Source organism: Shewanella sp. UCD-FRSSP16_17, assembly GCF_001675935.1.
Classification (GTDB): domain Bacteria; phylum Pseudomonadota; class Gammaproteobacteria; order Enterobacterales; family Shewanellaceae; genus Shewanella; species Shewanella japonica.
Genome location: NZ_LZFV01000024.1, coordinates 403,700 through 461,370 on the forward strand (window position 1 = coordinate 403,700; position 57,671 = coordinate 461,370).

At 41.2% G+C, this 57,671-nt stretch carries 54 protein-coding genes (2 of these 54 running past the window's edge); 24 read left to right on the forward strand and 30 right to left on the reverse strand.

Features of this window, described 5'->3' with window-relative positions:
• The 5 genes from A9267_RS13265 to dbpA form a co-directional block, all read left to right on the forward strand.
• Positions 1-10 carry the 3' end of an ABC transporter ATP-binding protein gene (locus tag A9267_RS13265; protein WP_055024876.1) on the forward strand. 926 nt of this gene lie to the left of the window's left edge, so 10 of the gene's 936 nt are visible here — the last part of the coding sequence; the start codon falls outside the window, past its left edge; its stop codon occupies positions 8-10.
• A complete protein-coding gene (locus tag A9267_RS13270) occupies positions 10-780 on the forward strand; it encodes an ABC transporter permease (RefSeq protein WP_055024875.1) in 771 nt (256 codons plus the stop codon). The genes A9267_RS13265 and A9267_RS13270 overlap by 1 nt, the downstream gene beginning before the upstream one ends.
• A 165-nt stretch (positions 781-945) precedes the next feature.
• The gene (locus A9267_RS13275; protein WP_065109494.1) at positions 946-1,545 is read left to right on the forward strand and encodes a class I SAM-dependent methyltransferase; all 600 of its coding nucleotides are present in this window, start codon (positions 946-948) and stop codon (positions 1,543-1,545) included.
• Positions 1,546-1,746: 201 nt separating this feature from the next.
• Positions 1,747-2,622 carry a pirin family protein gene (locus A9267_RS13280; protein WP_065109495.1) on the forward strand — a complete coding sequence of 292 codons (876 nt, stop codon included), beginning with the start codon at positions 1,747-1,749 and terminating at the stop codon, positions 2,620-2,622.
• 149 nt (positions 2,623-2,771) lie between these two features.
• A complete protein-coding gene (dbpA, locus tag A9267_RS13285) occupies positions 2,772-4,175 on the forward strand; it encodes an ATP-dependent RNA helicase DbpA (RefSeq protein ID WP_065109496.1) in 1,404 nt (467 codons plus the stop codon).
• Between the two features lie 82 nt (positions 4,176-4,257).
• Here the strand turns inward: dbpA and A9267_RS13290 are convergent, their stop codons facing one another.
• The 4 genes from A9267_RS13290 to A9267_RS13305 all read right to left on the reverse strand — a co-directional run bounded on the left by A9267_RS13290 (position 4,258) and on the right by A9267_RS13305 (position 8,405).
• A complete protein-coding gene (locus A9267_RS13290) occupies positions 4,258-4,704 on the reverse strand; it encodes a hypothetical protein (RefSeq protein ID WP_065109497.1) in 447 nt (148 codons plus the stop codon).
• A gap of 176 nt (positions 4,705-4,880) precedes the next feature.
• The gene (locus A9267_RS13295) at positions 4,881-5,582 is read right to left on the reverse strand and encodes a DUF6445 family protein (protein WP_065109498.1); all 702 of its coding nucleotides are present in this window, start codon (positions 5,580-5,582) and stop codon (positions 4,881-4,883) included.
• A gap of 393 nt (positions 5,583-5,975) precedes the next feature.
• Entirely contained in the window at positions 5,976-6,755 is a 780-nt protein-coding gene (locus tag A9267_RS13300) for a hypothetical protein (RefSeq protein WP_065109499.1), read from the reverse strand.
• A gap of 207 nt (positions 6,756-6,962) precedes the next feature.
• Positions 6,963-8,405, reverse strand: a complete 1,443-nt coding sequence (locus A9267_RS13305) for a DEAD/DEAH box helicase (protein ID WP_065109500.1) — start codon at positions 8,403-8,405, stop codon at positions 6,963-6,965.
• A gap of 295 nt (positions 8,406-8,700) precedes the next feature.
• Here A9267_RS13305 and A9267_RS13310 point away from each other — a divergent pair, with 295 nt between their 5' ends.
• On the forward strand, positions 8,701-9,768 hold the full coding sequence (locus A9267_RS13310) for a DUF3626 domain-containing protein (protein WP_065109501.1): 1,068 nt from the start codon (positions 8,701-8,703) through the stop codon (positions 9,766-9,768).
• 56 nt (positions 9,769-9,824) lie between these two features.
• On the opposite strand, the gene A9267_RS13315 is transcribed toward A9267_RS13310, so the two are convergent.
• A complete protein-coding gene (locus tag A9267_RS13315; RefSeq protein WP_065109502.1) occupies positions 9,825-10,706 on the reverse strand; it encodes a GGDEF domain-containing protein in 882 nt (293 codons plus the stop codon).
• Positions 10,707-11,042: 336 nt separating this feature from the next.
• Here A9267_RS13315 and cydD point away from each other — a divergent pair, with 336 nt between their 5' ends.
• Positions 11,043-12,878, forward strand: coding sequence for a heme ABC transporter permease/ATP-binding protein CydD (gene cydD, locus A9267_RS13320; protein ID WP_065109503.1), 1,836 nt, complete (start codon positions 11,043-11,045; stop codon positions 12,876-12,878).
• Positions 12,878-14,656 (forward strand): heme ABC transporter ATP-binding protein/permease CydC, encoded by a 1,779-nt coding sequence (cydC, locus tag A9267_RS13325; RefSeq protein WP_065109504.1) that lies wholly within the window; start codon positions 12,878-12,880, stop codon positions 14,654-14,656. The genes cydD and cydC overlap by 1 nt, the downstream gene beginning before the upstream one ends.
• A 214-nt stretch (positions 14,657-14,870) precedes the next feature.
• On the opposite strand, the gene A9267_RS13330 is transcribed toward cydC, so the two are convergent.
• Together A9267_RS13330 and A9267_RS13335 are read right to left on the reverse strand one after the other, a co-directional pair.
• The gene (locus tag A9267_RS13330) at positions 14,871-15,143 is read right to left on the reverse strand and encodes a hypothetical protein (RefSeq protein WP_065109505.1); all 273 of its coding nucleotides are present in this window, start codon (positions 15,141-15,143) and stop codon (positions 14,871-14,873) included.
• A 698-nt stretch (positions 15,144-15,841) separates the two neighbouring features.
• Positions 15,842-16,552, reverse strand: a complete 711-nt coding sequence (locus A9267_RS13335) for an NAD-dependent epimerase/dehydratase family protein (protein WP_065109506.1) — start codon at positions 16,550-16,552, stop codon at positions 15,842-15,844.
• 201 nt (positions 16,553-16,753) lie between these two features.
• Here A9267_RS13335 and A9267_RS13340 point away from each other — a divergent pair, with 201 nt between their 5' ends.
• From A9267_RS13340 to A9267_RS13355, 5 genes are all read left to right on the forward strand, one after another.
• The gene (locus A9267_RS13340) at positions 16,754-17,128 is read left to right on the forward strand and encodes a PH domain-containing protein (protein ID WP_055025099.1); all 375 of its coding nucleotides are present in this window, start codon (positions 16,754-16,756) and stop codon (positions 17,126-17,128) included.
• Positions 17,129-17,253: 125 nt separating this feature from the next.
• Complete coding sequence (locus A9267_RS21545) at positions 17,254-17,418, forward strand: YbaM family protein (RefSeq protein WP_080916659.1); 165 nt, start codon at positions 17,254-17,256, stop codon at positions 17,416-17,418.
• An 88-nt stretch (positions 17,419-17,506) separates the two neighbouring features.
• Positions 17,507-18,181: a nitroreductase family protein gene (locus A9267_RS13345; protein WP_065109507.1), complete on the forward strand. Its 675-nt coding sequence runs from the start codon at positions 17,507-17,509 to the stop codon at positions 18,179-18,181.
• A 77-nt stretch (positions 18,182-18,258) separates the two neighbouring features.
• On the forward strand, positions 18,259-18,564 hold the full coding sequence (locus A9267_RS13350) for a DUF1330 domain-containing protein (protein ID WP_065109508.1): 306 nt from the start codon (positions 18,259-18,261) through the stop codon (positions 18,562-18,564).
• A 553-nt stretch (positions 18,565-19,117) separates the two neighbouring features.
• Positions 19,118-20,023, forward strand: a complete 906-nt coding sequence (locus A9267_RS13355) for a J domain-containing protein (RefSeq protein WP_065109509.1) — start codon at positions 19,118-19,120, stop codon at positions 20,021-20,023.
• A gap of 35 nt (positions 20,024-20,058) precedes the next feature.
• On the opposite strand, the gene A9267_RS13360 is transcribed toward A9267_RS13355, so the two are convergent.
• The 5 genes from A9267_RS13360 to A9267_RS13375 all read right to left on the reverse strand — a co-directional run bounded on the left by A9267_RS13360 (position 20,059) and on the right by A9267_RS13375 (position 24,104).
• Entirely contained in the window at positions 20,059-20,274 is a 216-nt protein-coding gene (locus A9267_RS13360) for a TIGR02450 family Trp-rich protein (RefSeq protein WP_065109510.1), read from the reverse strand.
• 389 nt (positions 20,275-20,663) lie between these two features.
• Positions 20,664-20,804 carry a hypothetical protein gene (locus A9267_RS21795; RefSeq protein WP_156003341.1) on the reverse strand — a complete coding sequence of 47 codons (141 nt, stop codon included), beginning with the start codon at positions 20,802-20,804 and terminating at the stop codon, positions 20,664-20,666.
• Between the two features lie 408 nt (positions 20,805-21,212).
• Positions 21,213-21,821 carry an HAD family hydrolase gene (locus A9267_RS13365; RefSeq protein ID WP_065109511.1) on the reverse strand — a complete coding sequence of 203 codons (609 nt, stop codon included), beginning with the start codon at positions 21,819-21,821 and terminating at the stop codon, positions 21,213-21,215.
• 98 nt (positions 21,822-21,919) lie between these two features.
• Positions 21,920-22,570 carry a CIA30 family protein gene (locus tag A9267_RS13370; RefSeq protein ID WP_080916654.1) on the reverse strand — a complete coding sequence of 217 codons (651 nt, stop codon included), beginning with the start codon at positions 22,568-22,570 and terminating at the stop codon, positions 21,920-21,922.
• Between the two features lie 151 nt (positions 22,571-22,721).
• Entirely contained in the window at positions 22,722-24,104 is a 1,383-nt protein-coding gene (locus A9267_RS13375) for a DUF4397 domain-containing protein (protein WP_065109512.1), read from the reverse strand.
• Between the two features lie 236 nt (positions 24,105-24,340).
• Here A9267_RS13375 and A9267_RS13380 point away from each other — a divergent pair, with 236 nt between their 5' ends.
• From A9267_RS13380 to ftsZ, 3 genes are all read left to right on the forward strand, one after another.
• Entirely contained in the window at positions 24,341-25,513 is a 1,173-nt protein-coding gene (locus A9267_RS13380) for an endonuclease/exonuclease/phosphatase family protein (protein WP_065109513.1), read from the forward strand.
• A gap of 143 nt (positions 25,514-25,656) precedes the next feature.
• Positions 25,657-26,664, forward strand: coding sequence for a helix-turn-helix transcriptional regulator (locus tag A9267_RS13385; RefSeq protein WP_065109514.1), 1,008 nt, complete (start codon positions 25,657-25,659; stop codon positions 26,662-26,664).
• 52 nt (positions 26,665-26,716) lie between these two features.
• Positions 26,717-27,910: a cell division protein FtsZ gene (gene ftsZ / locus A9267_RS13390; protein WP_065109515.1), complete on the forward strand. Its 1,194-nt coding sequence runs from the start codon at positions 26,717-26,719 to the stop codon at positions 27,908-27,910.
• A gap of 143 nt (positions 27,911-28,053) precedes the next feature.
• Here ftsZ and pepN read toward each other — a convergent pair whose 3' ends face one another.
• The 6 genes from pepN to A9267_RS13420 form a co-directional block, all read right to left on the reverse strand.
• On the reverse strand, positions 28,054-30,690 hold the full coding sequence (gene pepN / locus A9267_RS13395; RefSeq protein ID WP_065109516.1) for an aminopeptidase N: 2,637 nt from the start codon (positions 30,688-30,690) through the stop codon (positions 28,054-28,056).
• An 86-nt stretch (positions 30,691-30,776) separates the two neighbouring features.
• A complete protein-coding gene (lpoB, locus tag A9267_RS13400) occupies positions 30,777-31,370 on the reverse strand; it encodes a penicillin-binding protein activator LpoB (RefSeq protein WP_174567611.1) in 594 nt (197 codons plus the stop codon).
• 39 nt (positions 31,371-31,409) lie between these two features.
• Positions 31,410-32,777: a COG3014 family protein gene (locus tag A9267_RS13405; protein WP_055025111.1), complete on the reverse strand. Its 1,368-nt coding sequence runs from the start codon at positions 32,775-32,777 to the stop codon at positions 31,410-31,412.
• Positions 32,774-33,355, reverse strand: a complete 582-nt coding sequence (gene def, locus A9267_RS13410) for a peptide deformylase (protein WP_065109517.1) — start codon at positions 33,353-33,355, stop codon at positions 32,774-32,776. The genes A9267_RS13405 and def overlap by 4 nt, the downstream gene beginning before the upstream one ends.
• Positions 33,356-33,488: 133 nt before the next feature.
• Entirely contained in the window at positions 33,489-33,701 is a 213-nt protein-coding gene (locus A9267_RS13415; RefSeq protein ID WP_055025112.1) for a SlyX family protein, read from the reverse strand.
• Between the two features lie 33 nt (positions 33,702-33,734).
• Positions 33,735-34,700, reverse strand: coding sequence for a WD40 repeat domain-containing protein (locus A9267_RS13420; protein ID WP_065109518.1), 966 nt, complete (start codon positions 34,698-34,700; stop codon positions 33,735-33,737).
• Between the two features lie 149 nt (positions 34,701-34,849).
• On the opposite strand from A9267_RS13420, the gene fkpA reads away from it, so the two are divergent.
• Entirely contained in the window at positions 34,850-35,608 is a 759-nt protein-coding gene (gene fkpA / locus A9267_RS13425; protein WP_055025114.1) for an FKBP-type peptidyl-prolyl cis-trans isomerase, read from the forward strand.
• Positions 35,609-35,687: 79 nt separating this feature from the next.
• On the opposite strand, the gene A9267_RS13430 is transcribed toward fkpA, so the two are convergent.
• On the reverse strand, positions 35,688-36,629 hold the full coding sequence (locus tag A9267_RS13430; protein WP_231919119.1) for a zinc transporter ZntB: 942 nt from the start codon (positions 36,627-36,629) through the stop codon (positions 35,688-35,690).
• A gap of 219 nt (positions 36,630-36,848) precedes the next feature.
• Here A9267_RS13430 and A9267_RS13435 point away from each other — a divergent pair, with 219 nt between their 5' ends.
• A complete protein-coding gene (locus A9267_RS13435; protein WP_055025116.1) occupies positions 36,849-37,217 on the forward strand; it encodes a YacL family protein in 369 nt (122 codons plus the stop codon).
• A gap of 97 nt (positions 37,218-37,314) precedes the next feature.
• Here the strand turns inward: A9267_RS13435 and A9267_RS13440 are convergent, their stop codons facing one another.
• The gene (locus A9267_RS13440) at positions 37,315-37,944 is read right to left on the reverse strand and encodes a response regulator (RefSeq protein ID WP_055025117.1); all 630 of its coding nucleotides are present in this window, start codon (positions 37,942-37,944) and stop codon (positions 37,315-37,317) included.
• On the reverse strand, positions 37,937-39,688 hold the full coding sequence (gene narQ / locus A9267_RS13445) for a nitrate/nitrite two-component system sensor histidine kinase NarQ (RefSeq protein WP_065109519.1): 1,752 nt from the start codon (positions 39,686-39,688) through the stop codon (positions 37,937-37,939). The genes A9267_RS13440 and narQ overlap by 8 nt, the downstream gene beginning before the upstream one ends.
• 243 nt (positions 39,689-39,931) lie before the next feature.
• On the opposite strand from narQ, the gene nrfA reads away from it, so the two are divergent.
• Together nrfA and A9267_RS13455 are read left to right on the forward strand one after the other, a co-directional pair.
• Positions 39,932-41,332 carry an ammonia-forming nitrite reductase cytochrome c552 subunit gene (gene nrfA / locus A9267_RS13450; protein WP_055025119.1) on the forward strand — a complete coding sequence of 467 codons (1,401 nt, stop codon included), beginning with the start codon at positions 39,932-39,934 and terminating at the stop codon, positions 41,330-41,332.
• Between the two features lie 137 nt (positions 41,333-41,469).
• On the forward strand, positions 41,470-41,955 hold the full coding sequence (locus A9267_RS13455; RefSeq protein WP_082972369.1) for a GFA family protein: 486 nt from the start codon (positions 41,470-41,472) through the stop codon (positions 41,953-41,955).
• Between the two features lie 94 nt (positions 41,956-42,049).
• On the opposite strand, the gene A9267_RS13460 is transcribed toward A9267_RS13455, so the two are convergent.
• The 4 genes from A9267_RS13460 to A9267_RS13475 all read right to left on the reverse strand — a co-directional run bounded on the left by A9267_RS13460 (position 42,050) and on the right by A9267_RS13475 (position 47,574).
• Entirely contained in the window at positions 42,050-43,741 is a 1,692-nt protein-coding gene (locus A9267_RS13460) for an insulinase family protein (protein ID WP_065109520.1), read from the reverse strand.
• Positions 43,741-45,204, reverse strand: coding sequence for a M16 family metallopeptidase (locus A9267_RS13465; protein ID WP_231919120.1), 1,464 nt, complete (start codon positions 45,202-45,204; stop codon positions 43,741-43,743). The genes A9267_RS13460 and A9267_RS13465 overlap by 1 nt, the downstream gene beginning before the upstream one ends.
• 209 nt (positions 45,205-45,413) lie before the next feature.
• The gene (locus A9267_RS13470; RefSeq protein ID WP_055025121.1) at positions 45,414-46,379 is read right to left on the reverse strand and encodes a L,D-transpeptidase family protein; all 966 of its coding nucleotides are present in this window, start codon (positions 46,377-46,379) and stop codon (positions 45,414-45,416) included.
• Between the two features lie 268 nt (positions 46,380-46,647).
• Positions 46,648-47,574: an LpxL/LpxP family Kdo(2)-lipid IV(A) lauroyl/palmitoleoyl acyltransferase gene (locus A9267_RS13475; protein WP_065109521.1), complete on the reverse strand. Its 927-nt coding sequence runs from the start codon at positions 47,572-47,574 to the stop codon at positions 46,648-46,650.
• A gap of 102 nt (positions 47,575-47,676) precedes the next feature.
• On the opposite strand from A9267_RS13475, the gene hldE reads away from it, so the two are divergent.
• From hldE to A9267_RS13490, 3 genes are all read left to right on the forward strand, one after another.
• On the forward strand, positions 47,677-49,107 hold the full coding sequence (gene hldE / locus A9267_RS13480; protein WP_065109522.1) for a bifunctional D-glycero-beta-D-manno-heptose-7-phosphate kinase/D-glycero-beta-D-manno-heptose 1-phosphate adenylyltransferase HldE: 1,431 nt from the start codon (positions 47,677-47,679) through the stop codon (positions 49,105-49,107).
• Positions 49,107-50,081: a hypothetical protein gene (locus A9267_RS13485; RefSeq protein WP_082972370.1), complete on the forward strand. Its 975-nt coding sequence runs from the start codon at positions 49,107-49,109 to the stop codon at positions 50,079-50,081. Before hldE ends, A9267_RS13485 begins: the two co-directional genes overlap by 1 nt.
• A 324-nt stretch (positions 50,082-50,405) precedes the next feature.
• Positions 50,406-50,915, forward strand: a complete 510-nt coding sequence (locus A9267_RS13490) for a TetR family transcriptional regulator (protein WP_065109523.1) — start codon at positions 50,406-50,408, stop codon at positions 50,913-50,915.
• Between the two features lie 315 nt (positions 50,916-51,230).
• On the opposite strand, the gene A9267_RS13495 is transcribed toward A9267_RS13490, so the two are convergent.
• The 5 genes from A9267_RS13495 to A9267_RS13515 form a co-directional block, all read right to left on the reverse strand.
• On the reverse strand, positions 51,231-52,595 hold the full coding sequence (locus A9267_RS13495) for a MipA/OmpV family protein (protein WP_065109524.1): 1,365 nt from the start codon (positions 52,593-52,595) through the stop codon (positions 51,231-51,233).
• Positions 52,596-52,777: 182 nt separating this feature from the next.
• Positions 52,778-53,791 carry a sensor domain-containing diguanylate cyclase gene (locus A9267_RS13500; RefSeq protein ID WP_065109525.1) on the reverse strand — a complete coding sequence of 338 codons (1,014 nt, stop codon included), beginning with the start codon at positions 53,789-53,791 and terminating at the stop codon, positions 52,778-52,780.
• A gap of 388 nt (positions 53,792-54,179) precedes the next feature.
• Positions 54,180-55,559, reverse strand: a complete 1,380-nt coding sequence (locus A9267_RS13505; RefSeq protein ID WP_055025127.1) for an NAD(P)(+) transhydrogenase (Re/Si-specific) subunit beta — start codon at positions 55,557-55,559, stop codon at positions 54,180-54,182.
• A 5-nt stretch (positions 55,560-55,564) separates the two neighbouring features.
• On the reverse strand, positions 55,565-55,840 hold the full coding sequence (locus A9267_RS13510; RefSeq protein ID WP_055025191.1) for an NAD(P) transhydrogenase subunit alpha: 276 nt from the start codon (positions 55,838-55,840) through the stop codon (positions 55,565-55,567).
• A 5-nt stretch (positions 55,841-55,845) separates the two neighbouring features.
• Entirely contained in the window at positions 55,846-57,033 is a 1,188-nt protein-coding gene (locus tag A9267_RS13515; RefSeq protein WP_055025128.1) for a Re/Si-specific NAD(P)(+) transhydrogenase subunit alpha, read from the reverse strand.
• Between the two features lie 346 nt (positions 57,034-57,379).
• Here A9267_RS13515 and A9267_RS13520 point away from each other — a divergent pair, with 346 nt between their 5' ends.
• Positions 57,380-57,671: the 5' end (the start) of an assimilatory sulfite reductase (NADPH) flavoprotein subunit gene (locus tag A9267_RS13520; RefSeq protein WP_065109526.1), read on the forward strand. The gene runs 1,493 nt beyond the window's last position; only the first 292 of its 1,785 coding nucleotides appear in the window; its start codon is at positions 57,380-57,382; its stop codon lies beyond the right edge, outside the window.

Sequence of the window (57,671 nt, forward strand, 5' to 3'; positions counted from 1 at the left end):
GGCAAAATAATGAAGCACCTATATTGGATTGCCTTTAAAAGTATATTAACGAAAGAAATTAATCGTTTTACTCGTATTTGGGTACAAACATTAGTGCCGCCAGCGATTACCATGACATTATATTTTCTGATTTTTGGTAACTTAATTGGTAACCGCATTGGTGAAATGGGCGGCGTATCTTATATGGAATTCATCGCGCCAGGCCTCATTATGATGTCGGTGATAACCAACTCATACTCTAATGTCGCGTCTTCATTTTTTAGTGCCAAAATGCATGGCAGTATCGAAGAGCTAATGGTTGCTCCTGTGCCTCATTACGTGATGATTGCTGGCTACGTGGGAGGCGGAGTTGCTCGTGGTTTAAGTGTTGGTTTGATTGTGACATTAGTGGCTATGTTTTTTGTTAACCTGAGCCTGCATCATGTTGGTCTTGTGATAATGACGGTATTTTTAACTTCTGTGCTATTTGCATTAGGCGGGTTAATTAATGCAGTATTTGCAAAAAGTTTTGATGATATCAGCATTATTCCCACGTTTATCTTAACGCCGCTGACCTATTTGGGCGGGGTGTTTTACTCACTCTCTTTATTACCCGATTTTTGGCAAGGCGTGTCGGCATTAAATCCGGTTGTGTATATGATTAACGTATTCCGTTACGGCTTTTTAGGCTTTGCAGATATTAGTGTGCCATTGTCAATTGGCATCATGGTAGGCTTTTGTGCATCGCTTTGGTTTGTGGCTTACTACTTAATATCTCGTGGTATTGGCTTGCGTAGTTAAGCTAAGTTAACCATCAAATATTATGCTAAAAGGGCTCATTATGAGTCCTTTTTTTATGACGAATGTATTACAGTGGTTTGATAGTTAACTATTGCCATGGCGATGATTTTGATGTGATGCCAAGGTTTTGATGTCACGGTAAAGACAAAAGGATATAACACACGGATGAAACCAATAGATATTGGTAAGGCTTATGATCAAATAACGCATCGCTGGACAAGCGATACATTTAATCTTGAAAATGGCATAGCGCAGCATAAAAAAGCGCTGAGCTTTGTTAAGCACAAGGGTAAAGCACTTGATATTGGTTGTGGCTGCACAGGGCGTTTTATCAAACTATTAAAAGCAGAGGGGTTTGCTCCTGAAGGCTTAGATGTGTCGGCTGAAATGATTAATATTGCGAAAGCCCGTCAGCCTGATGTTCGTTTTATTCATGCTGATATTTGCCAGTATTCATTGGATGAACAATACATGTTTATCACTGCTTGGGACAGCATTTGGCATATTCCGTTGACTGAGCAAACACAAGTATTGACCAACATTGTCAATGGATTATGTTCTGGCGGTGTGTTGATATTCTCGTTTGGTGGGACAACAGAAGCTGGCTCGCATACCAATTCGGTGATGGGACCTGAGGTGTATTATTCATCATTAGGTACCAATGGTTTTTTATCGTTATTTCAGTCTTTAGGTTGTGTAGTCAGGCACCTTGAATTCGATCAATATCCTGAAATTCATACCTATCTTATCATTGAAAAGCCTTAAATCACTCAGTAAGGCTTATTACGCTATATTCATCTTAACTGCGACGATTCATGCCATTTTTTAGTGTCTAGAGTGACTTTTTATTTCTACATAGAGAGATATCGTTCGATTTAATCGATTGATAGGTGTGTTTTATTGCAATTTTTATTCTAAATTTTAGTTGCTAAAGTGGCTTTAACGTTTTTAATAGAGACACTTAAGATGAAAGTAAAAAGCAAATTTACCGCAAGACCAGCTATGGATGGTGATGGGGTTAATATCAAGCGAGTGGCTGACTTTATGAATACTCGCTTTGATCCTTATTTAATGATCGATGAGATTAAGTCAAACGACAAGCAGGATTTTATTGGTGGATTTCCACCTCACCCTCATCGTGGTATTGAAACGTTTACCTACTTAATAAAAGGCGGCTTTGAGCATCGTGATCAGCTAGGGAATGTTAAAGCCATTCGCAGTGGTGATGTGCAGTGGATGAGTACTGGCAGCGGCGTCATTCATTCGGAAATGCCACTGGCTGATGTTAATGACGGCTTACATGGGGTTCAAATTTGGCTGAATATGCCAGCCAAAGACAAGATGCGCCCAGCGATATATCAAGACACGGCAGGTAACCCTAATCCTACGGTGAGCAACAGACATGGCGCTTCACTCAAAGCGCTGGCTGGAAACTGGCAATTTACAGACTCGGAGGAAACAATAGAGGCCAGTATTCAAGGTTTAGCGGGTCAAGGTGCTATTGCTGATGTGACGTTATCGAGAAATGGCCAAGCCAATATTGATTTGTCCGCACACCACAGTGTCAGTGCTTATATCTATCAAGGTGAACTTACCTATATTGATACCAAGGGCGAACAAGCAGTGGCTAAACAAGGTCAGTTAGTGGTCATTGAGCCGGAGAGAAATACTCATTTACAGACGGGAAATCTGGATAGTGGCTTATTACTGTTGGCTGGTCGTCCAATCAATGAAGAAATTGTGCACATGGGACCATTTGTGATGAACACTCAAGCAGAAATCAATCAAGCCATTGATGATTATCAGCAAGGGCGATTTGGTGAAATAGCGTCATCTTTTTGAGTGGTTCATGACGTAATATTCAAATAAATGTCAGCGATTAGCGGATAAAATTGCTACAATAGCTATTCTAACATTTGGCCAAGGTATTTTTCCTTGGCCGAGTTGTTTCTATTATCCCAATTTTGCTTTGATATCAGAGGATATTCACCTTGAGTCAGTCTACTGAACAGGCCGCTAATACGGCTTTCGCATCACTTAATCTGAAACCAGATTTGCTTGATAACCTAAAAACCATGGGCTATGAGTCTATGACTCAAATTCAAGCAGAAAGCTTACCCGCGATTATTGCTGGTGATGACGTAATTGGCCAAGGAAAGACCGGCTCAGGTAAAACTGCTGCGTTTGGTTTGGGCTTACTCAATAAGTTGAATGTGAAACGTTTTCGTRTTCAAACTATGGTGTTATGCCCAACTCGTGAGTTGGCAGATCAAGTTGCCAAGGATATTCGTACGCTAGCTCGTGGCATACATAACGTGAAAGTACTGACGTTATGCGGTGGCGTGCCTATGGGGCCTCAAATTGGCTCGCTTGAACATGGCGCACATATTATTGTTGGTACGCCAGGGCGTATTGTTGATCATTTAGATCGCAATCGTTTAGATCTTAGCAATGTGAATATGTTGGTATTAGACGAAGCCGATCGCATGTTAGAAATGGGCTTTCAAGATCATATTGATCAAATTATTGCTGAAACGCCGCATGAAAGACAAACACTGCTTTTCAGTGCAACCTTCCCTGAGCAAATTCAGCAAATTGTTGAGCAAATCATGTATAAACCACTGATGGTTAAAGTCGAGGCTACTCATGATAATCATACGATTGAACAGCATTTCTATCACACAGAAGACAACCAAGCTCGTTTAGAAGCGTTACGTTTATTGTTATTAGAGAAACAGCCTGAAAGTGCAGTGGTTTTTTGTAATACTAAACGTGAAACGCAAAAAGTGGCCGACACATTAGCTGAGCAAGGTTTCAGTGTTTTAGCCTTGCATGGCGATTTAGAACAGCGCGATCGCGATCAAATGCTACTGCGTTTTGCTAACCGTAGTGCGCGTATTTTAGTGGCGACTGATGTGGCATCGCGTGGGTTAGATATCGAAGATTTAGAAGCGGTGTTTAATTATCACATTGCTTACGACACTGAAGTGCATATTCACCGTATCGGTCGTACAGGCCGTGCTGGTAGTAAAGGCGCTGCATACACTTTCTTTAGTCATTCTGATGGTCACAGAATGGTTGAAATTGAAGAGCTTATCGGTAAAGAAATTGATGGTGAAACACTGCCTTCAATGAATGTGCTTAATAAGCAACCGCTTGAAGCGGAAATGATCACCATTCAAATCGATGCAGGTAAAAAGCATAAAATTCGCCCTGGTGATATTGTGGGTGGCTTGACGGGTGAGAATGGTATTAATGGTGCTGATATTGGCAAGATTAAAGTGACAGATATCCGCTCATTTGTTGCTGTGAAGCGTGATGCATCTAAAAAAGCATTGAATAAAATAACCAAAGGACGATTAAAAGGTAAGACTTACCGTGCTTGGTTTTTATAATTAATGGTCACGATTAATTGTGACTAACAACAAGCGAGAATGAGTCATATCATCCTCGCTTTTTTACATTACTCGATTTGTTTTAAGCGACAAATAACAGCATTCCAAGCTTTATACTGGTTATCATTGCCACATAACTACATAAAATAATGCTGCGCTTATGTCGGCGTGGCAATAATTCCTCAATACTCAGCGTTGATTGATTAGTATTAGCGGCTAATTTTGTTTGATAAATCCTTGAGCGCCAGACGACAAACCAGCTTACTCTCGCAAGATAATCAATTCCATTCAGTCGAAACATCATGGTCGAAAACGGATTTAAAAAGATATTTTTAGAACCCAATACCCGTTTAATATTGACGGGTTCTAGCACTTGGTTTTCAGCTGAGGGAGGCGAATGATTGATCGGTTTTTGGTTCTGAATAAGATCTGTTGTTAGGGTAAAACGACCCGTCCAACGGTCGTAATTTGCATTAATGACACTGCCATTAAGTTGGTGTGATTGAGTATCGTAACGGGTAATCTTCATCTCTTGGTGACATCCTTTCAACCAACTAATTTCTAATCATTTATATAATCTTATTAGGATGTTAGTCATCGAACTAGCTATTATTAAGTAAGTTTAATTTCATCATCGATATGAGATTAAACTAGTGAATGACGAACACATAAGGTCATTACAGCTTGATCAAAGATAGTCACTGCTTAGGCGACACTAAAAAATGAGTTGATTGAGGTGCGATTATTTGGCGCCTTTTTATCAAATTCAACTTTGTTGGTGATATTGGCACTGTGTAAAATATTGCCCGAATAAATCACTAACCTATTGGGTTTGGCTTCAATGCTGAATACCTTCTCAAATAGCTCATCTGAGTCATTAATATATCCATTACGTGTCACAGCTGCTTGCTTCACTTCATCGACCATTTTTAAAATTATGTCTTTGTCGTCTTGAGATAAATGCAGTGTGTCAGCACCTTTGTAGCGGTAAAAGTTAGTACCACCTAATTGCTGATCGTTTAGGTAGTGAACTGCGGCCATGTCATGTGCTGATAATGAATCAAAGTGCGGCATTGTTTGAGTCGCATTTAGCTGCAAGGGACTAAGAGTGACTTTTGAAAGCCAGCATTTGGCTATTTTATGTTGCTTAAATTGTTCGCCATTAGGTTGCTGTGAGAGCTTGTCTATGAGCAATGATAAGCTTTGATAATAGGGTTTGGGCATTTCATCACGCACCCCTGGAAACAAAGTGCCGTCAGCACCTACTGGATTAAAATAGGCTTTTTCTTTGCTGTAACGGACTAGGGCATCAAAATCAGCGATAAAGTTATCGATAACCCATACAAGATGGTTTGAATGTGGAATCGGGTTTACTTGTATCTGTAATTCTGTATTGATCTGATGCATGGTCAGTGTGTTCCTTCACATTATTGACGTCCCGCTAACGCATGAATATTGACGTATTAAGATGGTGGTATGGTTAATTTTACTTGAATTGGGTATTTAACTTAGTCGTAAAACGACATCAAAATCACTCACAGCTTTGCTGTCATCTGTTGAGCATTGCTCAATTCACTTGTTTGTACGTCAATGACGTTTTATTGGATCATGATTGAAGCAACGTTGAGTGAGTTAGTCATCAGCGCCATGAGAGTGGTTTTGACCATAAGGTTTCAAATCAAGTTGAGTGGAGGTTATTGGTTTTAATTGGTTTTTTATATTGGGCTTTAGTCTGATTTCAACGAGCTAAGCCCTTATTGTTCAAGAGACTAGGCTCGTTTAATTCAACGTGGGTATATTTTATTGTGATTGCTCGCCTTCGCTGCCTGCTTCTTTAGCTTCTGAGAGCATATAAATCAGAGTTTCACCGTCATTAGCACTGGCAAGATAAGACCAAGAACTCACATTGTTGCCGAGTTCACTTCCTTGCAGTTGTTGACTTGCGAGCATCCAACCATTGGGTTTCAGTTCAATACCTCTTATTTCGCAAGTGGTGGTTTTACAATTCACAGCACTGATGTTCACCATATCGGCATATTCACTTAAAGCAAAAGAATCTAACAAGGCTTGCTCTCTTTCATTCGCCCAATTGGGATCGATTTCCGCTTGATGATGGCGTTTAAATAAGGAAACCATTTCTCCTTGTTGCGAGGAGACGATATCGGCATAGGCTGCAGGTACCCATACACTGGCTTGCTCGGCAGTGATGGCGTCAGGTTCTTGGTGAAAAGGTGATGTCGCTTGTCCTGCTTCATCGATCTCATTATAGGCAAGTTCAACTTGCTGCTCTAATAAGCCAAGTGAGGCATTCATTGAATCAATCAGCGTATTTTTTTCATTAAGTTGTTGTTTCAGGTGCTCGATTTCTTGTTTTAGCTCCGTAACCAAATCAATTGAGCTAGAATCAATCACTTTTGCTACCGAAACTGAATTATTTTGCTCAGCGTCTTCATCACTATTATGCGCGGTAGGTGGATTGGTTTGAACTTGATTCAGCTGACTTTTACCCATTTGTAAGCCAACAAATAGGCTGCCTATTGCTAAAAGCAATACCACAATGAATAAACCTGTATGTTTCATAAATCTTCCATGAATGAAATTGTTTAATTTTCATTCATTATGATGGACGAAGAGCGTTAATCTGGCAACTTTATTGAGGAGGGAAGCTTATGAATCAAACGCTGGAACAGGCAAATAAAAAAGGCATGAAAGGTGTACTTTCATGCCTTTAAGACAAGGTGTTAGTGACTGATTAAGTTAAATGTTTAACGTCTAATGCGCTAACATCTAGCGTCTAGCATTCGCGTAAGGGTCGACTTTGCCTTGAGTTGCCGTTTGGTCATTACGACCTTGGCGTCTTCTTTGTGGCTTTTTACTGCCTTCCGCTTGAGCTGTTTCAGCTTCAGCTCGAGCACGGGCGCGTTGGCGCTGACTTGGCTTATCTGTATTGCCTTTTGGCGCAGGACGTTGTCCTTGTTTTTGCCCTTGTCCTTGCTTTGGCTTGTTAGCTTGGTTGGCATGCTTACGGCGATTTGGGTTTGGCTTCTTATGATTCGCTGTGCGATGTCCGCCTTTTAAACTTGCTTCAGGTAAATCGTGACAAGCTTCGTAACCTTCAATGAGCTTACGTTCAACAGTACGCTTGATGAGCCTTTCAATGTCATGGAGTAACTTCACCTCTTCGTCACTGACAAGTGATACTGCTAAGCCTGTTGCACCCGCACGACCTGTACGACCGATACGATGAACGTAATCCTCTGGTACATTCGGCAAATCAAAGTTCACCACAAATGGCAATTGATCGATATCGATACCACGAGCTGCAATATCAGTTGCAACCATAACTTGTGCTTTACCTGCTTTAAAATCGGCTAGGGCTTTCGTTCTCGCGCCTTGGCTCTTATTACCGTGAATAGCAACGGCATTAATCCCTTCGGCATCGAGGTTTTTAGCTAAACGGTTAGCGCCGTGTTTCGTACGTGAAAAGACTAACACTTGATGCCAATCATTTTCTTTAATTAGCTTAGTTAGAATACGAGCTTTACGACTTTTATCGACAGCGTAAACACATTGTTCAACCGTGTTGGCTGTGGCGTTGCGTGGGGTCACTGAGATTTCAACTGGGTTGTTCACTAAGCCTTTAGCAAGTTCACGAATTTCATCAGAAAAGGTTGCTGAGAACATTAAGTTTTGACGTTGCTTTGGCAACATGGCCAATACTTTTTTAATGTCTCGGATAAAGCCCATGTCTAGCATGCGGTCAGCTTCATCTAAAATCAGTACTTCAAGTTGGCTAAAGCTCAACGCTTTTTGTTGGCATAAATCCAATAAACGACCTGGGGTCGCTACTAAAATATCAACACCGTTTCTTAGTGTTGAGATTTGAGGGTTAATGGATACGCCACCAAACACCACGGCCGATTTTAGCGGTAAGTTAGTGCCATATGTTGAGACGCTTTCAGCAACTTGGGCTGCCAGTTCGCGTGTTGGAGTAAGCACTAAAGCACGAACTTGGCCGCGCTTTGCTCGTTGACCTTTAGAGAGTAATTCTAACAAAGGTAAGGTAAATCCAGCAGTTTTACCTGTCCCCGTTTGCGCAGCAGCCATGACATCTTTGCCTTCTAATACGGCTGGAATAGCTTGCTCTTGAATTGCAGATGGAGTGTCGTAACCTTGTTTTTCAACAGCTTTTAAAATTGCTGTACTTAAGCCTAGTGAGGCAAAACTCATAGAATGATCTCTTTGGGCAACACTGATGTTGCTATGACTAAATAGGGTGCCACTAAATGGCGGCCGTGAAGCTTACCTGAAACACTGCTAGAGCGCCATTAAATCGATTAAATATTCTTCTTTTATTGTCGCTTATAGGTAAATATTCGATTATGGGGTTTTAAGCCTATTTTTTAATGAATTAGTTTTAATCTTCAGTGCTAAAGCAGATTATTTTACATACAATGAAATACAATAACTTAGCAGGTTGTTTCTCATCATTGTCAACGACATCAAATGCAAGGGAGGTGCAGGTATGAATCGAAAATCAGCAGCACAATCCCATATCGAAAGCACCATTGCCAGCCTTCGTGAGCATTCTAGCTCAGTGATTAAAAATGTGTTGTTAATGTCGAATATTCCTACATTCGATGTGCAACAGGCTATGCACTCGTTGCATCAGCATGGCCGAGTAGCACTTCACTTTCACCCAGACCGTCTTGATAGCCGAGGTATATCCGTCGCTGCAGGACTGCTTAAAGATGGGGTGTATAAAAGCCAATTTGAAACGCATATATCCAATGGTCAGTTATCACCTGAACTAGGTGGACCGCGTGATCATTGGGAGAATCAGCTTTTTGGTCAGTGTTACTCAGGCGTGAAACAGCGACCTAAATATGGTGCGTTAGATATTGGTTTGTGCCCTATGGGGCCAGCGCCTCGATTTGGTAGCTGCTATTTTCTTACACATGCGCAATTACTGTCTCGCTGCACTTTTAGTTATATGGATTCATATCGCTTACCTAAGGAAAAAGGCACATTAGCGAATTTTGAAGTGGTGTTGGCTGCGTTATTGAGTGAATGTTTTGAGCGTCAATATGCGTTAGGTATTAATAACATTAAGCCTGCAGATATTGTGGATCATGTTAAGCAGCAATTACCACTCGGGATTCAGAGGCGCTTTTTAAGACCTGCATCGGCTAATTTGGATCATTACATCGAAGCGCAGATTCATGGTGATGTTTCTTTAGATGACGATATTGCTTATTTGGTGGCGGATCCAAGCTTTAAAGCAACAGATACTGGCGATGTAATGCAATTGCTTTGCGATGAATATGATATTGAGCTGCTTTGGCACCCTGGATACCAACTTGAGGTGGGGCAAGTACCCATTGATTTTCGTGGAGCGACTATGCCTGAATTAGCTAAGGTAATAGCCCGTGATAATAAGATTAATGCAGAAGTTATTGGCCGTGCTGCGCAAGTATTAACCGAAACTCCAGTTGCATGGAGTGAACGTGGTAAGCAGGCACAGCAGCTACAACAACTAAAATTGATGTGGCATGTATTGGTTAAATTTGGTGCTCAACCACCTCAAACATAATGGTTAACTAAGCCCATTTCTATGATTGAGTTTCGGCTATTATCAGAGTCAGAGTGTTAGCCGAAGCGGTATGTTGCTCCTCCTTGACGTTTAGATTTATACATAGCGAAATCAGCTGCTTTGATAAGTTTATCAAAATCTTCACCCGAATCTGGATAGGTGGCGATGCCGACACTGCAGTTGAGAAATAATGATTGGTCATTCAGGCTAAATGGGGTATCAAGTGTTGCAATTAATACCTCTGCCATCTGAGAAATATCATTATTGTCAGTAACATCTTCAAGTAATAATAAGAATTCGTCAGCCCCAATTCTGGCTAACGTATCTGACTCTCTAATGACCCGTTGTAACCTTGAAGTGATCTCTACTAACACTTTGTCAGCTTGCAGGTGGCCAACAGCATCATTCACTTTTTTAAATTCATCTAAGTCAATGTATAACAGGCTGAATCGAGTTCGTGTGCGTTTGCAACGCTCGATAGATTGCTGCACTCGATCCATTAATAAATAGCGGTTAGGTAGCGAAGTGAGTTGATCATAGCAGGCTTGGTTCAATTGCAGCTGCGACTGATTGACCCGTTGAGTGATGTCACGATTGACGATCAATGCGCCAATAAACATCTGGTTGTCATCAAATAAAGGCACACAAGTTGACGCTTGCCAACCCATTGAGCCGTCTTGATGTAAAAAGCGCAATTCACCGGACCATTTGCCATGTTGCTCTAACGCATTATTGACCAACTCTGTCATCGTGGTGCTATCTTCTTGCAGAAGCAGTTGGGCAATGGGTTTCTCAATAATGTCTTTTTTAGCGTAGCCATACAAATGCTGTGCGCCATCATTCCAATCGATAATGAATCCAGCGGCATCTGTAATTATGACGGCGTCAAATAAGTGATTAAAGGCGTGCGCTCTGCGTACTAAAAGATCAACATCCATATTAATGTACCTTCTTTATCCCTATTAGAAGAAAGTGGACTGGCAACATAGGTTATATCGTTTTCATCATGGCAATAATTGAAGGGGGATATACTTTTCCTCTCCAATTAGGGTTCAAATCGCACTAATATTAACGGCAAAGATGAACAAATATTTAGCTTATTTTTACTGTGCTAATAACGACTATGGCTTAGAATTATAGTTCATCATTAACACAGTGTTTATTAGCAATGTGTGAATCAGTTAACACTTCTCTGTAAACGGCTGTTATCTCGGCCGTTAGCTTGCGATACTGCGGCAATTTTCCTCATTAGTGCTGTCATTTTCAGGAATAAAATGGATAAAAATCTAGAAAAATCTCTCGGCCAATGGCTTAAAAAGCAAAAGTCTTCTTGTGGCATATTCTTGAAGCTCAGCATTTTTACTGGGGCACTAAACGGTGTCGCAATAGTAATACAAGCCTATTTGTTGGCTCATGTTTTACACGGTGTGATCATGCTTGAAGCGCCAATGAGTCAATTCACTAATCAATTTATCGCACTGGTTGTACTCATTTTAGTGCGAGCTGGACTTGCATATGTTCGTGAGCGATTGAGTTTTGAGGCTGGTAAGCGATTACGTCGAGATATTCGTGAGGCGGTTTTAAACAAGCTCACAGAGTTAGGCCCAGCATTTATCAAAGGGAAACCTGCTGGGGCTTGGGCCAGTATTGTGCTAGAGCAGGTAGAAGACTTACATGACTTTTACGCCCGCTACTTACCGCAAATGATGCTCGCAGGTTTTATTCCACTGATTATCTTGGTGTCAGTATTTCCGATGAACTGGGCTGCAGGGGTTATTTTATTTGCAACAGCGCCATTAATTCCTATGTTTATGATTTTGGTGGGGATGGGCGCTGCTGATGCTAACCGTAAAAATTTCAGCGCGCTATCTCGTTTAAGTGGCCATTTTATGGATAGGTTAAAAGGGTTAAGCACCCTTAAACTGTTCCACCGTGGCGATACGGAAGTGAATAAAATTGAAGCTGCGTCAGAGGACTTTAGACAACGAACCATGTCTGTACTTCGAATGGCTTTTTTAAGTTCGGCGGTGTTGGAGTTTTTTGCGGCATTATCTATTGCAGTATTAGCTGTGTATTTTGGCTTTAGTTATTTAGACCATCTTAATTTTGGTCATTATGGCGCAGGAATTAGCCTGTTCACCGGCTTGTTTATTTTGATATTAGCCCCAGAGTTTTTTCAACCATTACGTGATTTAGGGACTCATTATCATGCCAAAGCTCAGGCTATTGGGGCGGCAGAGGCGTTAGTTGAATTGCTTGAGCACCCCAACCCGTTGAAGCAGGTTGATGGTAAGTTTAGTGAGCAAACCGCACAGCACCATCAAGTGTCGTTATCAAAAATCGCTATCACAGCCACAGACTTTGAGGTGCTCACCTTGTCAGGAGAGCGGCTACTCGGCCCAATTTCATTTGAGATCCAATCGGGTCAAAAAGTTGCTGTTGTTGGCCCAAGCGGAGCTGGCAAAACCAGTATATTGAATGCGTTGCTCGGTTTTTTGCCTTACAAAGGCTCACTCAATGTTAATGGCGTTGAATTGAGTGTGATAGATAAGCAGCAATGGCGAACGCATCTTGCTTGGCTTGGGCAAGATCCTCAGCTATTTCATGGTTCAATCCGTGACAATGTGTGCCTAGCGAATCCAGAGTTAAACGACAATCAAGTAATGGGGTTGTTGGAAAAAGCCAATATTGCAGAGTTTGTCTCCAGTCAGCAACAAGGGCTCGATACCATCATTAGCGATCAAGCATCAGGGATTTCAGTTGGGCAAGCGCAACGTATTGCACTGGCTAGAGCCTTAGCTCAACCCGCAAGCTTATTCTTGCTTGATGAGCCAACAGCAAGCTTAGATAGCCATAGCGAGCAGTTAGTCTCAAGTGCCCTGAACGATGCGATGACATCGCAAACTTGTATTATGGTGACGCACCGCTTAGAGCAATTACAACATATGGACAATATTTTAGTGATTGATAATGGCTCGCTGGTTCAGCAGGGGCATTATGCAGAACTTAGCCAACACAGTGGCTTATTCAGCAGCATGCAACAGCAAGATGATAATGATGTTTTGCTCAGTCTTTCAGAGCCAGCTGATAATGAAAAGGAGGGCGTGTAATGAAGTCATTATTGCCTTTCATTAAGCTGTTTAAGCGTCAGTGGTTCATGATGCTGATTGGTCTTTTTCTCACTTGCACTACGATTATTGCAGGCATCGGCCTCTTGTCATTATCGGGCTGGTTTTTATCGGCGACTGCGATAGCGGGCTTAACGGCGGCCACGGCGTTAGCGTTTAACTTTTTTACCCCCGCTGGTGGTGTACGTTTTTTATCTATCGCCCGCACAGCAAGCCGATATGGTGAACGATTAGCAACACATGAAGCGACCTTTAAATTACTCACCGAGTTACGTGTATGGTCTTGGAAAAAGCTATTCCCATTGAGTGCTATCAACCTACAAGGTTTGAGGCAAGGGGATATGCTTAATCGGTTAGTGGCCGATATCGATACTTTGGATCATTTATACTTGCGATTATTAGTACCAATGTCTGCATCATTGCTGACGGTCGGTGCACTATATGCCTTTATCGCTTGGTTTGATGCCACACTCGCTATCAGTTTAACGGTTTGGTTATTGGCTGCATGGTTAATTTTACCGTTAGTGTTCTATCGTTTGGGTAGAAAACCCGGTGAAGCGGTTGTTGATAATAAGCGCCGTTTTCGGGTGCTGGCGCTTGATGTGATTCAAGGTCAGGCAGAGTTGACGCTGTTTTCGGCCAATGCTCGCTACCGTGAAAAGCTACATCAAGCAGAGCTAGCGCTCTTCAATAGCCAAGCTGCAATGGCGCATATTACTGGTTTGAGCCAAGCCTTATTGATTATGGTCAATGGCGCAGCTGTGGTGATGATGATGTATCTTGCTGGTCAAGGTGTGGGTGAAAGCGTACCGCCAGGCCCATTAATGGCTATGATGGTTTTTGCCACCATGGCGACCATTGAAATGATGATGCCGATTGCTGGCGCATTTCAACACTTATCTGGTTGTGTATTAGCGGCAAAACGGATCTCTGAAGTGACTGAGCAAACTGCAGATATTAGGTTCGGAGATGTTGGCCAGTTACCACAAAGTGAGCTTATTCTTAACGATATTCAGTTTGGTTATCAAGCAAACAGCCCAGTATTGTCGGCACTCAACCTGCACATACCTCAAGGGAGTAAAGTCGCGTTATTAGGCGCAACAGGCTGTGGCAAGTCGAGTTTATTAAGCTTGATCACACGTGAGTGGCAGCCGCAGCAAGGGCAAATTACCTTAGGCGGTCTCGATATTGCTGAATATGATGAAGCCACACTGCGAGCATCTATGACTGTCGTCAGTCAACGCATTCATTTATTTGCGGGCACAGTGAGAGATAACCTCTCGATTGCCTTACCCCATGTCCCAGGTCAAAAAAGGCGTGCGAATGATGAACGCTTAACTGAGGTACTGAAGCAGGTTGGACTTGAAACCTTATTAACCTCTAAAACGGTTACCGATCGAGGTGAAGAGATTGGCCTAGATAGCTGGATTGGTGAAGGCGGCAGACAGTTATCAGGCGGAGAGCAGCGCCGAATCGGGGTCGCTAGAGCCTTACTACGTGATGCGCCCATTTTATTACTAGATGAGCCAACAGAAGGGTTAGATAAGCGAACAGAACGTGAAATCTTACGTTTATTATTTACCTTAGCAAAAGGCAAAACCATGTTGATGATAAGCCACCGTTTAACTGCCATGGCTGAAATGGATTGTATTCATATGATGGAAAACGGCAAAATCAAAGCCAGTGGCCGTCATCAACAATTAATGTCAGACAATACTGATTATCAGCGCTTATATCAGCATTTAGGCAAAGAAGCGTAATAGGACTGTTTTTGTTTTTGTTATCGTTTAAGAAGCTGTTGGAAAGCACTTTTTGAAAGGTTAATGGCAATAAAAAACGCTAATCGATTTGGGTAACAACCAAGCGGTTAGCGTTTTTAGTTTCAGCCTAAATTGAAGTTGGGTATTGTTAGGTTGGGAATGAGGCGGACAATAAAGTTTGCTTTGCCCCTCCACATATCTCTTAAGCGATTAATTAATCTCCCATATGCTCATGGTTATTATGCTTCCTTGTATCAAAGCTATCAGCATCTTCGCCACCACGAGATGGCTTTTGAGATTTATAGGTTTCATCAAAGCTACGATGAAAGAACCAAATTCCAATTGCAGTAATAAAAGGTACCAGCCAAATTAAAATAATTTGTGCAATTTTTGGCCCTTTTTCAAAATCATCACGTTTAAATGTAGAAACTGATACTAAGATATTCAAAACTACAGCAACCAAAAGAATAATGTACAAATATTCCATTTCCCGATTACTCCATTTTACTCATAACGTCAAAAAATTAGTCTGGTCAGAGTAAACTTTAAAAGGTTGATTGAGGCACATTCTTGAATGGCTTTTTCTTCCTTAAATGGTGTTCTCAATAATGCTTTTGAGACTAACCCACTCTGTCCTTATTAATATATAAATAACCTGTTTTGTATATTAAATTCAATACTTTATTTTTCTTGGTTAATTGGTGATAGACCATAACCTCAATCTAATCCATTGCCTGCCGCAGGCTTATGTGCAGATACAACTGCGAGACGCTGCAAGTACGTCCATGTAAGCTCTGCCAAAACATCCATGTTTTGGAAGCTCGCCGCTGCATCTACACTGGGATTATTGCCTCTTCGATTTGACAGTATTTGTTAATAATAGGCACTAAAAATTTTTAGGCTCAATTCAAATTGAACATTCAAAGAAGATCAAAATCAGTTTAAAGCTTTACAGAATGGGTTATGTAACAACAAATGAACTTGCAGGCTCGATGTTCCCCATTGAATATGCATGAGGCTTGCTCGCTTTTAAGAGCAATTTCGTAGGGGCGACAAGGCTCTTATGAAAATCAGCGAAAAGGGAAATGCTGTTGTTTCCCTTTCATCGGGTGTGGGCGAAGCGCCACGACGTTGGCTTATTCAAAGTTATAACTTCAAAATGATAACTAAAAATTAGGATAAAACTCAGTTAACCATTTGATGCATCTGCTTATTATCAATAATCCTTACAGCTTTTGTCTCTAACGATGGCTCACTTATTAACTCAGTATTTGATTTAACAGCAGCTGCCAACATGTTGTCAGCCACAAGTTTCCCTGTAATGGGTTTGTACTTGACTAAGGGGCCAATAAATACCCCTGATGCAATAGCAAAAAACTTCTGGCCAATATCTTCTAAAGTGCGCTTATCAGCACGACTCCCTAATAACAAACTTGGCTGAAAATAGTGAATGCTGGTTATAGGCAGTAGCGCTAAATCACGCTGTATTTCACCTTTAATACGATTATAAAATACCTTTGAATTGGGATTAGCATTCAGTGCGGTAACAACGAATAACGCTGTGCCATTATCACTTTGATGGGCCACAATCAATCTGCCAAAATCGAGTACAGCTTGGTAATCGACTTTTATGAAGTTAGCCTGACTACCAGCTTGCTTCATCGTGGTACCTAAACAGCAAAAAGCATGGTCGATTTTTACGGGTAAACTAAGTGTAGGTATTTGATCTAACTGGGCTTGCATAAAGCACAACTTGGCAGCGCCTTGCTGAGTAGTGTTGATAGTGGGCCGACGACGGCCAATCACAACCACTTGCTCATAAGCCTCATTAGCCAGTAGCTCTTGTAATAGCAGCTGACCAATTAATCCTGTTGCGCCAATGATGACAGCGTTCATTTTATTCCCAGATCATGTAATCGCGTAAGACTTATTTTAACAGGTTTTCATTTTTAATAGCTTCCATTGATAAACCAGATGTTGTTTGAATATTGGTGATAACTAACTTGAATTACTCAAAAGGCGCGTTTAACTTGTGTATTAATCTCAGATACCGCACTATTTTAGTTGCTGGTTTCAGCTACCCCCAAGGAGAACATAATGGGACTTTTTGATGCGATTTTAGGTAATTCATCTGAAATGGATTTAACAGAACTTCAGCAAGAGCTGTCACCGATTTTAGCTGATAATGAATCTGTGCATATGGGCTACAAATTAATCCGTGACATGTTTGTATTTACCGACAAGCGTTTGATTTTAATTGATAAGCAAGGCATGACTGGCAAAAAAGTCAGTTATCACTCCGTGCCATATAAATCTATGACCCACTTTATTGTTGAAACTGCTGGAACATTCGACATGGATGCTGAGTTAAAAATTTATATCTCTGGTACCGAACACCCGATAGTAAAAGAGCTTAAAAAAGGAACGGATGTCGTGGGAATTCAAAAGGCAATAGCCAACTTTTCATTGTAATGCCTGTTCACTACTTTTAGTTAAATGACAGTTATGTCGCTTACCTAGTTTGGGCGTTTCAACAATTGCTTGCTAAGAAGCACAGTGACATGACATTGCATTAATATCGGATGGCTTTGTAAATAATGACCGACAAACAGCACGCATCATTAAATGACGCACCTAAATCGATTCAACTTGCAGTCGATTTAATTCAATTACTTGAAGAAAACAACATAGATACAGTGACCGCAATTGAAGCATTACAAATTACGTTAGATGATTTTAAAAAGAAGTTAGAGAAGCAATAGTTTGCGTGTCGTATGGCTTAGGAGTATGTGAGTAGCAATAAGCCAAGTGTGATTAAGCAAGTTCGAACTAAAATAATAAGGAACATTTATGACTGAAGCGCACCTGCCATTAACAGACTTTATCGAATACCCTCAAGATGAAATGCTTGAGCGGGCTAAGTCAAATTATCAAAATGTGAAACGTCGTCATTCTATTCGGAAATTTTCTGATAGACCTGTGCCACAAGCGATAATCGAACAATGTATTTTAGCTGCTGGGACAGCGCCAAATGGTGCTAATCATCAACCTTGGCATTTTGTCGCTATTAGTAACCCTGAAGTGAAAGCACAAATTCGTGAGCAAGCAGAAGCCATCGAACAAGCATTTTATGCTGGGCGAGGTGGTGAGGAATGGCTAGATAATTTAAAGCCTTTAGGTACCAATGCCAGCAAGCCTTACCTTGAAACAGCCCCTTGGTTAATTGCCGTTTTTACTAAAAAACGTAGCGAAGATAATGGTGAGCAGAAGCAAAATTACTATGTGCATGRATCGGTTGGTATTGCGACAGGTTTTTTACTGCAAGCGTTGCACAATGCAGGCCTTGGTACTTTAACGCATACTCCTAAACCTATGTCATTTTTAAGTAAAGTGTGCGGTCGAGATAACGATAATGAGCGACCATATATGTTGATTGTTGCTGGCTATCCTGATGAAAATGCCACGGTGCCACAACATGCTCTTGATAAGAAAAGTTTGCCTGAGATAAGTGATTTTATTGATTAATTCACTTAATGGGCCTGTTCACAGGCCCATTAAGGCGATCATAAGCATCAAGTATTAACGTTTACAGGAGAGCAAACATGGGGTTTCAGCGAATAATGGGGTTGCATGTGAGTGATGCCGCTGAGTATCAGCGTTATCGAGAAGCTATGATGCCGATTTTGACGCGTTATGGTGGCAGTTTCGGTTACGATTTTGAAGTCTCAAAAGTGCTAAAAAGTAAAACGGAACATCATATTAATAGGGTATTTACCATCGAGTTTCCCTCGCAGACGGTAATGGACACATTTTTTAATGATCCTGAATACTTAGTGGTAAAACAGCGTCACTTTATGCATTCAGTGTCTCATGCAACTGTGATTGGTTTACACGAAACGACGCTATGATGAAGGTTACGCATTGATAGGAGAAATGATCTGCTATGGCATTATGCAGGCGATAATGACGTGTTTTATTTCTTGCTAATGATGTCGACTTACCATTTTAAACCTTACACCTTTTAAATCTTACACATTTTAATTTTTACATAAGTTATCTAGCATCAGTCACTAATCATTTTCGACTCACTTTAGAGACTCACTTCAATGTGCTGATATCTATGTGTTAATACCAAGTCTTATGACTGTGTATTTGTCCTTCCTTTGTTTTGTTATCTTTGGAATAGCTTGTATTCAATAATTTGATGGCGATAAATAAAGTGACATATGAGTTAATAAATTGTTTTTACGATTATTTATTTAATTTTTGATGGTTTTTTAGCGCTGGGCAACGGTTATTTATAGTGGTGGTCGCTATAGTTTTGGGTGATGGGTTTTTAGCGCAGCTTTTTAATGTCGTTCACGATAAATTAGTGAGTAAACCCTATATCGATTAACTGTCAATGACTTTACTGTGCTGGTTAGTATGGCGCAGAACAATATCATATTGCCTAGGGCGTTCATGGAAAACTTATATTTGACGTTGGGAATAAGCCAAGATGCAGATGCTGAGGAAATATCAGCAGCCTACGAAAGCTTATACTTATTTTATCATTCTGACGATTATCAAAGTGAATATGCTGATACCGATGTCAAACTTGCCAACATTGCGGTGTCGTATGACATCCTAAAGTCCGTTACCAAACGCCGTGCCTACGATGAATTATGGCAACACTATCAGCTGAATAAATCTTCTGATCTGTTAGTCGATGTACCTGATATGGACTATGAGTTTGAAGTTGATGGCGACCACATGGCTCAATGGACTGAACGGGTTGAGCAATACCCTCAATTACAAGAGCTTTTTGATAACCTCTCTGGTTTGTCTATGGTATTAGCAATTTCTTTTAAGGCTTACTTAATTGAAAGTCAGCGTTTTGAAGAGGCAGAACGCTTGGCATACATCATGTGTGCCCAATATATACGACGCTTTTTTGATGAGGAGCAAAATATCAAACCCTTGGCTGAAGGCTTACTTAGTGCAACGAGTGTGTCAGAAAAAGTGACTGTCGATGAGTTATTTAAGCTACAAGGGATAGAGGTCAACATTGAAAATGAAGTCATTGATTTAACAGAATCTATTTTTAAGCATAATCAAAATGACGTCGATTCGAGTCATCATCGACGCAGAAAAACGACTCAAAAAGAAGGGGGGACTTCGCCGATCTCTTTCCAAGCGTCAACAGAAGACATATTTACACAGATTGAAGGCGAACATCGCTTGTCTCAGGTAACACCAAGGGCAAAAAGTGCAACGAAGCTATATGAGCCCCTTTTGAGCGTAACAAAAAAAGGAGTATGTAAAGGCGCTGCCGTCATCGTGGTGAGTTTATGCTTGCTTGTGAGTGTATCCATTGTTGTTTTTTAAGGTGCATAAGCACTGGTTAGGCTTATTTTCAGGGCTTACTTCCAGCCTTGGAGCCATTGACGATTGTCCTTTAAATCTCGCCAATTAATAGAAAACTCTTGTGCATTCATTTCAGCGCGAATAATGCACTCGATGACATTCTGATCTTCGTCCTTACTCACCTTAATCACCGAAAAGTGTTTAAGTTTTTGGGTGACATTTACTTTAGTCCACTTGCTGTGTAATAGCTTTTTAGGGTGTAAAGGGTTCATCATTTTCCTTAATAGTTAATGCTAAGGACAGTAATTTGCTAGGCATATTAACTTCATACGTAGACATTTCTAATAAAGTTCATTGCCCAATGGCTGCGATTAACTCTTTAGTTAACGCTTTAGTTAAGAATGCTGAAAATCGCTTATGAGGTTCACTATTTCTTATTCGTGAATGCTGAACTCAGTGCAAAGGGACATGATATTGGGCATTTTGTTGAAATGAATAAATGCGTCACTAGCAACCAAGCCAGATGATGAGTGTTGAGGGCTTTAGGATCTTACCTACTTTGACAGCAGTTAAGTCATGATTCATGGGGGAAAATAACAACACGTAGCTTAGCAACAGGCTAGCTACGTGTTTAATTTCGCTTGTTAAATAAAGCGTTGGTTTATTCAGCAGTAGGCTGTTTCATGTTATCGCATACTAGGCAAACGATTGATAAGCAAAGTGCATAAAAACCAATCATTCCTAACACCATCGCTCCACTCTCGCTCCACAACATGTCAAGAAACACTTCTACTTCGCTCATTTGTTTACCTCTTAGTCATTACAATGGGATTAAGTGACATCTATAGGTCACTTGATATCAACTAACGAAAAATTAATTTTAGTGGCTAGCTGATTAAGGGGCGCGAATATTAGCAAGAACAGATTAATAAACCATCAAAACTTAAAGTTATTACTCTAATTTTGGCGTTTACGAGGTAAAACTTAACAATCTCGAATCAGTTTTGTTAAGAGTCTGGTGTTTTTTTAACGCATTGGTTGGCAATGTTACTGCGTATGGTGGGCTTTATTTTTGGTTGTTTTTGATTTGAATTGTCATTTGAGTGGTTAGTTAAAATGGGTATGTACACTAAGTTAGCTAAGGCCTCTTCGTTAAAATATTCCTTTCGTTGAAATACATTTATCGAAAATAATGGTCTCATTCGCTTTTTTAGGTTGATGCAGGGTTCGAAGCTTGTATTGCCTGTTGTAATTGGGCGAGATTATTAACGATGACATCAGCCTGTGTTTGATAATCGGGTTGCTTATGATGATTGATAAAAACAGATGTCATGCCAGCATTTTTAGCCGCTTGAATATCATAGAGGTAATCACCTACATAAATGAGCGTCTTAGCGGGTAATTGCCATTGTTTAGCTATCGCCAGTAGCGCATCGGGAGCGGGTTTTGCAGGATAACATTCTCGGGTTAAGACTAAATCAATATCAATATTATTTTGGGTAAGTTTAGTGGCTGTGGCTGCTTTGCTGTTTCGAGTGACTATGGCACAAGGCAACGACAAGGCTTTAAGGGTGTTGAGTAACGGGTGCATATTGGGTAAGGCTTTAGCATTTAGAGCATCATTGGTTTCATGTTGAATGATGATATCGTGTGCTCGTTGTCTTTCAATATGAGTTGGTAATGCATCAATAAAATCTAAGATATCGATATTAAGCGGGCATGCTAACTCTTGTTTTATATGGGTAAAGTTAAGCTCCGACTCTACTAATGTGCCATCTAAATCAAATATAACACCCTGAATGCCTGTTAATGGGCTCATTAGTGGTCCTTATTCCTACTTTACATTCACTTTATAAAGTGACTTCAGCTGATTTTTTGCACATATTAATGCTAACTCGAACAGCATAGAAGCACCCATTAATCATGCTCTTCAAATTCAATACTGTCTAGCTGTAATGAGAATGCGCCAGCTTGTTTATTCGCAATCAAAAATCCCACTCGATTAACGTTATTAAATTCGATTGTTGGTGCGTTTATACTTCTTCCACGAAATTGGGCAGCAAAATCGGTCTGGCTAAATAAATGCTCGGTGACTTGGCCCTTTGTGGTTTCAAAGTTGGCTACATAGGCTTCGCCAAATGAAAGCTCCGAGGTTTTAAATCTTAGCTGATACTGCTTCCCGTCGCCCAGTACCGTTAATTTGACTTGTTTTGTTGCGGGAATGGATGAAGTGATTTGATACTCCATTGAGGCAAAGCCGCCATTGTTTTCTAAAGACACTTGACCGCTAAAGTGCACATGGCCTGAGGAGTTAATATCGGCTTTTGTCGTGGCACTATGGTTAATTTCAATTTGGCTAGAGGATATGCCACCCATGACAGAGTCATTGCTTATCCTTGCGGGGGTTAATTTATCTGAAGAGGCAAACTGTATTTCCATGGCACGGCTCCCAAAGCTGGAGAGTAAAAAACCGTAAACGGCTATAGCAAACAAGCATTTAACAACAAGTGCGAATAAGCCACCTGACGAGGTAAAATGTTGGTTTGATTTTATGGACAAGCCTATCATATCTGGCTCCTTTTGCTTAATCGGACAACATTGATGAGTGTAAAGCAACACGTAAAAACAGGATAAAAGAGCGACTTATCTCGGGTGAAAGATAAGCCGCAAAAGGGTCGGACGGAGATTAGTAATGAAAAGTCATTTCAGTGTTGGGTGCCTATTCTTCGGCAACAAAGTCGTCCATTAAAATGACAGAGAACATTGAAGTGTCATTTTCTGCATCAACAGCAGCTACGCTGTATAACCCATTTCCTGCTAATGATACGGCAAGTGGGCCTATGGCGACGGTTTTGGTTCCTGTTACTGTTACACTTACGGTGTAATCACCTGGTGCAACACTTAAACTGCCTGATGCTGCTTTAAATGGCACATCTGTTAGCGCTGGATCAGCATCACTGATATCGGCTGTTGGTGTTAGGTAGACATCAACATTACCAGCAGAATAAGATGCGTGAATAACATTTAGTCTTGCTTCAGTGGCAATGCGTCGAGTGTGCTCTGCAAAAGCCCATGGGCTAATATCATTGTCAGCAAGAGAGCCAACAGCGAGGACTGAATAACTGGCGCCTTGCATCAGATCGACAGCTGCATCTTTAATCACTTCGACCGAATTGTCAGCATCTGCTGCTACCGTCACAGTGTGCATGCCTTCTGGAATATTGACGTAGCCTGCGAAATTACCAAATGAAAGCATATCAATAGCTGGTGTTGTGCTGCCGTCTAAGAAAACATCTACAGCGGGGGCATCAGCTACTGCATGTACGACACGAATATCGCTACCACTATTAACGTCATTCAGAAGGACTTGCCCTTCTGGTAGTGCAACAAGTAGGGCGACTGGTGAGTCTCCTGACCATTCATTTGGAATAGCAGAGATAAAGTAATCCATTCCAGCAGCTAAATTGACCGTTCCTGAGTCGAAAACAACCGTTTTGTCACCTGCTGGTGTAATTCTAATTTGGTAGTCGCTTGTGGGGACTTCTAATTGATCGCTGTTGTCCATGTAGTTGGCTGACAGGGTAGGATCCATCATGGTGATATCGACCATTGGTTCTGTCACATATATATCAACAAGGCCTACGCTTGGTGTTGCATGTAACACTTGTACCCGAGCGTTATCAGCAGTGATGTCAGATTCTTCATTTGCAATGAGTTTGAGCATTAAGGTTTCGTCACTTACCTTACCCAGAGCAACGGCGGTATATTCCATATCTTCAGCCACTGCAAGTTCTGCTTCAAGTACGGTAAGCGTTGTGCCGTCAGCAAGTTGTGCATCAACTGCGATTGAATAAGTGTCTGTGGCAACTTCTAATAACCCACTAGACATGGCGTAGTCCACATCACTTAATAGCGTTGCACCATCGGCAGTCACATTAACCATTGGTGCGTCGCTACCAACATGAATCACACGTATGTCTGCGTAAGTAACAACTGGCGTTTCGTCAGCATCAATTGTTGTAATTGTATCATCGTCATCATCTGAACAAGCGGTTAAACCAATCAGTGAACAGCATAGTGCAAGAGAGTAGATCCTTTTCATCGTTCTTTCCTCAAAAGTGTTTCTTAAACGAGCTAAATAATTTCTGTTTGATTGCTGAATTCATGCGCTGATTTCGAGGGGTAATACGGCAGTTGCTAATTTAGGATCATTTTTTTCAGCGGATATTGGATAATTAAGATAGATAAAATCTTTTTGCAACCATAGATAATTATCATCGACACTCAATCTTTTTAGCTTTAACCTGTAGTCAGAATAGGGTTCCTAAGGCATTTTTCGTGACTCAAAAAAGCAGTAACAATGAGCAAAAAAAATCTCCGATTTTTAAAGTAGTTTCGTTTAATTTATTTAATTTTATTGAACCGCCATCAGCGTATTATGACTTTGAAAATATCTATTCTCATCAGCAATGGCAGAAAAAGTGCAATTGGATTTGCGATTATTTAGAGGTACATCAACCTGACATTATTGGTTTTCAGGAAGTGTTCAGCCCTGATGCTTTAAAGGCGTTATTGGCACCATTAGGGTATCAATATTTTGCCGCTTTAGATGAGCCTAGTTTAATCAGTGATTATGTTTATCAAAGCCCTGTGGTGGCTATTGCATCCAAATATCCCATTATTGAATCCGCATTAGTGACACCTGATGCAACCTTGTTGCCGCTTATGGGGATTGCTAATGACTTTAGCTTTAGTCGCAAACCTTTACGGGCAAAAATTGCATTAGCTGAGTTTGGAGAATGCGAATGTTATGTGGTGCATTTAAAATCTAAACGCAGTGGCATGGGAGTCGATACTCTTGCCGAGTCAGGTATGCAAGGTGGTGCCGATTTAATGGCTCGCCAAGCACTTGGCAGTTGGGCGTCTAATATGCAACGTGGGAGTGAAGCGGCTTTATTGTTTAATGAAATCACCAAGCAGCGCACTAAAACTCAGCTGCCAGTAATATTAATGGGTGACTTTAATGACACGTTGCAAAGCACAGCATTAGAGGCTTTTAGAGCGAACGGTAAGCGAGTATTTCGTAATGATATTATCGATCCTAGCTTGAGATTATTGAACGATAAAATGTTAGCTGACGCTTTTGCTGAATTCAGTTTGTTCGATACATATGAGCTGTTTCAGACCAGAAAAAAATTGAATGCTACTTTAGCGCAGGATGAGTATGAGTCAGGTTTGCATGATGAAGATTCCGATATTGCAGAAGATGTTTTACCACCTGTAGACCCTCTTAAATATGCACGTCAAGCAACTCACTATTTTGGCAATACTGGTTCAGTATTGGATTATATTTTGGCTTCATGTGAATTCGATGCTAGCCATCCTAAAAACCTTGCCGAAGTCAGTGATTATCAAACCCATGATCGTCACCTTGTGAGACCTGAATACGAGCGGGACAGTGACAGCACAGATCATGCGCCTATTATGATGACATTCACATTGCGAAGCTAACTCAGCTTGTCCAATACAACCTGTTTATTCTCATCTATTTCTCTAAGTAACTTATTTATTTTTAAATAAAAATATCTTGCTGCGACAGATTTTGTCGCAGGTTAGTATTAAGCTAAATACTCTAGAAATGGAGATGATGCTTTATGCAGACCAATATTCAGCGGCAACTTGCCATGCTCGAACAAATACCTAATCACCCTAGGCGTATAACGGCGAATGAGTTGACAGATAGGCTCAATAGCCGAGATTTTGATGTCGGTTTAAGAACTGTGCAGCGCGAACTGAAAGCAATGTGTGACATGGGGTTATTTGGTCTTGAATTGGACGATCGCAATAAACCATTTGGTTGGTCAATTGCAGCTTGCTGGCGTGGGCTAAACCTGACTTTGATGGATCAACATATGGCGCTCGCATTTCATACGCTCAAGCACAGCGCCAGTCAGTTATTGCCTCCGCAAAGTTTAAAACAGCTAACGCCATATTTTGAACGAGCTGATCAAGTGTTGGCGAGCGATCCTAATAATCCATGGTTGTATTGGGCATGCCGGGTTGCTCAATTACCCAAGCCCTTTCCGCTTATTTACGCAGAGCAAGATCCAAAAGCGTTCGAGACGGTTCAGTATGCATTGTTGCACAAGCGCCAGCTGGCTTGCCAAATTCAAAAAATGATTAAAGGCAAAAGTTATTGGATTAACTACGAACCGATAAATCCCGAAGGTATCACTATTTCAGAGGGGGTCGCTTTATTGGCTTTTACTGTTGGGTCTGCTCATGAAAAACGCTATGTTCAGTCTATCGAGCAATTAAGAGATATTCGTCTGCTTGAGACGCCAGCAATTACTCGAGATGATTTTGATATTGCTCGAACTGGTATTGATAATTCATCGACGTTAATTGACATAGAGTTACACGTATCGCCAAAAGCTAATTTCATCTTCCATCAATCTAAACTAAGCGAAAACCAAACCATTGAGTACTTATCAAGTGGACAATATAAGGTAAATGCCAGTGTGAGTGATACGCCAAGACTAAGAGCTTTCTTATGGGAGATGGCTGACAACGTTGAAGTTATTGCTCCAGAAAGGCTCAGGGATCACTTTGCCCGTTTAATTAATAAAATGTCTAGGCAGTATCAAAACGTTACGACTTAGTTTGTCGCACCTTGAGGTTAGGCTATTGATAACATAGTAAGGAGAGTGACTTATGTTAGATATTAAGCCTAAACATCCCCAAGCCCCTTGTATTGCCGTTTTTGGCGTTGGAGGTTGTGGATGCAATACCATTAATCAATTAAGCCAGTCTTCATTAAGTGACAATGTCGTGCTGATTGCTGTGAATACCGATGCGCAATCACTGGCCGTATCAGCGTGCAGCTCACGCCTACAAATCGGCACCGAAGTGACAAAAGGTTTGGGTGCCGGCGCCGATCCTAAAAAGGGATATGCAGCGGCGCAAGAGTCTGAAGAACAATTAAGAGAGCATATCCAACAAGCTGATGTCATTTTCATCACCGGTGGTATGGGAGGCGGAACAGGAACGGGTGCGGTTCCTTTTATTGCCTCCTTAGCAGCAGAATTAAATAAGCCTTTGGTTGCTGTGGTTACCACGCCATTTAGCTTTGAGGGACTGCAACGAAACCAACTGGCAAAAGAAGGCATAGATAATTTGATGCAGCACGCATCGGCAGTGATTGTGTTGCCTAATGATAAGCTTGCTAAAACCTTGGATAAAAAGATTACTTTAGTGAATGCTTTTTTTGAAAGTAATCGAATTTTGCAGGATGTTTTAGCGGGATTAACGACCATTATTAGTCAGTCTGGACTGATTAATATCGATTTAAATGATTTTATTACCGTGGTTAGCCATCGAGGCCGCGCGGCGATGGGGGTGGCAAGGCAAGCTGCTGATGAAGAGTTACAGCACACCATCAATAAGTCGCTGAAAAATCCATTATTGGAAGATATTGATTTAACTTCTGCAAAAGGTGCCATTGTCAGTGTCATGGCGACAGAGCAAATCGAGCTTAGTCAGTACCATAAAATAGGTGAAATATTACAACAAGCGTTAGCTGATAAAGCGGTGGTCATTATTGGGCTGACTATTGTCCCTGAACTTGAATCTGAGCTTGAGTTAATGGTGATTGCAACAGGTATTGGAGACAAAGAGGCAAATAAAGAGGAAAAGGAAGCGGCAAGTGGAATAGGAGATACAGTAGCAAGTAATACTGATGAGAGGTTCGGCCAATCAGAATTATTGAACCTACATGATTTTTTAGCCGAAAAATCACAAAATCCTCAAACGACATCATATTCATCTTCTGAGTTTGATACCCCGACGATAACCCGTCGCTACCCAAACAGGGTTTTTAAGCGATGCCTTAATGATGGTGCAGCTTAGCTATTTTTTGAGTCAGTAATAAATGACAAGACAATGGTTTTAATGGTTTATTGCCATAGATTACAAGAATGCATCGCCTTAATAAAGCAATGCCGTTTCTATGAAGAAACGGCATTTGATATGTTAGCGATTTAAATAATAACTTATTGATTCAGCATTTCACTGATTTTCACGCAGCCTTGTTCTTTTTGGCGTGCCTCAAGTAGTGCGCGACGCGTCATTTGAGATAAGCCCGTTTCGGTATCTAATACTCGGTTGATGGCTGCAATATTGGCATTGTTGCAAGCTGTTGGGATTAACGCACGATTGTAAGCCCGCATAAATACTGGGCCCTTTTTATCTGTTTCTGCAATATTGGCTAAGCGCTCTTCTGCCGTTGCTGCACTGAGTAGCTTTTGTTCACTTGGGTATAAATAATTCATCGCCACTCGTAACTTAGAGAAAGGCATGTCTGTATCGTGTTCAATATTGTGCAGCCATTGGCGCTTTATTTGCGCTTGTGGCCGACTGACTTCTGCCGCTATTGCAGATTTTTGGCCGCTATCAGAACTGTCTGCTTGCTTCTCTCTTGCAAGTAGTTTGGCACTATTTGGGTAATCATAACGGTTAAGTTGGATAATGATTTTCCAGCGTAGATCTTGGTTAATATTCAAGCCTCTAATCGCACTATGGCCGCTAAGAAGATCGGCTAAATGATCTAATGCATCACGACTGTTCGCCATGGCGATATAACTATCAAACCAGCGACGTTGGAAGTCAGGGTTATCATGATGCTGCATAGCCATACGTAAGCTCATTTGGCTCAGCGCGCGGTTAACTTTTTGTGCATAGGCTTGATGATTCGGCGCCATGCTGTTCAGGTATCGTTGTGCTTGTTTCAAGTTGCCGATAACTTGCCCTAAAATAGTGTAATCCTGCTCCTTAGGGGCATTAACCAGTGCAACATTGATAAATTGTTTTAAAGACGCTTTTCCATCAGCAACACTATCCCACATGCTCTGCCATAACATTGACCTAAGCAGCGGATCGTTGACTTTACTTAGCTGCTCTTTAGCGGTTTGAAATGACTGCTCATCGAGAGTCACCTTAACGTAGCCCCAATCATCAAAATTGGGGTAAACCAAATTAGGACAGTGCTTACCAATAAGCTCTGGCACTGCGGTTTTCTCTCCTTTATAAGTCACGGCAACTTTAGGACCTGAGTGGACAGAATAACGACTAACATTAAATAGGGCGACTTGAACTCGTTGCTCTCGTAAAGTTGGTAGCTCGTTGCTTGGCGCGGTTTGCAGTAAATTGAATTGGCTTATGCGGCCATTTTCACAACGAAAATCAGCTTCAAGTGTGTTAACACCAGCTTGATATAGCCACGCTTGAGTCCATTGAGATAAATCTCGGTTACTGGCTTGTGCCAAGCTGCCAATAAAGTCATCGAGCTCAGCATTTTGGTAACTGTATTTTTCTAGGTACTGCTGAACCCCTTGCTGAAAAGTGTCCTCACCCAGTAAGTGACGTAATTGCTTTAGTGTTGACGCCCCTTTGTAATAGGTAATTGCATCAATATTATCAAATGCATTCATGCTGGTGGGGACTGGGACTTCTATTGGGTGAGTCGTCACTAAGCTATCTTGACGATAAGCGCTTTGTTTTCCATGGGCGTAAAATGTACGCCATGCATGGGTAAACTCAGTGGCTTCACTGGTTGCTAAGGTACCCATAAATGATGCAAAGCTTTCATTTAACCATAAGCCATTCCACCATTTCATCGTGACTAAATCACCAAACCATTGGTGAGCCATTTCATGCATAATAACTCCAGCAAGTCGCTGCTTTTGCGCTGCGGTCATCGTGTCTTTATACATGAATCGGTTTTCTGCAAAGGTGACTGCTGCTGCATTCTCCATTGCACCATATAAAAAGTCTGGCACTAATAATTGGTCATATTTTTTGAAAGGGTATTCGATGCCAAAGTAGTCATCAAAAAAGGTTAGGCCTTGCTTAGTGTAGGTAAACCAGTCCTTCGCGGTGACTTGCTCGGCGACAGACTGCCTAGCAAATAATCGCATCGGGTATTTGCCACTATTATCTTCCCAAACATGGTAAGGCCCTGCATGCATAGAAAAGTTATATGGGCTTAATTTAGGGGTAACTGGGAAAGTCCAAACATTGCTATTTGCTTGTTCGTCGATTTGTGTTTCACGCATGGTACTAATGACATGCCAATCTTTAGGCGCTGTGACGCTAATCTTATAGGTGGCTTTTAAGTCTGGTTGGTCAAATACGGCAAACATTTGTTGAGCTGCTGCTGGTTCAAAGTGTGAATAGAGATAAACTTTGTTATCTACAGGGTCAACAAAACGGTGTAAGCCTTCACCGTTGGTGCTGTGTTCACGGCTATATTCCACTTCAATGGTATTGCGCCCCGTACTTAATAGCTGAGGGTTAATGGTGAGGTAAGCATCATTGTAGTTGGGGTAGATTGCTTTGCCATTCACCACAAATTTACTGATGTTGGCTTTGTTTAAGTCCAGTGTAAGCGGCTCTTTATTATTGCTGAGGATAAAGTCTACTGTTGTATTTGCATTAAAATGAGTGTCACCAGTTAATGTAAATTGCAGTTGGTAGTTGACTTCAGAAATGATAGTTGAGCGAGCCATCGCTTGTTGCTGACTAATATTAGCACTGCCATCTCGCTCAGTAAGACCGATATTGGATGTACTTGAGCAAGCAAACAGGCCGGCACAAGTTAGCGCGACGATTGACGACTTAAACAATTTCACTTTTTCTTCCCTAAATTTATTATTGTTATATTCACGGTTATAAAAAAGCCGACTCAAGGTCGGCTAAATTTTATGGTATCAGAGGTTTATAGACCTAAGAAAGACTTAGATTTTACTTTACGAATTTCTTTTTCATCAGACCACTCGATTAGACCTGTTTCTAGATCCATTAGGCGCATAGTCATTTTGTAGTAAACATCTTTTGTGCTGCCATCTTGTTTTACGATGCTAGATAAGTTGCCGTAAAGCATGTATTGCGCACCAACTTGGCGACCAAATTTAATTGCTGTTGATGGGTCAACCATTCCTGCATTGTTTTGGTAATCTAGCTGCTTACGCACCGCATCCACTTTTGTCATATCGATAAAGCGGAACTTGCCTGAGCGAAGTAACTTGTTGCTGATAGTGTCAGTAACAGATTCTGTATCAATATGCTCTGAGGTTTTATTTTTAATTTTGTCGACGAAGATAATTGGGCGATCGTTTTGAGTCATTACAATCACAGGTGGGAAGGTCAACATGCTATCAACCATTTTAGCAGCAATAGCTTGCAAATCCGTTGAGCCAAAGTTTTCATTGACGGTTTCTACTTCAGTTGCGTCGCCATACTCAACCTTAGATTGACAAGCTGATAGCCCGATTGCAGCGGCTAAAACAAAAATCAGTTTAAAATGTTTCATAGTAAGTTCCATATTGAATATGACTTATAAATAGTCGAGTTAGATAATTATTGAATAAAAACGGGTTTGATTTCCAGTCTCTATCACCCAAATTAATGTTGCACGGTTTGGTTTTACATCAATTTTAGCCGCAGGACTGTTGCCTAAACGGATTTGATACTCGCCTGGCTCTATGTACTGGCGGGCAATTTGTGCTTGTCGAGGCAAGGTTAACCAACTTCGTCTGTCAGCTTGCTCTGTCACAACGTTAAAAATTTGCATTAATATTGCCGCCGCATCTGCTTCGTTATTACGGCGTTTACTGCCACTTTCGACGCTTCGAGTCATTTCAGACTTAGTATAGACCCGCGCAGCTTGACGCACCAAGGCTGCAGGTAAATCTTCTTTTAATGCATTAATTGCTAAGGCATCGATATTGGCAATAGGTTCCGCTTTTAATACGGTTCCGAGCCCTTGGATTGTGGATGGTGCAATTTGTTGCCTATGGGGCTGGTAAGTTGCAAGTGACACGGTTTGCCAGTTGCCATCAATAGTGAAGGGGACCGTTAGGCTTTGTTTTTCTGGTACAAAGCCTTTTTCAACCACCATAACTACTTGGCCTTGACCTTTTTTAGGTAAAATAGCATCACCCCAACGACGTTTAAATTCATCATATTGCGGCATGGAAAGTTGCTTGGCGAGTCGAACTAGGTCTTGTTGCAAGTACTTATTATTGGGAGTGATTTGAGCGGCTTTTCGGTAGTCAATGTACGCATCATTAGGCTCACCTAATAACTCATGCAACAAGCCAGTGGTGTAATAACTGTAAGCATTCAAAAACGAGCTAGTGACAGTACCTGTCGCTTGGTCTAGTTTGTTAATTTCGCTATCAATCGTACCGTTAGCCATTGCTCTAACTGACTTTTGAGACTTTTGGTAGCGTGCTTGTTCACTGCTTTGCAGCTGGTTACTGCGGCGAACTTCGACTAATGCACCCTGTGCATCGCCAGAAAAGAGATAATTAAAGGCTTGATATTGATGCACCATAATGCGCTCATAACCCGGTCCACGATAAGGGATGGCATTATCGTTTAATACTAAACTACTGGCGGTAGCAGTCAGATCAGAGGCACTAATTGTGGCTCTGTCATCAAAGGCTTTATAAGCGCTAATCGCTTGTTCATAGTAGGTTTTACTGGCTTCAAAGTTACCAGATACTTGAGCGACTCTCCCCGCTTCTTGTGCATACAACAAGCCATCATTACTGTCGATTTGTGCTGCTAACTCAGGCAGTTTGGCTGCAGGTGAGGGACTGGCTAGGTTTTGTTTTATCGGCGCAATTTGAGATGGATAATTAATTAAAACGCTATTATATGCGCAGCCAGTTAAGCTGAAACAGATTAAAGCAATACTGAGCAATTTATTCATTGGCTCACACCTTGCCCGTCGAGTGATGGAGAATGTAAGTTATTGTATGACTGGTTGGGTATCGGAAAGTCAGCTTGAATGACATATTGCAGTTCTGGCATCTTGACCCGTTCAAGCAAGGTGATACCTTGCAAATGGTCAAACTCATGTTGAAAAATTCGTGCGATAAAACCGTCCAATTGCTGCTCGATACTATCGCCTTGAAGTGACTGATAACGAACAGTGATGCTTTTATGACGTGTTACTTCAAGACGTTGACCCGCTATAGATAAACAGCCTTCATTCTCTGTTTCCATTTCTTCAGACACCGCAATAATTTGCGGGTTAATCACCACAGTCGCTTGGGTGAGTGGCGCGCCAGGATAACGAGAGTTAGGTTTAGAATGCATGATAAAGATAGCTAAATTACTGAAAACTTGTGGGGCTGCAATCCCCACTCCATGAGCCGCATTCATTGTTGCTATCATACTGTTAGCAAGCTGAACCAAAGCTTGATCAAATGTCACCACAGCTTGTGTTTGGCGGGTTAAAATTGTTTCGCCAGTTTGGGCTATTGTCATGATGTCACTTGCAGGCATAACGTTCCTTAAATGTTTGCAGTTAATCTTGTATAAGTTAGGTGTAGCACAAGCTTACTTCGCGTTTTGCTTAGGACACCTTAGTTTTTGATTTCATGAGTAATCAATGTAACAAATAAAATGCAATGACACATTAATAGTGTGGCGGTGGTGTTTCTTCTGCTTGGGTTGCCATATTGCTTGGCTCCATCGCTTGCAGTTTATTGACGATTAATGACATTTGATGTTGTTGGAACGCAACTAAATCATTTAATTTAATGACTTCTTGGTTTAGCTCTTCGATTGTTGAATCTTGAAAAGCGATTTTCATTTCTAAATCATCAATTTTTTGTTGCATATCTTGCATGTTTTTCTCTCACATTGATGGGGATGAATTGCTTTAAGGTAGAGGTCCCCATGACTCAACTAAACCTTGATTACTGATACTGACTAAATTTTGCTGAGCATCACTTGCAATAGAGTATACAACGGCGCCTCTATTTTGACTGTTTTTAGTTAACTGAATTTGTCTATTGGCCAGTTTTTTACCCGATTGCACTTGCCAAAGGATAATTTCTTTTGAGGGTGACCCTGTGACGAGTATTTTATCCTGATGAATAAATCTAGCACTGCTGAAGGTCATTTGACGGCGGTTAATGGCTAATGAAGTGACTTCTTTGCCATCGCTGTTGTTATAGATATTTCCATTTCCGGTAATATCACTCGCGAAACTGAGTGAGCCACTTTGATTTAATTGCACTTTGCCGATACGAGAGCTGAACTGCCATTGGTGAATCGGTTGCCCTGTAGTGGCTTGCCATAAAATGACTTGTCCGTCATTAGAGCCTGTTAATGCACGTTGGCCATCTGCCGAAATAGAGACACTCGAGACGCGCTCATTATGGCCTAAAAACTTAATGAGACTTTGCTCAGGTGCTAGTGACATGACAGAACCATCAATTAATCCCACTAACGTTTGGGCGTTGTTGGCAATCGCAACTGACTGTGCCGATGCTGGCAGTGACCACCAACCGATAGATTGACCTGTTTCGACATTCCAAATGGCTAATGAATCGGTTGTGAGTGTTGCTGCATAGTGAGCATTGGCTGAAAATGCAGTATCAAACACATTATTGATAGTATTATCGGCCTTGTTACTGTGTTGCCAGCGATATTTTAAGCTTTCTTCCTTGAGATCCCATAATTGAACCCCATTACTTGAAGTACTGACGAGGGCAAGCTGCGCATCTTGAGACAAGCTCGCACTATAACTCGAGTCAGTCGTAATACTAAAGACGTTATCAGCCTTGGGCTGGCAGGCTGTCAGTGAGCAAATGCATAAAATCAGCATAATTAGTCGAAACATGAACTTGCTCCTATAAAAGTTGTCTTAATGGCTGCGTTATCATTCAGGCCATTGCTAAAAACACTTTATTTAGTATAAAGTGGCCAAATATATACAAAATTTTTACCTACCGGTTATTGTAACCGCTAAAGGACGCTGAGGAAGCTTTAATGAAATCTATTTACAAATTATCGTTAGTTGCATTGGCTGTTGTTGGTCTTACTGCATGTAACCAAGAACAAGAAGTTGTTGCCAAGAAAGTTGAATTAACAACTGATGCACAAAAAGAAGCTTACAGTGTTGGTGGCTCAATTGGTCGTTACATGGCAGGTCATATTACTGAACAAGAAGAACTAGGTTTTGCTGTTGATCGTGCTCTTGTTATTCAAGGTTTCAGTGATGGACTAGCTGATACGCTTGAGTTAACTGAAGAAGAAATGCAAACAGTACTTCAAGGACTTGATGCTAAGCTAAGTGAAAAACGTACAGAGCAAGCTGAGTTAATGGCGAGCAAAGCAGTTGAGGAAGGTAAAAAGTTCCTAGAAACTAACAAGGCGAAAGAAGGCGTTGTTACAACTGAATCTGGTTTACAATACGAAGTATTAGAAGCGGGTGAAGGCGAAACGCCAGTTGCTGAAGATACGGTTGAAGTACATTACAAAGGTACGTTAATTGATGGTACTGAGTTCGATAGCTCATACAGCCGTGGCGAACCAGCTAAATTCCCATTAAACCGTGTTATTCCTGGTTGGACTGAAGGTGTTCAGTTAATGCCTGTTGGCGCTAAGTACAAGTTCGTTATCCCATCAGAACTTGCTTACGGCGAACGTGATACTGGTACTATTCCAGCTAATTCAACTTTAGTATTTGAAGTTGAGTTACTTTCAATCGAGAAAGCACAAACTGAAGAAGCGCCAGCTGCTCAGTAATTGTGATAAAAAGAAAAGGACGCTGAGCGCGTCCTTTTTTTATGCCTAAATACTGGCTGAACATTTATCTACATTGGCTTTATAGCCACTTGAGGCGATAAAAAAGCCACATTTGCAGCGCAATAAGAACAATTAATCCCGCACAAAATGCCGAAAAAGCCCAAGGGATGTCAGTGCCTGGAATACCACCAATATTGACCCCTAGTAACCCAGTTAAAAAACCTAATGGTAGAAACACCGCAGAGATTAACGAAAGAAAATATAACCGTTTATTAAGCTGCTCTGACTGCTGAGATTGTAATTGCTCTTGAGTTACGCTTGCTCTATCACGCACAGCATCAAGATCTTCAATGACTCTGATTAAGGTTTCATTTATCTCACGTATGCGTAATTTGTGCTCATTATCAAACAGGAAATGACTATCATTGAGCAGTCGAGATAATGCGTCTCTTTGAGGTGAGAAGTAACGCCTTAGGGTCACTGTTTGTTTTCTTAATTCAGCAATATCCACTCGCAGCGTTGCCGCGCTAGGTAAGGTGATTTGATCGTCTAAGGTGTCGAGTTCATCTTCAAGGTTATGGATTAACTCCATTTTTCTTTCGGTTAATCGTTCGCACAAAGACACTAAAAAGTTAGCACTCGAGTTAATACTATTAGGGTGGTTAATGATCTGCTCGGCAATATCTTTAACCGATTGCAGTTGGCGCTCACAGGTGGAGATAATACGATGTTGCTGGGCATAGATTCGCATCGATACCATATCTTCAGGCGCTGAATTAGGATTAAGGTTTATGCCGCGCAGTGCCATTAAAATACCATCAGGAGAGCTCAATGTACGAGGGCGAGTGTGCTCTGCTAATAATGTGTCAGTTTCGGTTTGAGGCAACTGGGCGTTAATGATCCATTGTTGAGCGTCAGGATGGCTATAACGAAGATGCACCCAAAGTAATCCGTCATTAGGTTGCCATTGTTCAAGCTCACTTGCTGATAAACTTTTACCCGCATTCGATCCCGTTAACAATAAGCAATATATAAGCCTGTATCCATAGGTATCCTTGTATCCTATTGTTGTAGCATTATTTATTTGGGGTTTAATCCTTAATGAAAATAATATTAGCATTGAAGGCGAAATAGAGTGAATTTATTCAATTAGGACATTTTCATTATTTACATGTCGTAACTAAGCAGGTTTCCGGAATTTCGGTTAAAATAGAACAAAGCCTTATAGTTGAGTTTTATCATGGAATACGAGTTTCGCCGTAACAGTTTAGACGGCACTGTGTTTGCTGAATTTAGCATGGAGCATGCCATATTAGGGCGTTTTTTTGCTGAGCAATTGGCTACTGATGTTAATCGTTGCGAAGCGATATTAGCTCAAATAGAGCTTATTCGTGCGAGTAAGAAAAATGAATGGTTAATGCAAAGCGAAGACTTAGCTATGGTCATTGATAGTGAGCAGGTTAGAGTGTTTGTTAACGCGATTGATTTTGACGAAGACTTTGAGCTAGAAGAGGCGATGAGCATGTATGATGCAGAGTCAGAATCGTTTTGTGGGCTTGAGGATTTTGAAACAGCGCTAAAAAGCTGGATTTCGTTTATTAAGCAATAGCGGTTTGCTTACATGAGCAACAGATAAAGTATTCAATGTTTACATTTCAATAAAAAGGCGAACCTAAGGGTTCGCCTTTTTTGAGTCAGTTTGAAGACTAATGGTTTAAATATCTTACTGCCATTTCTGTACGGGATTTTGCATTGGCTTTACGGAGTAAGTTTTTAACATGCACTTTTACTGTGCCTTCACTGATGTGCAGCGCCTCTGCGACAACACGATTACTCTTGCCTTCTGCTAACTCTTTAAGAATTTGCAGCTCACGTGGTGTGAGCGATGCTATCCAAGTTTCATCATTGTCAGCATTTTTCAGCTCGTAAATATACTCTTCAACTTCGTCGCTGATCACACGATGACCTAGCATGGCTTTTTTAAGTTGCTCAAGTAATAAATCAGGCTCAGTGTCTTTGAGTAAGTATCCGTCAGCGCCAGCTCGCAGCAGACGAACAACATCTTGTTTGGCATCTGATACAGTTAAAATAACAATGCGGGCTGTTACTCCTTCTTGGCGCATTGCATTAAGTGTATCTAAGCCTGACATGCCCTTCATATTTAAGTCGAGCAGAATAATATCCGGTTCGTCTTCACCGATGGCGGTTAACGCATCCAATCCCGTTCCTGCTTCACCAAACAGTTTAAAATCACCGTCTGAGGTTATTAACTGACAAATACCACGTCGAAGAAGCGGGTGGTCATCTACTACTAATACTGAATAAGGTTTACCCATTTAGAGGCTCCTGCTGGGGTGGAAATACGAGAGAGACTGTTGTGCCGCCCTTCGGATTATTATCAAACTTGACGCTGCCATGCAGTTTAGTTGCACGTTCATGCATGATCCCAATACCAAAATGCTGATCTCGTTCTTTTAGATGCGACACGCCAATTCCATCATCCTTGATATTGATGTGTATCATATCAGAATCTGCCAAAAAACAATCAATTTCTATTTTTGAAGGTTTTGCATGCTTGATTGCGTTGATTGTTGCTTCACGTGTCAGTTGTAAAACATGGATATGTTGTTTCGCTGCCAGTAAGTGTGGTGAGAGCTGATAGTTAAGATTAATTTCAATACCAGACTGCTTACGCAATTGGCTTAACATTACTTCAATTGCTTGGCCTAAATTAGGATCTTTGATGGTTAATCTAAAGGTTGATAAAAGTTCTCTAAGCTGGCCGTATGCGGTGCTCACTCCATCATTAATATCTATCAGCTGGGTTTCAACTTTGTCAGTAATACAATTGGGGTCCATTTGTTTGCGTAACAAACTGACTTGAATTTTTAAATAGGAGAGAAGTTGTCCTAATGAATCATGGAGCTCTCTGGCTATTACCGCTCGTTCTTCCATTAATGCTAGCTGCTGTCTTTCCTCTGTCGCATTATGAATAACAATTGAACGGGTTAGCATCATAGCAAAATTAACAAATAGCATATTATTGAGTGGTTTATGCGAAATCACCTCAATATAACCTAGGCTTTTATCTTCTAATTGTAGGTTATATTTTACCGGTTTAATTTGTGCTTCTTGGGTTGTATCAGCTGTGTGTTCTTGCTTATTGGTATCAATCCAGCCGTTGTCAGCTTCAATACAATCGACCGAGTTATCAACATGTTCAATAACCAGCCTGACATAATCTAAATCTTCAAACTGCTGTAAATGAGTGAGTGCTGAACTGAGTGATTTATAATCTAAGCTGTCGGCGTGAAGTCGAATAAGGTTGTCGTATAAGAAACTTAACTCATTATTTGCACGGGTTAACGCAATGGTTTTGTCATTCACTTGCCCCTCAAGATCTTGATATAGAGTATCGAGCTCAGAGGCGGTTTTTTTGAAAGCTTCCCCTAGTGCATGCAGCTCTACATATTCTGTCTGAGGTACATCAACCTTGAAATTGCCCTTAGATATCGCGTTGGCGACATCCATCAATTGGAGTATAGGCTCTACCATTCTGATACGAGTGTATCGGGTAGCAGCGGTGGCAACAATCAACATTAAAAATAACCCGATGATTTGGCCTATGACCAAAATACGCAGTTTGAGCGCTGCAAAGCGCTCCATTTCAAGCACTAATAAATCAATTGTATCAACGAAATCTTTTAACGAAGCTGAGTACAAATCTTGTCGATTATTTTCAATGTGGGAGCGCATTTGTTCCCACTTATTGATGACCAATAAATATTGCTGTGACAAGTCATCAGGACTGTACCAAGTTAATGAGCGTTCTAACGCTTCAGAGTGGAGTGTTGCTTCGAATAAACTTATCTTTTCATTCAGTAATTTCTCATCTCTGTCTAAAAATAATTTTAACCGATAACTTTGCATACGGAGCGAGCCTGATGCATTGATTGCTCGGGCATCACCAATACTGAAAGTAAGGTTGATAATTGAATACACCGCCAAGCTGGAAGAAATGAAAATTAAGACTAACATTAGTCTAAGAATAGTGGAGGTTAGGCTGCCTCGTTTTGTCATTTTAAATCCAACTTTGGTTTGTTTTTAATGCTCATAATAGCCAAATATTACTTTAGCGATGACTGTTTTATATTAACAGATAATCAAAAATGTGATGTACAACATATTAACATGTTGATCTAGCGCAAGCTTATTGTTCAATACTCATAAAGGGGTATTCTTAATTTAACCTTAAATGGATAAGTTTGTTCATGGAGATGTCGTGAATATTTAAAATAAAATGTAACACGGAGATGAACGGTGATGAAGATGAAAGGAAGAGTTATTGCGCTTAGCGCATTGATGGCAACCAGTTTTATGATGACTAGTGCAATGGCTAGTGATAAGACTGAACCTCGTAACGATGTTTACAAGGACAAGTATAAGCAGCAATTTGAAAGCTGGCACGCAACGTCAGAAAGTACTGAAATTGTTGATGTGCTAGAAGAAGATCCAAACCTAGTTGTGTTATGGGCAGGTTACGGGTTTGCTAAAGATTACAATAAAGCACGTGGTCACCACTATGCTGTGACTGATGTGCGTAACACTTTACGTACTGGTGCACCGACTGGACCAGATGATGGCCCAATGCCTATGGCTTGTTGGAGCTGTAAAAGCCCTGACGTACCTCGCATGATTGAAGAGCAAGGTGAAGACGGTTACTTCAAAGGTAAATGGGCTAAAGGCGGTCCTGAAATCGTTAACACTATCGGTTGTAGTGATTGTCACGTAAAAGGTTCACCAAAATTACGTATTTCTCGTCCATATGTTGACCGTGCTTTAGAAGCCATTGATAAGCCATTTGATAAAGCTTCTCGTAAAGACAAGCAATCAATGGTTTGTGGTCAGTGTCACGTTGAATACTACTTTGAGAAAACAGCTGACCGTAAAGGTTATGTGAAATTCCCATGGGATAACGGTACCACTGTTGAAGAAATGGAAGTGTACTATGACGCAATCAACTTTGCTGATTGGACTCACGCAATTTCTAAAACACCTATGTTAAAAGCACAGCACCCTGGTTATGAAACTTGGATGTTAGGTATGCACGGTAAAAACAACGTAAGTTGTACTGACTGTCACATGCCACGTGTTGCTAAAGCAAACGGTAAAGGTAAGTTCACAGACCATAAAGTGGGTAACCCATTTGATCGTTTCGACGAAACTTGTGCAACTTGTCATGAAGGCAAAACAAAAGAGTTCATGATGGAAGTAACACATGAGAATCAAAAAAGTGTTACTGAAATTAAGCTAAGAGCTGAAACTCAGCTTGTACACGCTCACTTCGAAGCGGGTGCAGCTTGGGATGCTGGTGCGACTGAAGCGGAAATGAAACCTATCTTAACTGATATCCGTCATAGTCAATGGCGTTGGGACTTTGCAACTGCATCTCACGGTGTTGCTGCTCATGCTCCAGCTGAAGCATTACGTATTCTAGGTGGCGCAGTTGATAAAGCAGCTGATGCGCGTATCAAGTTAGCGCAATTACTTGCAGCTAAAGGCGTTAAAATGCCAATCGCTATTCCAGATATCTCGACTAAAGCTAAAGCACAAAAAGCCTTAGGTATGGACATGGATAAGATGAATGCTGATAAGCAAAAATTCTTAAAAGACCTTGTTCCACAATGGGATGCTGAAGCTAAAAAGCGTGAAGCAACTTACTAATAACACGATGTAATTAACATTAGTGTTGAGATAAAAAGCCCTCTTAGAGGGCTTTTTTTTTGGGCTTTAAAACCATTCATTATCATGTTACTACTATCTGATAGATCATAAGGAATGACGACAAAGCGGGGCGTATCATGAGTGATAATCACATCAATACTGAAGAAAAGGAAACTCCAAGCAGTCAAGATGTTACTGGATCTGAGCAGAGCCGCGGCTCTGATGATTTTATACATCAAGGAGGATGTTTATGCGGTGCAATTCGCTATCAGATTACACATCGTCCTTTTGACGCGGATTATTGCCATTGCAGTCAATGTCAAAAATCTTCTGGTGCTGTTTTTCAAGCGTGGATGGATTTTAAGGTTGAGCAGGTCGAGTGGATTGCGGGCAAGCCCGTCGAATTTGCCTCTTCTGAACATGTTCGCCGAGGTTTTTGTCAGCAATGTGGCTGTACGATCAGTTTTAGAGATACTCGCCACCCAGGCTACTATACTTTGACCATTGGCTCGCTAGACAACCCAAACCTTATTCACCCGAATTACCATATTCATACAGCGAACCAAGTGAGTTGGCTTAATATTCTTGATACCTGCGAGCGCTACCCGCTTGATCGCAGTTAATTACTCAAAAAAGCTTATCGGCGCATCGCTTGCTGGCTAGGTTACAGCGTCTCTCATTAGAGGCTGTAACGCTAAGCTTGTTATGGTGAGACTGTTATGGAGAGATAGTTATCACTTGCCAGTGTGGTAGCTTCTCATTTAGATCCGGGATGATTTTATCGGCATCGCCACGCAAAACAATAACGGGATTACCTTCAAAAACATGGTTAGCCATGGTTGTTATTGCTTTTGGTGTCAGTGAGTTAAGGGTTTCATGTTGTAATTGCTCAAAGCTAGCTGTTCTACCTAAAAGTAAGTTGTTAATATAACGGCTTTCTTTGCCGTATTTATGGTCGCTTGCCAGTTGTTGTTTACCCATTAAGTAAGTGATCACTGCATTAATTTCAGTCTGTTTAGCTGCTTGTTCTTTTAACAACTGAGTATGATCGATTATTCCTTTTAGGAATGCGCCAGAATTCTCTAGTGAAGTGCTGCCATAAAAATACAGGTATTGACTTAATGGCGCATCGACACACCGACCGTAAATACCATATGTGAGCCCACGTGTTTCACGTAAATCATAAAATAGCCGCCCTGAGTAACTTCGACCGAGTAATGCTGCGATGGTTTTGCAATCGGTACTATTTTGATGGTGATTTGTGGTGTTGACCAGATCAGGTTTTGCTAACACAAAGCCAACTCGAGCTTGGGTTTGAACAGCATCTTTAGCGTCAATGATAAGAATTGTCTGTGTTGATTGTTTTGTTGCTGAACCAGTGCTGTTGGTAATGATATTTGGTTGTATTTTAGTCAAGTTAGGCTGAGTTGTGGCTAACCAAGTTGGCACAAAAATATCAGAGTTGGTTATGGTTGCGTTTTGCTTGTTGGCAGAGCTAGTTGAAGTGCTACTCGAAAGGTTATTCAATTGACTATTCAATGGGCTATCCAATGGGCTATTCAAAGAGCTCTGAGCAACACCATGTGTAGCCGAAGTTATTGGAGAGGGGATAAATAAATGCCATTGAAGTTGCTGACGTATTTTGTTGTGTAAAGTTTGCAGTGTCGTGTTATCTAGCTCATTGATTGCTGACTGATTGCGAACATTGAGATTGTAAGGGTGCTGTTGTCCTAATAGCTGCTGGCGAAATGTCGTGTCAATTTCAGAACCAGTAAAAGCACCAATGTGTTTATTAAGTTTCAAGTTGCGTTTGACGGTTGCAATATTGATGTCGCTTAGCGCACCTTTTTGCCAAAACTGCCAGAGCTGTTGCTGCAATTGTTGATCGGTTGCGCTGCATTCAATGGTCATTCCTACGCTATGAAGACTGGCTCTTATCTTAATGCTGCTCAAGCAGCTTGCCATTTGTGGTGAGTAGGCGGTTGTATTGGCCATTTCTTCAAGTTTTTGCTTGAAAGCTTCAACTAAAATATCGGGGTGAGTTATCGGTTGCTGGGCTGAAATGCCGATTAAGTATAGTCGATTTAACCCAGAGTCATTAACCGCACTTGATAGCCACTGATGAGCGTGAAACTGCTTTGTTAAGGTTATGGTGTGCGGTAACTGATAAGCAACTGGTTTTATAGCTTTAGATTGTGCTTGTTGAGTATTGGCCAATAACTGGGATAAATTGGTTGACGTATTGCTAGCAGAGGTGTGGTTTTCTGGAACGTCAAATGACGGAATGTTCGGCGCTTGCGCTTCGGTAAAGTGAATGGGTGAGTGCTGACAACCTAATGTCATTAATGCCAACATTATCATGCTGCTGATAATAATGAGTTTGGGATGTTTGTTTTTTTGTATCAACATTATAGCGCCCAGCCTTCTAGCGTCTCAGCCATTCCTTGGGGTAATACTTCAAGTACGCTTTTACCCCATCGAATGTACCAAGGTGGTAGCAAGTCCACTCGAACTGTTTTATCAATAAAATACGCTTGGGTAACTCGCGATATATCATCAGGAAGTACTGCTTGAATACGCTGCCATGGCTGCGTTAATGGCGCATATTTATCTCTATTGGCTGTATTTGATAAGTGTTTAGCAAGTGTTTGCGAGTGCGAAAACTGCTGTAACTGTTGAGATAGTGCTAAGGTTTTAAGTTCACATAATTGTTGCTCTGTTATCCCATTGGTCATGATGTCGGTAAATAGTGAATCAGTTAATTTCTGTAGCTCATTTAGTGAGGTGTTTGCCCGCGGGACGAGAACCAAATTGGTGACGCCGTGATTCTCCATTGTTAATGGAATTGAATAACTGAGCATGTGAGATGGCGATGCTAATGTTTGCTTAGCGAGAGCGCTGCGTAGGTTTTGAAATAAATATCCTTGCAGTAAAGAAATAGCTTCATAATCTGCATGCTCTCTTCCAACAGTATGCCAAGCCATAAGGATTGCTGGCCATGGACCACGCTCATCGACGATTTCTGTTTGAATTGCTTTAGCATTAATACTGAGTTGTTCGAAGCTATCATGAGGAATATTTGGTGATGTCCAGCCTGAAAAGTGCTGTTTTACAAGGGCAAGACTATCCTCTTCTAAATGGCCTACTAAGGATAATTGCATTGCGTCAGGGCGATAGTAACGTTGATGAAATGTCTGTAATGCTGAGGCGGTAGCACTGGTGACGTCCTGTTTACTGCCAATAATCGCATGTGCATAGGGACTGCCTTTTACTTGCGATAATAAAAACTCCATAGCGGGACGTATGTAGGGTTGATTATCAATGCTAGTTGCCATTTCCTCTAAGACAGCACCTTGTTGATTGTTGACTGTTTCAGCTGATAACACTGGGTTAATAAAGCGATCAGCCTCTAAAAATAAACTTAAAGCCAAGGCTTGAGCTGGGATAGTGGCGTAGTAATTGGTGTAATCAAAATGAGTACTGGCATTAAACTGAGCTCCTATTGCACTCATGGTTCTTGGGTAGCTATCTGCTGGTGCATTAAGGCTGCCTTTAAACAGAAGGTGCTCAAATAAGTGTGCATAGCCTGATTGTCCACTGGGTTCGTTCCTAGAACCAACATTAAATTGACTGGCAATGGAGACAGTGGCTTGTTCGGGTCTGTGTACTTGTCTCAATATTAATCCGTTATCGAGCTCTGTTAGCGCTATTTGGTTTTCAATATGTTGTAGTTGGTTGATTTGCGACTGAAGCAGACATTGGGAGTTGGCTTGCAGTTGAGGGCTGAGCACGACACTGATAAAAGACATCCCATAAGCAATATATTGTTTAAAACTAGAGCGCTTAGGCGGAATGAAGTCAGGTTGTGTCACTATGTCACCAGCATATTCGTAAATGATGTTGATTAGATTACTTTTATAGCGCTTGTTACTCAAGTTTACTTATTAAGATGGGGAAATAGCAAAAAGCCCAAACGCACTTGAGTGGCACTTGGGCTTTAATCGAAATAACTGCTGATTTGCTAGTGTTAGTCAGCGCTTAATCACTATTGTTGTTCACACTAACTGTTTAAACACCGTGTCTAATCAGAGTTTTTTGGACTCAATTGTTGCTCATTATGAGCTTGCTGAGCTGTATTGATGCGGGTCGGAATACCAGTACGTTGCTCTAATAAGCGTTTAAGCGTAAATGAATCGGTATCAGCATGCGCCACAATCGCAGTAATTTGTTTGTTTAGGGTTAAAGGGAGTTGCTCATTCGACTCAAACTGCTCAATGGTTTCAGACAGTGGTTGATGAACTTCTAAATAACGATTTCCGTCAGGTTCAACAGTAGCCTTAATCGGTTGGTTAACAAACTCGACTCGTGTGCCTACAGGTACGCTATTAAACAGGTGCTCGATGTCATCTTCTCTAAGTCTGACACAGCCTTGGCTGACTCTCAGACCAATGCCGAACGAGGCATTAGTGCCATGGACAGCGAATAAATTACCAACGTAGAGCGCGAAAAGCCCCATTGGGTTATCAGGGCCAGCTGGCCAAACATCGGGTAACTCAACGCCTTTTGCTGCGTATATTTCACGTGTTTTTTGAGTAGGAGTCCATGTCGGATTCGCACGCTTGCGGTACACTTGAGTGACCCAATTCTCTGGTGTATCTCGTCCAACTTGACCTATGCCTATAGGTAATACTTCAACAGTGTTGGTCCCTTTAGGGTAGTAATATAAACGCATTTCAGCGCTATTAATCACAATTCCTTTACGAGGCGCATCTGGCAAAATTAACTGATGAGGAATAACCAGTGTGCTACCAGGCTTAGGTAGATATGGGTCGACACCAGGGTTGGCTTCCATCATGTTGCTCAAGCCTAACTGAAACTCAGCAGCAATGGCTTCTAGGGTAAGTTTACCCTCTGGAACCACGTAATACTGGTTTTCACCAATTAATCGACTTTCTTTAGCTGGCAGACGGTATTCAACAGCTGCAGCATTGAGACTCGTTAATAAGGCTGATATAGCAATTAAACTGACGCAAAACGACTTAATCATATGGGCGACGGATTCCTAATTTTGTTTACAGTGGTCAATTATTATTAAGTATTAATTTTATACCAAATATATATTAACTAATACTTAATAATTAACCCTTAAAGGGTAACAAGTTTGGCATCCTTGATCATTCTTATACTGATTTCAAGCTAGGTGGTGTTTGAAATCAGTTTTACCCTTACGTTTCTTTTGAATATTAATCACTGATTAAATCCCTTTTTATGAGTGATTAATCTTTAATTATTTTATTTAAAAGCCTTCCGAGTATTTATTGATATAAGGAAGGGGTTTCTTTAGTCGGTCTAGTTTTGAACCTTCTATGTAACCACATGTATTGGCTACGGTTTCTATCAATAATGTTTTCAATAATCTTGTTACCACGAATCGCATCTTCGAGTTCATTCTCACCAGGGAAATTATCCAGTGGCGGCATGATTTCCATGTGATAACCGTTATCGTCAGCGTTTCGTTCAACGAAAAAAGGCAATACCTTGGCTTTACCAAGTTTCGCCAGGGTCGTTGCACCAGTAATTGTGGCGGCATCTGGTACTGCGTAAAGCGGAATAAATACCGCACTAGAGCGACCAAAGTCTTGATCTGCTGTATACCAAATCACATCGGGATTTCGCAGGCTTCTGACCATATTACGAAGATCACGTTTAGGTACAAGACCTTTATTCGAACGTAAGCGGCCATTGACCTGTAAGTACTCCATCACAGGGTTATCATGCGGGCGATAAACCCCGATTCCTGGCTGGAATTGGCCAAACATTCTTGCGCCCATTTCTAATGGTAAACAGTGCACTGCAAACAAGATGACACCATTGCCATTATCTAAGGTGTCACGCACGTGCTGATCGCCTTTCATGGTCATATGACGTTGCACTTTATCATTAGACCACCACCATGCGTTGATGGTATCAAATAAGGCTTTGCCGGTTTCTTCAAAGTTGCGTGTTAATAAAGCTGTTCTTTCTTGCTCTGGCATATCAGGAAAACACAAACTTAAATTTCGCTCTGCTGTGTGCTTTCTACTGCCAGCAAATTTCAACACTAAACGGCCTAACCCTTTACCCATTGCCATTTGCCAACGCAAAGGTAATAGTTGAGTTAGCCTCATTAATCCAACACCTAACCATAGTGGCCAATGTTTAGGATGTAATAAATGAGAACCAAATTGCGCTTTTTCTACCACGGAACACTCACTTTTAAATCAAATTAGTTTCTATTCTAACTTAATTTTATAGCAAAATTAGGTACAATCACCGTTTAATGTCAGCAAAAGAAAAAGTTTACTATGAAGGTATCTCTCCCAGCATTCGAAAAAGCCCGTGTACTAGTTGTCGGTGATGTCATGCTTGACCGCTATTGGGTAGGGCCTACAGGGCGAATTTCACCAGAAGCGCCTGTGCCAGTAGTTAACATTAAAGACATAGAAGACCGTCCAGGTGGTGCTGCTAACGTGGCATTGAATATTGCCGCATTAGGTGGACAAGTTCAGCTTGCAGGCATTGTTGGTGCCGATGAAACAGCTCAAGCATTGACCGTAGGTGTTCAAGCTCAAGGTGTAGAACCTCGTTGGTTAACTGTTGCCGACAAACCAACCATCACTAAATTACGTATTTTTTCACGTAACCAACAATTAATTCGCCTAGATTTTGAAGAGAAATATAGTCGCGCTGACAGTGATAACTTATTAAACACCAGTGAACCAATTTTAGATAATGTCGATGTACTGGTCTTGTCCGATTATGCTAAAGGCGCAATTGATTCCCCTGTTGATTTTATTGCCAAAGCACGTGCTAAAGGCGTGACCGTATTGGTTGACCCGAAAGGCAGTGATTTTTCTCGTTATCGAGGTGCATCATTATTGACGCCAAACATGAGCGAATTTGAAGCCGTAGTCGGCCCTGTCGTAGATGAGGCGGATCTCATTGCCAAAGCTAAAGGCTTAATTGAACAATTTGAGCTAGGGGCTATTCTAGTCACTCGTTCAGAAAAAGGCATGACGTTAATTAGCCAAGATGAAGCTGAACTACATATCCCTACGGTTGCCCGTGAAGTTTATGATGTGACTGGTGCAGGCGATACAGTGATTTCTGCGTTAGCTAGTTCATTAGCTGCCGGCAGTTCAATGGCACAAGCTTGTTCTATTGCCAATATGGCTGCAGGTGTTGTGGTTGCAAAATTAGGTACTGCAACGGTAAGCCGAATTGAATTGATTGAAGCACTTGCATTAAATCAAGGCGAGTCGGGCTTTGGTGTGGTCTCAGAAGATCAGTTAATGTATGCCCTTGAGCAAGCCAGACTACGTGGTGAAAAAGTGGTCATGACCAATGGTTGTTTTGATATTTTACATGCTGGGCATGTGAGTTATTTACAACAAGCCAAAGCTTTAGGCGATCGTTTAATTGTTGCTGTGAATGACGATGCTTCAGTTAAACGCTTAAAAGGTGAGGGAAGACCGGTCAACCAAGAGGACCGCCGTATGGCAGTGCTTGCAGGTTTAGCGTCTGTTGATTGGGTGATTCCGTTTAGTGAAGACACACCACAACGTGTTATTAGTCGTTTATTACCTGATGCGTTGGTTAAAGGCGGTGATTATAAAGTCGAAGAGATTGCTGGCGGAGCTGAAGTTATGGCAGCTGGTGGCACGGTTGAAATCTTAGGGTTTGAAGATGGCGTATCAACCACAGCGATAATCGAAAATATTATGGCTAAAAAGTAGTGAAATTTCTGGCCCTGATTATTGGGCTTAGTTTTTTCAGCGCTATTATTGTTGGCGTTAGTCCTAAACAGGCTAACGCTAGCTCAATAAGTCGTGAGAGCCATAATCGTTTCAACCCCCTTTCTTACCCCAGTTATTCCTCTCTATATTCAATCGGCCAAATACATCAACTGACTGATAAACAAGCGCTGATTTGTCCAATTGCTCATTATATTTCTTGCATAAAACAGCTACCCGCGAGAGTGTCTGCACAATTGCCTTTACGTCAGTCGGTATCACAAAGCTTGGGTCTTAAAACTGCGATGGTAATGCCAGTTGTTGATCAAGATATTGCAGGTATCGTGGTGATAAATGACAAGCTGCCAGTGATTAATCAAAGTGTGGCACTTAACGGTCAAGCGTATCAATTTAACCTTGAGCAACAAACTCAACTGACTTTGTGGCATGAGCTAGGGCACCTTGAAAATATTTCGCTGCAAGAGAGTCATTTATTGCTGCCATTAACCCCTTACCAGCACGAATGGCTTGCTGATTACTACTTAGCGTGGCGCTTAGCTCATGAGTCTGGAAGTGTGTCACTGATTTGGCAGCAGTTGCATAGACGCAATATTGCTGTGATGAATACCACTGGTAATATTGGCCATTGGAGCTCTCCACAATTATTGTGGCTACTAAATCGCTATGAAGTTGATGATATTATTGCTTTTGAACAATATGCTGACTTCATCGCTGATGCTTATCCCCACGCGCCGCAAATCAATGACACCGAAATGGATGAAATATCAAGCCTGATGCAACGCACATTTGGCCGTGGCGCCGTTCAAGCTTTGCCGCATTATATGTTTTGGCAACAGCAGCGTTTAATTGAAGTATTACATCCGACGTTAGTGCACCTGATGGGAGCTGAACTTGCTAATGCATGGCTAATTCAGCAGTTCTCAGAAGCCGAAAAGGTTATAAGCACTGATGAGTAAAACTGTCAGGTTTGAACCATGATGAAAATGTTTCAGTTAGCGTAGACTGTTGTCATGAATATTTACATTTCAATCTGAAACGCTTTCAAATAGTGTTTACCGCTAGCTAAATTATTAAAAGCCTTATTATTGACTGACGCAGTGGCTATTTCTGTAAGATTAATTGGTGATATGTTTGCTCTTTAGCCAATGTTAAAATCCATAGTTAAAGTGCGTGTTAATAAATTGTACTTTTTAAAAAGACAAGCTAGATAAACATTTGATAGGCTATGCAAAATTTCATTTCATTGAGGTAGTTACTAGAAATAGTAACGATATTTTTGTATGGCAAAGCGTTCTAGAATCGATACTGAAATCACCATAAAATTGATTTTAGATGAGGCGTTTGAGCAAATCCTGACAATTGGGTTTGAAAACATGTCTTATACATCGTTATCAAATGCTACAGGTATCAGCCGTACAGGAATTAGCCATCATTTTCCCCGAAAGGCAGACTTTCTTTCGTGTTTAGATTCACGTATTTCAGCTCGTTTTTGTGAAGGGTTAGATTTTAGCTCTGTGCAATTACTTGAGTCTTCATGGCGACATTTTATTAGTCAAGATCACGCTAAAGCCGTCCTTAAATTGTTTTTTAGCTTGTGTGCTTCTAGCCAGCAAATTCAGGGACGCTTCAACACAGTTAACGATATTCGTTATAAAGCGCTGATGAGATTAGGTGATGAAGGTGGCTTTTGCATTGATAGGTTAATTGGTCAAAGCGCTGTGACCATGTTTAGTGCACAAACTGAAGAAGCTGTAGCGGCTTTAAACCTCATAAAGGCTAGGGCCTGTTGATCTTTGCTGGTTAAGTTTTGTTCGAAATAAAAGCGTTTTAATTGAGGCGGATGGATTGATGCCTAATCATCTAAGCAAAATTTATCCAACAAAGAGTAAAACGCTTTTACTCGAACCCTTTGGGCAGCGTTTGTTGGCCATTTTTACTGCGTTATTAACTTTTTATGTAGAATAACTACACCACAAAGTCTCTTCCTTGTATAAATGGCCAACAATTCGCTGCAAAAACAACCTTGAAAGATCAACAGGCCCTAGTCATTGTCTTTTCCCTGTGCCCTGTGCCATAAAGCTGCGCAGGGGAGGTCATCAAAAAACTTAGAAATGCCACTGTACATAGATGGTGTTGTAGTTACTGCCACCTTTAATGCGCCCGAAAGCTGAGCTTGTTTCGAAAATGCCTGAACGATGATGAATACTGTAACCTAGCCATGCATTTTTTAATGGCGCATGGTTAAATACATCGCCTAGATTGACGTCAAATGAGAAGTCTAAATAATTAAGTAACTTTGATGGTCGGTAATCTTTTTCATCTAACTCACTGCCTTCAATGTAGGTGACATCAGACACATAAGACAAGCCTTCTGCAACACCAAGGCGGAAGCGCCAGCCTAAATCAAAGGTATAAAATGCCTTAACTCCGATGACACCTTCAGCTAAATTGTCTTGCACTTCAGAATCATGATGCCAAACACCACCCGCAGTAAAATAAAGATCAATTGGGAGTGTGAATAAATTGTCTGTTAAGGGTATGCCATAAAATAACGACGTCATTTGGTTGTTATAACGGTCACCTTTTGCATTGCCTGTTAGGATATCATTTAAGTTTGAAGGCGTGGCCCAACCGTGCGCGACCCTTAAAAACTCACCACTTTCCTTAGGTATTGGGTTGGTATTAGGTCGTTTAGCATCGGGGTAAAAACCAAAACCGAAGAAGGATTCTAATTGATATTGGTTTTCGATTGTCGGTAAATCATAAATATCATCTTCAAGGCGCGTGACGCCAAAGTTGGCAAGCAAGTATAAGTTACTGGCAAGGTGGTAACGGGTATTTAACCCTGCAGAAAACGCTAGACCTGCACCAGGATCAATTTGATCTAGCCCGTAATAGTGCTCATTAAATGAATCACCTTTCCATTCAAATTCTGCATATGGGTTTAATTGCCAATCACCCGCCGTCCAGTGATATTGTGTTCGAGTATAGGCGTAATAGCGTTTATCTCCATCACTTAAAAAGGCAACATCAGCTTCTAATCCATCTTTTTGAAAGCGATATTGCACACCAAAATCAAACGCATCTGATTGAGTTTGATTTTGATATTCTTGGGGAATATCGACAAAACGAAATCGAGTATATAAATTGACTTGATGTTCTTGATGACTCCACAAATGGACACCGGCTTCTAAACCATCAATAAAAAAGTAATCATTTTCAAACTCGATTAATGGCATGACATCCGTAACAACATCTGATTCAGTTGCGTAAGGAATATCGGCGCGACGCATGCCAATGCCGACTCCCCATGTTGAAGGAAAGTATTTTTCTGACTCGCTTTCTTGTGCCTTGCTCGTTTGAGTTGTATTTGACGTAGATGTAGCCGTTGAAGGGCTATTATCACTGGCATAAGACATTAAAGGGCTAGTGCATAATAAGATCGCACATAAGCGAGAGAAGTTAGACATAGTGCTTTAATACCAATAATAATGGAGTAATGGACTTTACAAACCACTTACAAATTGTTTAGTGGCTAACAGATGTATTTTATTGAATATTAGTGGATTATAGCATGACGTTTTTTAAAGTAATCAGTCCCCAGCTTTTTTTGTAGCAAACTGTTAACTTCTTTTGTTACTGATGAAATTGATTAGCGAATCGATTGAATAAGGGTTTTGGGTTGTTGCCAAAAAGAATAGTTATGTTTTCCTGCTTGTTTAATGCCGTACATGGCATTATCAGCTTGCTCACAAACTTCAGCAAAAGTGTCGTGTTTTGCAAAGCAACTAATGCCGATACTTAAGCCTAATGATACCGACTTTTCTTCTATAGTGACGTTCTGCTTGTAATGATTCACTAATGACCCCGCCAAAATACTAATGAGTTCATATTCTGAAATCGCTGTGATAATGACAAACTCATCTCCACCAATTCTAGCAATGCTCACTTGTTTACTCGCTAATAGCTTATCAGCATAGTGTTGCAGGGTTTGGCTGATATTGATTAGTGCTAGGTCACCAAATCGGTGGCCATGATGATCATTGATCATTTTAAAATTATCAACGTCAATAAATAACAAGGTTCCAGAGTCAAAGTTGGCATCGTGTTGTAAGGATTTGAACGCTTTTTTAGCTGCGTTTCGATTGAGTAAATCAGTAAGCGGATCGCGATGCGCCAGTCTGGCTAAATCGAGTTGGTAACGTTTTTCTTGGGTGATATCGATGTGGGTGCCGAGGATTTTTAACGGTTTACCATCTGATGTGTATTCTACAATTCTGCCACGATCAGAAACCCATCGTACGCTTCCATCTTTGTGGATCATTCGATGTACGGCTTGGTACACGTTTTCTTTGCCTTCAATATGATCTTCAAAAGCTTTAATGACCCAGTCTTTATCATCTGGATGCAAACTTCCTTTCCAACTTTCCATATTCGCGGCATATTCTTCACGGGTGTAACCCAGTAATGACCCCCACTCTTGATTATAGATAAGTAAATCACCAGAAGGGACGTGTTGCTCCCACAAACACAACCCTGTGCCGTCAAGCGTTGCTGAAAGCTGCTGTTGCAAGTGAATGTTATGTTGTTTTAGGGCTTCATTTTCGCGCGTTAACCGCTCTATTTCTGCTGCTAATGCACTGAGTTGCGAAGCTTGGGTATCCATATGGGTCAATCATCCGTGTTCGTCAGAAAAGAACTCAATCTACTTTTGTACTTTTTTTAGCCTAAATAGTCAATTGTGTAATTTTGTAAGCTAAAGATTGATGAATCGATAATGCTATCGCATTTATTGTACTCTTCAAGGTGTGTGTTTTAGGTGTTTTATTGAGCATGTTGAAAATAACTCAAGATAATAATGGCTTATAAACTGCCTTAATCTAAGGTATCGGGTGTGGAGTGTCATTGTTGGCAAGTATTTAACGAATTAAAGCGAATGAGTTTTACTGTTATTGTTTTAGGAAATACTCATTTATTGTCGTTATTTTTAAGCTTTGATTTTATTTCAGCCATAAAAAAGGCCACATCGTGGCCTTTTTTATTAGAGAGGTTGGTTAATCAGCTTCTTTTAAGCTCGCTGTTAACTCAACGATGCCTTTTTTACCATCGCCGAATAACATTAATGAGTTATCCATAGCGAACAGTGGGTTAGGTAACCCAGCGAAACCTGGACTTAATGAACGCTTAATTACTACAACGGTTCTGGCTTTATCAACGTTTAGAATCGGCATGCCATAAATCGGGCTTCCTTTATCTTCACGCGCCATAGGGTTGGTGACGTCGTTTGCACCGATGACGATGGCCACATCAGTTTGTTCAAACTGTGGGTTAATTTCGTCCATTTCGATTAGCTGATCGTAAGGTACTTCAGCTTCTGCAAGCAATACGTTCATGTGACCTGGCATTCGGCCTGCAACTGGGTGAATAGCATACTTCACATCGGTTCCGCGGCTTTGGAGAACATTGGCAAGTTCTCTTACAGCATGCTGTGCTTGCGCCATAGCTAGGCCGTAGCCAGGGACAATGACCACACGCTCAGCCGTTTCTAACATCATGGCGATTTCATCTGGCGAAGTTGATTTGACTTTACCTGCGTAGATTTCATCTGCATCAACTTTTTCACCGCCTTCAGCCATGACACCAAATAACACGTTAAACAATGAACGGTTCATTGCTTTACACATAATTTGAGTCAAGATGATGCCAGAAGCCCCGACTAAAGAACCTGACACAATCAATACTGTATTACCTGTGATGAAACCGGTTGTGGCAGCAGCAATACCAGAGTAAGAGTTCAATAGTGCAATGACGACTGGCATATCTGCGCCGCCAATAGGAACAACAAGCAGCACACCTAGCACAACCGCAACAGCAACTAATGCATACATTAAACTAGTGTTAGTTGGGTCCATTACAATGGCAACAGCGAGTGCAAGTGCACTGATCAGCAAGATGACATTTAATGGTTTATTACCTGGGACTTTAATTGGGTTACCCGAAATCAGTTCTTGTAACTTTGCAAAAGCGACAAATGAACCCGACAGGGTGACAGAGCCAATAATAATTGTTGCACCAATTGAAATTAGTGCCACGGTATTGGTCGCTGCTGCAGGATCTAGGAAGCTTGCCGCAGCGATTGCTAGTGAGGCTCCACCACCAAAACCATTCAGTAAAGCAACCATTTGAGGCATGTCAGTGACTTTAATTTTAGTTGCCATCACTGCGCCGATTGTTCCACCTAATAACACCCCTGCGATGATCCACTCATAGCTAAGAATGCTTTGATCAAATAAGGTGACTACAACGGCAATAAACATCCCCATTGCCGAGAGCTGATTACCACGCACAGCAGTACGTGGTTTAGTTAACCCTTTAATACCTAAGATAAATAAGACTGCGGCAACAAGGTAAGCTAAATATATAAATGTTGTCATTGAGTCTATTTCCTTTTGAACATGGCAAGCATACGGTTAGTGACCATATAGCCGCCTACCACGTTAATTGTTGCTAATACCACGGCAATAAAACCAAGGACATTAACCATAATTCCTGCCCCAGAACCAGCAGAAAGTAACGCACCAACTAAAGAGATACCAGAAATGGCATTGGAACCTGACATTAAAGGAGTATGTAAGGTTGGTGGCACTTTAGTGATGAGTTCTACACCTAAAAATACTGCGACGACAAATAGTGTCAGTAAAAGCAATAGTGTCATATCCATTATGCTGTCTCCTCAGACGGTGACTCAGGCGCTGTGAGTGGAGCTAAATTCAGTAACTCTCTCAGGCGAGCGCTACTCACATCATTACCATGAGCAACAACCGTATCTCGTACAATTTCATCTTCAAAATCAAGAACCAATTCACCTTCATTATTAATCAGTAAATTCAGTAGGTTCTCAACGTTTTTGCCGTACATTTGACTCGCATGATTTGCCGCAGTGCTTGGTACATTTGAAGGGCCTAAAATCATTACGCCGTTATGCATAATCACTTCATCAACCTGGGTTAACTCGCAGTTACCACCACTTTCAGCGGCGAGATCTACAATGATAGTTCCGCTTTTCATTCCATCGACCATTTCTTTAGTGATGAGCACAGGGGCTTTACGACCAGGAATGGCAGCTGTGGTGATGACGATATCTTGCTGGGCAAGTACATTAGCCATGGCTTGTTGCTGACGTTTTAAGAAGTCATCACTTTGCTCTGTGGCATACCCGCCTTTGGTTTCAGTGTTTTCTGCTTCGATATCCAGCTCAACAGGCTTTGCACCAACAGAGATAATTTGCTCTCTAGCTGCAGGGCGAATATCGTAAGCTTCTACAACTGCACCTAAACGTTTTGCCGTCGCACAAGCTTGAAGACCTGCCACGCCCACACCCATAATGAATGCACGAGACGGCTTTAATGTGCCTGCTGCTGTCATCATCATAGGAAATAAACGCGGCGCTTTATGGGCTGCAAGTAATACAGCTTTGTAACCTGAAATGGTTGCCATTGATGATAATACATCCATGCTTTGAGCACGGGTAATACGTGGGATCAGTTCAAGTGCGATTGCACTGCCACCTGTATTTGCTATCGTTTGGGCGTTTTGTGGATTTACCAGTGGATCCATCATCCCTATAACCAATTGATGTGGTTTTAATACCGCACTAATTTCATCAAATTGATCACCCTTACAGTTTACCACTGTAATGATATCGGCTTCAGTGAGTAAGGCTTCTCGTGAAGAAGCTATCGTGGCTCCAACCTTGACGTAATCGTCATCGGTAAAGCCTGCTTGTAGTCCAGCGCCTGATTCTACGATCACTTGTAGCTGTTTTTTCATTAAAATGGTCACGTTGGCAGGGATTAACGCAACACGTTGCTCACCTGAGTGACTCTCTTTCGGTAGACCTAATTTCAAAAGGACAACCTCTTAGTTATATGTAGGGAAGGGTCGGGTCGTTTTAGTACTTCATCGTGCTTAACACTGCCATCGCTAACAGTGATGAGTAAGAAACAATTTTAGTACCATAATTTTTAACGTGCATCATTCTGGCAAGTCTTAGGTTTGATACAAGTAAAGAATGCGTGAAATCTCATTTTTACGGAGGTCTGACCTAAAAGTTTGCGCTACACCACACTTTTGTAGCTTAAAAAACCGCCTTTGCATATTCCTTAATGGAATAAAAAAGCAATTTTTATTATTTTTTGGTTGTAAGGATTAGGAGTAGTCTGATGACATTAAACTGTTATAGGGCCATCTTCTAATGTTGTTAAAAGAACTTTCTTCATTTGCTTCACCATTGTCTGAAGGACAAGTGGATAAGCTAAAGCAGCTCACTTCTGAGTTATCTGCGACACAATTAGCTTGGGTAAGTGGCTATTTAGCAGCGACCGCTAATCAAGGACAGGTTGCACAAATACCAGAGGCTGCTCCTGCTCAAACGGTCACAATTTTATATGGTAGCCAAACGGGTAACGGCAAAGGCATCGCAACGACATTGGCTGCGCAAGCTAGCGCAAAAGGTTTTGCTGTTAACCTAGCCTCTATGGCTGACT

What these genes read in the sequence shown, in the direction of transcription:
- A9267_RS13385 (WP_065109514.1), top strand. Translation starts at nt 25,657, where the DNA reads ATGCAGACCAATATTCAGCGGCAACTTGCCATGCTCGAACAAATACCT.
- A9267_RS13290 (WP_065109497.1), bottom strand. Translation starts at nt 4,704, where the DNA reads ATGAAGATTACCCGTTACGATACTCAATCACACCAACTTAATGGCAGT.
- narQ (WP_065109519.1), bottom strand. Translation starts at nt 39,688, where the DNA reads ATGACAAAACGAGGCAGCCTAACCTCCACTATTCTTAGACTAATGTTA.
- A9267_RS13375 (WP_065109512.1), bottom strand. Translation starts at nt 24,104, where the DNA reads ATGAAAAGGATCTACTCTCTTGCACTATGCTGTTCACTGATTGGTTTA.
- A9267_RS13275 (WP_065109494.1), top strand. Translation starts at nt 946, where the DNA reads ATGAAACCAATAGATATTGGTAAGGCTTATGATCAAATAACGCATCGC.
- A9267_RS13365 (WP_065109511.1), bottom strand. Translation starts at nt 21,821, where the DNA reads ATGAGCCCATTAACAGGCATTCAGGGTGTTATATTTGATTTAGATGGC.
- A9267_RS21795 (WP_156003341.1), bottom strand. Translation starts at nt 20,804, where the DNA reads ATGAGCGAAGTAGAAGTGTTTCTTGACATGTTGTGGAGCGAGAGTGGA.
- A9267_RS13280 (WP_065109495.1), top strand. Translation starts at nt 1,747, where the DNA reads ATGAAAGTAAAAAGCAAATTTACCGCAAGACCAGCTATGGATGGTGAT.
- A9267_RS13305 (WP_065109500.1), bottom strand. Translation starts at nt 8,405, where the DNA reads ATGAGTTTTGCCTCACTAGGCTTAAGTACAGCAATTTTAAAAGCTGTT.
- cydC (WP_065109504.1), top strand. Translation starts at nt 12,878, where the DNA reads ATGAAGTCATTATTGCCTTTCATTAAGCTGTTTAAGCGTCAGTGGTTC.
- A9267_RS13310 (WP_065109501.1), top strand. Translation starts at nt 8,701, where the DNA reads ATGAATCGAAAATCAGCAGCACAATCCCATATCGAAAGCACCATTGCC.
- A9267_RS13300 (WP_065109499.1), bottom strand. Translation starts at nt 6,755, where the DNA reads ATGAAACATACAGGTTTATTCATTGTGGTATTGCTTTTAGCAATAGGC.
- A9267_RS13360 (WP_065109510.1), bottom strand. Translation starts at nt 20,274, where the DNA reads ATGAACCCTTTACACCCTAAAAAGCTATTACACAGCAAGTGGACTAAA.
- A9267_RS13420 (WP_065109518.1), bottom strand. Translation starts at nt 34,700, where the DNA reads ATGTTTCGACTAATTATGCTGATTTTATGCATTTGCTCACTGACAGCC.
- A9267_RS13355 (WP_065109509.1), top strand. Translation starts at nt 19,118, where the DNA reads ATGGAAAACTTATATTTGACGTTGGGAATAAGCCAAGATGCAGATGCT.
- lpoB (WP_174567611.1), bottom strand. Translation starts at nt 31,370, where the DNA reads ATGAAACATTTTAAACTGATTTTTGTTTTAGCCGCTGCAATCGGGCTA.
- A9267_RS13370 (WP_080916654.1), bottom strand. Translation starts at nt 22,570, where the DNA reads ATGATAGGCTTGTCCATAAAATCAAACCAACATTTTACCTCGTCAGGT.
- A9267_RS13440 (WP_055025117.1), bottom strand. Translation starts at nt 37,944, where the DNA reads ATGGGTAAACCTTATTCAGTATTAGTAGTAGATGACCACCCGCTTCTT.
- A9267_RS13495 (WP_065109524.1), bottom strand. Translation starts at nt 52,595, where the DNA reads ATGTCTAACTTCTCTCGCTTATGTGCGATCTTATTATGCACTAGCCCT.
- A9267_RS13455 (WP_082972369.1), top strand. Translation starts at nt 41,470, where the DNA reads ATGAGTGATAATCACATCAATACTGAAGAAAAGGAAACTCCAAGCAGT.
- A9267_RS13505 (WP_055025127.1), bottom strand. Translation starts at nt 55,559, where the DNA reads ATGACAACATTTATATATTTAGCTTACCTTGTTGCCGCAGTCTTATTT.
- cydD (WP_065109503.1), top strand. Translation starts at nt 11,043, where the DNA reads ATGGATAAAAATCTAGAAAAATCTCTCGGCCAATGGCTTAAAAAGCAA.
- A9267_RS13500 (WP_065109525.1), bottom strand. Translation starts at nt 53,791, where the DNA reads ATGGATACCCAAGCTTCGCAACTCAGTGCATTAGCAGCAGAAATAGAG.
- A9267_RS13490 (WP_065109523.1), top strand. Translation starts at nt 50,406, where the DNA reads ATGGCAAAGCGTTCTAGAATCGATACTGAAATCACCATAAAATTGATT.
- hldE (WP_065109522.1), top strand. Translation starts at nt 47,677, where the DNA reads ATGAAGGTATCTCTCCCAGCATTCGAAAAAGCCCGTGTACTAGTTGTC.
- A9267_RS13405 (WP_055025111.1), bottom strand. Translation starts at nt 32,777, where the DNA reads ATGAATAAATTGCTCAGTATTGCTTTAATCTGTTTCAGCTTAACTGGC.
- A9267_RS21545 (WP_080916659.1), top strand. Translation starts at nt 17,254, where the DNA reads ATGACCGACAAACAGCACGCATCATTAAATGACGCACCTAAATCGATT.
- A9267_RS13415 (WP_055025112.1), bottom strand. Translation starts at nt 33,701, where the DNA reads ATGCAAGATATGCAACAAAAAATTGATGATTTAGAAATGAAAATCGCT.
- A9267_RS13470 (WP_055025121.1), bottom strand. Translation starts at nt 46,379, where the DNA reads ATGATTAAGTCGTTTTGCGTCAGTTTAATTGCTATATCAGCCTTATTA.
- A9267_RS13315 (WP_065109502.1), bottom strand. Translation starts at nt 10,706, where the DNA reads ATGGATGTTGATCTTTTAGTACGCAGAGCGCACGCCTTTAATCACTTA.
- fkpA (WP_055025114.1), top strand. Translation starts at nt 34,850, where the DNA reads ATGAAATCTATTTACAAATTATCGTTAGTTGCATTGGCTGTTGTTGGT.
- def (WP_065109517.1), bottom strand. Translation starts at nt 33,355, where the DNA reads ATGCCTGCAAGTGACATCATGACAATAGCCCAAACTGGCGAAACAATT.
- A9267_RS13510 (WP_055025191.1), bottom strand. Translation starts at nt 55,840, where the DNA reads ATGACACTATTGCTTTTACTGACACTATTTGTCGTCGCAGTATTTTTA.
- A9267_RS13270 (WP_055024875.1), top strand. Translation starts at nt 10, where the DNA reads ATGAAGCACCTATATTGGATTGCCTTTAAAAGTATATTAACGAAAGAA.
- ftsZ (WP_065109515.1), top strand. Translation starts at nt 26,717, where the DNA reads ATGTTAGATATTAAGCCTAAACATCCCCAAGCCCCTTGTATTGCCGTT.
- A9267_RS13330 (WP_065109505.1), bottom strand. Translation starts at nt 15,143, where the DNA reads ATGGAATATTTGTACATTATTCTTTTGGTTGCTGTAGTTTTGAATATC.
- A9267_RS13435 (WP_055025116.1), top strand. Translation starts at nt 36,849, where the DNA reads ATGGAATACGAGTTTCGCCGTAACAGTTTAGACGGCACTGTGTTTGCT.
- A9267_RS13340 (WP_055025099.1), top strand. Translation starts at nt 16,754, where the DNA reads ATGGGACTTTTTGATGCGATTTTAGGTAATTCATCTGAAATGGATTTA.
- A9267_RS13335 (WP_065109506.1), bottom strand. Translation starts at nt 16,552, where the DNA reads ATGAACGCTGTCATCATTGGCGCAACAGGATTAATTGGTCAGCTGCTA.
- nrfA (WP_055025119.1), top strand. Translation starts at nt 39,932, where the DNA reads ATGAAGATGAAAGGAAGAGTTATTGCGCTTAGCGCATTGATGGCAACC.
- A9267_RS13460 (WP_065109520.1), bottom strand. Translation starts at nt 43,741, where the DNA reads ATGTTGATACAAAAAAACAAACATCCCAAACTCATTATTATCAGCAGC.
- A9267_RS13350 (WP_065109508.1), top strand. Translation starts at nt 18,259, where the DNA reads ATGGGGTTTCAGCGAATAATGGGGTTGCATGTGAGTGATGCCGCTGAG.
- A9267_RS13295 (WP_065109498.1), bottom strand. Translation starts at nt 5,582, where the DNA reads ATGCATCAGATCAATACAGAATTACAGATACAAGTAAACCCGATTCCA.